The organism is Bradyrhizobium sp. UFLA05-125, from assembly GCF_059803515.1.
Genome location: NZ_JBANBJ010000031.1, coordinates 1 through 56,106, shown reverse-complemented (window position 1 = coordinate 56,106; position 56,106 = coordinate 1). Strand labels below are relative to the sequence as shown.

Here is a 56,106-nt window from a genome sequence, read left to right as displayed (position 1 = left end):
GTCGAGCAGCCCATATAGTGATAGATCGGCTTGCCCTTGTAGGAGAAGCGGCTGGTGCCGTCGGGCATCACGCCCTTGCCCTGCGTCGCCCGGATTGCGGTGCAGAGGTTGGTCTTCCCGCTCAGGCAGCTTTTGCACTGCCGGCATTCGGGCGTGTAGAGCGGGATGACGTGATCGCCAGGCTTCACCGAACTCACGCCTGCGCCGATCTCGCGGATGATGCCGGCGCCCTCGTGGCCGAGGATCGAGGGGAAGATTCCTTCGCTGTCGAAACCGTCGAGCGTGTAGGCGTCGGTGTGGCAGATTCCGGTCGCCTTGATCTCGACCAGAACTTCGCCGGTCTTCGGCCCTTCCAGGTCGACCTCGACGATTTCAAGCGGCTTTTTCGCTTCGAAAGCGACCGCGGCACGTGTCTTCATCGTAAGCTCCTCAAATTCTCCCGGAGACGCCAAGAAGTAGTCTCGGCCGTGCTCCAATCGTTCATTTCCTGCCCATGCAGGAGTCTTCGGCCTTTGTATAGGCCTGCGTCTTGTCCTCATGCTTGCCCGGCCGCGCGCGGCCCCAGGCTTCGTTGGAGCGGGCGCGCAGATAGACGTAGAGATCGTCCATGTAGCAGGCCACGTTCGGATTATCGCCGAAGGCCGGCATCACGTTCTCCTGCGCGGTCGAGACGTTCTTGCGGCCTGAGGCGACGACGCCGAGGAAGTCGGCGTAGCTCATCGTCTTCAGGGAGTCCTTCAACGCCGGAGCGTAGGTCGATCCCATTCCATCCGGGCCATGACAGACGTGGCAGTCCGAGTGATAGCGGCGGTATCCGGAATAGGTGTACCAGTCCACGGTCCCGTCGGCTGAAATCTTGTAGGTCGGGTTTCCTTCCTTATCGAGCCACTCACCATTTTCGTTTTGCTTGACGGCGCCCGGATCGCCCGAGCCATCCGCGAATGCAATTCCTCCGGACGCGACGAAGATCATCGCAGCTATGACAAAGCAGATTCTACGCAAGAGATTTTTTCCTCGACAGCGCGCGGTGGAGACGAGCCCGGCGCGTGGGGGTTATCCACGCGCCGGGACGATACGAGGTTGAGGCTAGTTCGGCAGCGAGAACACGGTCAGCGTGCCGCCGAGTGCCGTGTAGTTCGACAGTGCCGCGTAGCCGCCGACTGCGCCGAGACCGGCGGTCGGATCGGTCAGGCCTGCCGCCAGACCGATGCCGGCCCAGCCGCCCACGCCGGAGAGTACTGCGACGTACTGCTTGCCGCCGTTCTCATAGGTCGTGACGTTGCCGATGATGCCGGATGGAGTCTTGAACTTGTAGAGCTCCTTGCCGGTCTTGGCGTCGACCGCCTTCAGGTAGCCTTCGAGCGTGCCGTAGAACACCACGCCGCCGGCAGTTGCGAGCGCACCCGACCAGACCGAGAACTGCTCCTTGTTCGACCACACGATCTTGCCGGTCTTGCCGTCCCAGGCGATGAAGTTGCCCATGTTGGTCTCGCCCTGCGGCGGATACATCGAGAGCGTCGCGCCCACATAGGGCTGGCCCGCGGTGTAGCTGACCTTGAACGGTTCGTAGTCCATGCAGACGTGGTTGGTCGGAACGTAGAACAGCTGCGTGTCCGGCGAGTAGGCTGCCGGCTGCTCGTCCTTGGTGCCGAGCGCGGCCGGGCAGATGCCCTTCACGTTGACGTCCTCGCCGGCCTTGTCGGTCGACGCGGCGTCGAGAACCTTCGGACGACCGTAGGTCGGCGAGTTCTTGTCCATGTCGACGCCGGAGGTCCAGTTCACCTTCGGATCGTACTTTTCGGCGACCAGCAATTCGCCGGTAACGCGATCGAGCGTATAGCCGAGACCGTTGCGATCGAAATGCGTCAGCAGCTTGCGCGGCTGGCCGTTGACCTGTTGATCCGAGAGGATCATCTCGTTGACGCCGTCATAGTCCCACTCGTCGTGAGGCGTCATCTGGTAGACCCACTTGGCAACGCCCGTATCTGGGTTACGCGCCCAGATCGTCATCGACCATTTGTTGTCGCCGGGCCGCTGCTTCGGGTTCCAGGTCGAGGGATTGCCTGATCCGTAATAGATCAGGTTGAGTTCGGGGTCGTAGGAGATCCAGCCCCAGGTGGCGCCACCGCCGATCTTCCACTGATCGCCTTGCCAGGTCTTAAGGCTGGAGTCCTTGCCGACTGGCTTGCCCAGAGCCGTGGTCTTGTCGTCGACCAAGATCTGTTCATCCGGCCCTTCCGAATACCCGCGCCAGGCCAGCTTGCCGGTCTTGATGTCGTAGGCGGTCATATGGGCTTGAACGCCAAACTCGCCGCCGGAGATGCCGATCAGCACCTTGTCCTTGACGACCATCGGCGCCGAGGTGCCTGTCTCGCCCTTGCTGGGATCGCCATTCTTCGCGGTCCAGGCAACCTGACCGGTCTTGGCATCGAGCGCGACGAGCGTGGTGTCGGCTTGATGCAGGAAGATCTTGCCGTCGCCATAGGCCAGGCCGCGGTTAACCGTGTCGCAGCACATCACCGGGATGACGTTCGGATCCTGCTTCGGCTCGTACTTCCAGATAATCTTGTTCTCGTTGGAAAGGTCAAGGGCATAGACCTTGTTCGGGAACGGCGTGTGGACGTACATCACGTTGCCGATGATGAGTGGTCCACCTTCATGCCCGCGCAGCACGCCCGTGGAGAAGGTCCACGCGACCTGCAGCTTGCCGACGTTCTGTGCATTGATCTGGTTGAGCTTGGAGTAACGGGAATTGGCGTAGTCGCCCGTGGGCATCACCCAGTCTTTCGGGTTTTGCGACATCTTGTTCAGCTCGTCATTGGCTGAAGCGCTACCGACGGCCAGAGCCGCGGCAGAGCCAAGAAACGTCGCTAGTAGCACCTTGCGCATAGTCATTCCTCCTAGGTCTCGTTTATTGTTTCCGAAGCATTGCGTGCCGCTGGGCACTGAGGTCCAGCGTCTGCTCGTGCAGGGCGGTCACGATTGGGACCAGAAACGATGCTGTGGCTGTTTCCTCCTCCAGGTATGAGCCACGGGTCCGCTTGCAGGGTGCGGCCCGTTTCTTGTTGTTCCTGGCACAATCCGTAACCGGTTCGTAAACGGGAAACTTGCCCAAGAGAGAAGGGCATTTGCTTGACAGCGCAAAGGCGCGAACTTTTTGATTTTGCAGTAGCGAATTCAGCAGCTTCTGTGCTGCCGGGCCGCGCCATTGGATTCAGGTTCCCCTTGACGGCGCTGCAACTAAGGCGGAGGATCGAACGCAAGGATGGCAGACGGAGCACTGGCGCTTGCTCCAAAGACCGCCCTAATTTGAGGTAAACGTCGCTTCATCGTGACAGGGGGCCTCTGGCGGCACCCATCACGATTTGAATCAAATCAGTGGCTGGGATCATGTCCGACACAATACACACACTCAGCACGACCGGACTCACGCCGAGGAGGCAGATCCAGAGCTGGGTCGATGGGCTGACAAGCCTCTGCGGACATTTCGACGTCGATCCACTTGAAGCGACCGCGCTGGAAGGCCGCATCGACTACACCACCGTATCGCGACTGAAACTTTGCCAGATCGAGGTGAGCCAGCATCGCATCGCGCATACACATGCGCGCGCAAAGGCCAATGAGCACCCCTACATCAAGATCCACTTCCAGACCTACGGCATCTCCTATTTCGAGCAGGAAGGCCGCCACATCGAGCTGATGCCCGGCGACATCATCGCCTATGACGTGTCCTGTCCGCACTCGATCATCAGCCCCGCCTTCACGCGGCATGACGTGGTGATCGTGCCGAAGTCTCTGCTGCGCGACCGCGGCTTCCCGTCCCAGCGGATGCCGGCCTGCAAGCTGTCGGCCCGCACCGGCACGGGACGAATCGCCCACGACTTCGTCCACGCCACTTTCGACGAGGCCGCAAAACTCTCGGCGAACAGCGCGGTCGGCGTCGCTGATTCGCTGATCGACCTCCTGCTGTTGCCGCTGCGCGAGGCCGACACGATGTTCGATCGGGTCGGGCCGGAGGCGATGTATGTGCGTGCCCAATTTTTCATCCGCGAGCATCTGCGTGATCCAGATTTGTGCATCGACCAGATTTCCGCCGAGCTCGGCTGCTCCAAGCGCTATCTGCACATGCTGTTCTCCGAGCGCGGCACGACGGTGAGCGATTACATCTGGCAGGCGCGTCTTCAGAACTGCCGCCAGGAGCTCGAGGCCCACGCCGGCAAGACCATCACCGACGTCGCCTTCTCCTGGGGCTTTTCGAGCTCGTCACATTTCAGCCGCGTGTTCCGGAAGTATTTTGGCGTCGTGCCGTCGTCGATCCACAAGGCGCAGCAGAACAACCTCGCCTCCGAAGAGCATTAGGCCGGCCTCACGAGGATGCTTGCGACGGCCCGCCGCCCTTTTGCCTGACACGTCGCCAGACGATCTCCGTCAGACCCACCGCAATGAGGCCGAACGCGCCACCCGTGATCACGTTGACCACGCGCTCCTCGGCAATTCCGCTTGCCCCTCCTGCGAACGATGCCGCAAGGGCGATGAAGAAGCAGCGCAGGCCGAAGCCCAGGACATAGCGGGAGAATGCGATCAGCGTGAGCGTCGCACCGAGAACAGCGAGCGCATAGCCGGCGCGGCTGTCGGGCAGCGCGACGCCTGTGAGAAAGCCCAGCGGGACGCCGACGAACGCCCCGATCGCGCGCTGCTTCAGCTTCCCGGTGGAGGCAGCGAGATCGCCGACGATGACGCTTGCGGCCGACCACATCACCCATTGCCCCTGGGCCAGATGCAACGCCTCGACGAGGGCCGCCGCGGCAAAGACGGCCATCGCCGTTGCCGCAGCGGGCAGAGGCCATTCGGCCGCGGCTGGTCCGTAAGAGGGCGGGGTGCGGCTCGGGCGGCGCCGCTGGTCGTAGACCTGGTTGCCGCAGACGAGCGCGAGGGCAATCGGGGACGATGCCACGATCACGCCGGCATGACGCAGGGCCTCGGACGCGCTCACCCCCTCGCGCACCTCGCAGGCGAGGTAGACCGCCGGGATGAAGACCCAGTTCCCCAGCGTCCGCAGTTCGTTTCCGTAGCGCGTCACCGCAACGGCAAGGAAACCGGCCAGCGCCGTCAGTGTCACGAACAGCAACTGGATCGGTGCGGCGAGGAAGAGGGTGACGAAGGTGACGATGATGGCGAAGCAGTGCAGCGCGACCGCCCGCGGCGCGAGGCGCAGCTTCAGCGCGGGAATCAGCAGGGACACCGCGACCAGTCCCAAATTCAGCAGCGCCGCCTCACGAAAGAGGAAATAGGCCGCCACGAGCGGGCCGACGACGACTAGAGCTCTGACGAGCTCGCTGATCTTGATCTCCCGGAAGAGGACATCGCGCAGGCTTGCCGCGGGCGGGCTCACAATTTCACCAGTACGCCGAATGAAACGGTGCGCATCATACGGTTCCCGGCGCGGTGTCGCCAGTGAATGCTGTTCGCCGCTGCTGGCCACCTTCTCTGTCATTCCGGGATGCGTGCGCCAGCACGCAGGCCCGGAATCCATCGAGCGGCATCTTCTGTGGCGAAATGGATTCCGGGTTCGCCCTCCGGGCGCCCCGGAATGACGTGGATGGTCTCACCGCTGGATGATCTGCTTCCAGACGTCGCCGAGGATCGCGGGCTCGTGCGGTGGCAGGTAGGTGAGCCCGGCCTGCTTGCCGAACTCGGCGATCTTGCCTTCCGCCATGAGCTCGGTGAGTGCCTTGTTCACGGCGGTGATCAGGGCGGGATCGCTGGCAAGCCCGACAAAGCCGCGATTGGCGCCGATCGGATAATAATAGCCGGACGCGGTGATCGCGGTGTCGGGATGGGCGGCGCGGTAGGCGTCGAAGCGGGCGAGATCGAGCAGTGTCGCATCATAGTCGCCGCGGTCGAGAGCGCCCAGGAGGTCGTCGCGACCGGGAACGAGATGTGTCACGCCGTCGATCAGCCGTCCCTCGTCGAAGCTCATCAAAATGGCGTCGCCCAGCGATCCGCTTTCGATCGCGAGGCGGAGACCTGCGAGGTCGCCGATGTCGCTGATCTTGCGATCGCGCGCCTTCGGACCGAGCACGACCGTCATCGGCGAATAGATGTAGGGCTGGCTTGGCGCGAGCACGCCGAGCGCGACGCGGCGCCGACGGTCCTCGCGGGTAGCACCATCGAAATCCGGAAGCCTTGCGGTCTTCATGCCGGGCACGACGAGGGAATCGCGTGTCAGCGCGTAGCTGCCGACCAGCGCGCAGCGTCCGTCCGACAGCAGCGCGTTGGCCTCGAGCTGCGGGCTCGAATCCTCATCCAGCTTGCTTTCGAACCACTGGATCTGGAGCGGCCGGTCGAGCCGCTGCGCGATCGCCTCCGTAAGCGTCACGTCGAAGCCGGTGCCCGGCTTGCCGCGGTGATGCACGGACAGCGGCGGTCGGTCCTCGTCGAGGCATACTCGCAAGGGATCCGCCGCATCCGCGACCGTCGCGAGAGTCGCAAACATCGCAGCCAGGCCGAACGCCCCAAGCCGAAGTCTCATGGCCGCCTCCGGCTCGAAATATAGGCCCAGAGATCAGTGATCTCGTCCTCGCTAAGGATGTCGCCCCAAGGCGGCATCTTGTTGTTCTTGCCGTTCTTCACCGTGGTGACGAAACGCGTCTTGTCGTCGGGGAAGGCGCGCAGGTCCGGCGTAATGGTGCCGGAGTTCATCATGCCGGGACCGTGGCAATGTGAGCATTTTTCGGCGTAGGTCGCCTTGCCGTGGTCGACCTGCGCCTGCACGGCATTGCCGTTCGGTCCATCCGCGGCGCGCGTGATTGCCGCGAACGCAACCGCCAGCCCCGCGACGGCGGCGAATGTCGCCGCCGTCCTGATCAAAGTGTCTTTCAGCACGTTGAGCCCGTGGTTATTGCTTGATCGCGAAAACCCACAGGGAGCCGCCAGGCGGCACCTTGGCGAGCCGCTCGTCGCCGGAGAACAGCGAGTAGACGCCGCCATAACCGCTCGCCACCGCGACATACTGCACGCCGTCCTGCTGCCAGGTCACCGGCTGGCCCTCGATGCCGGAGCCGGTTTGGAACTGCCAGAGCTTCTTGCCGGTGTCGGCGTCGAAGGCTTCGAACTCACCGGTGAGCGCGCCCGAGAACACGACGCCGCCCGCAGTCGACAAGACGCCAGAGAAGCGCGGGATGTCGCTGGCCGCTTCCCACTTCGACTTGCCTGTCAAGGGATCGATCGCCTTGAGATGGCCGCGCGGTCCGTCACCGAACTCCCAGGGATCGGTGAGGTCCATGCCGAGATACCATTCACCCTGCTTGAAGGTGACCGGTTCGGACTTGTACCTGCCGCCGAAGTTGAGCGTGTTGGCATAGGCAAGGCCGGTCAGCGGATTGAACGACATCGGCTCCCAGTTCTTGCCGCCGAGAATCGACGGATAGACCGTGACCTTCTTGCCCTCGCGCGCATCCTTCACGACATCGGTCTCGATCGGCCTGCCGGTCTTCATGTCGACGCCGGTGGCCCAGTTGACCTTCACGTAAGGATTGGCCGCGAGCAGCTTGCCGTTGGTGCGGTCGAGCACGTAGAAGAAGCCGTTGCGGTTGGCGTCCATCAGCACCTTGGTCGGCTTGCCCTCGACGTTCATGTCGGCGAGCACCATTTCGGCAACCGAGTCATAGTCGAACGGATTGTTCGGCGAGAACTGGTAGTGCCACTTGATCTTGCCGGTCTTGGGATCCATCGCCAGAACCGAGCAGGTGTAGAGGTTGTCGCCTGGACGCACCGCCGCATTGAACGGTCCCGGATTGCCGATGCCCCAATAGACCGTGTTCAGCTCCGGATCGTAGGAGCCGGTGATCCAGGTCGAGCCGCCGCCGAGCTTCCAGGTGTCGCCCTTCCAGGTGTCGCCGCCCGGCTCATCCGGCGAGGGGATCGAATGGGTGCGCCAGAGGTGCTTGCCCGTCGCGGGATCCCAGCCGTCGATGAAGCCGCGGGTGCCGAACTCGGCGCCGGAGATGCCGGTGATCACGACGCCTTCCGCGACCAGCGGGGCCACCGTCATCGAATAGCCTTCCTTGATGTCGGCGGCCTTCTCGCGCCACAGCTCCTTGCCGGTCTTGGCGTCGAGCGCGATCACATTTGCGTCGAGCGTCGTGCGGAACACCTTGCCGTCGTACAAGGCCGCGCCGCGATTGATGATGCCGCAGCAGACGATACGCGGTGTCTCCGCGGGGTACTCGACTTTGGTCTTCCAGATCTGCTTGCCGGTTTTGGCGTCGACCGCCATCGTGGCATTGTGTGAGGTCACGTAGATAACGCCCTGGTAAACCAGCGGCTGCGATTCCTCGCTGCGATCGTCGTTGAAGCTGTAGTTCCAGACCGGGACGAGATTCTTGACGGTGTCCTTGTTGATCTGATTCAGCGTCGAGAAGCGCTGAAGATTGTAGCCCATGCCGTAATTGAGAACATTTGATGTGTCGGTCGCACCCTTGACGAGCTGTTCGGTCGTCTGGGCACCTGCACCCGTTGACGCAAGCATGACGAGGCTCGCGGCCATCGCAAAGCGTTTCATCCGTTCCTCCCAATGTGCGCGCCTTTTGACGCTGCGGTTGCAACACTCCGATGGAACGCAAAATGCGTCAATACGAAAGTCGTAAACGCGCCGATGAATTGTTGGACGCCAGTTACCCCTGGTAAACCGCTTGCCATTCCGCACTGCATGCAGGGAGGCTAGCGAGAAATTCCGCGGCGCGAAGATTCCCCGCTATGTCGTTGCCAGCTTTGCGTGTGCACCACGAGCCGCGTAGACTTCGGACCAAGGCCCCGGCTGGCGGCTTATTCGATTCCATTGGCGAGCCGGGACGCTCAAGTCGGGAGGTTTTCAATGATATCGCGACGATCCATTGCATTCGTAGTTGCTGCCACAGCGTTCGGTGGTCCGGCCTGGTCGGCATCGCCAAACGCGATCAAGATGTTCGACACGGATAATGATGGCACGCTCGATCTCGCCGAGGTGAAGAAGGCCGCGACTGCGGTGTTCGCCAGGCTCGATCCTGATCATGACGGCACGCTCGACGCGCGCGAGCTGCGCGGACGGTTGACCGCCAAGGAGCTCGCAGCGGCCGATCCGGACCACGACGGAACGCTGACGCTCGACGAATATCTCGCCGTCGTGGAGCAGCGCTTCAACGCCGCCAATCCCGACAAGGATGGCACGCTCGACGCCAGGGAGCTGAGGTCGCCCGCGGGACGTGCTCTGCTGCGGCTGCTCAAATGAGCGCCTGACCGCGCCTTCAGGCTGCGTCTAGTTCGTCAGCGCGTTGGCGCAGGTGATCGGACGCAGCCTTGCGCCGCGCTTGTCCGGCGGCACGTTGCAATTATCGATCCGCTGTTCATCCGTCCATTTCGGGCCGAGCCGTTCCTTGCCAGTGAGAGTTGCCTTGCCGGCCAGCGCTGCTGTCGCGCTCGATGGCGGCGCGGCCCGCTCATCGCGGCGCTCGCCGGCAATTGCCCGATATGCAAGACCTGCAACGAGCAGTGAAATCAGGAATCGTCCGCCAAACGTGGTCATGAATCTCTCCAAGATCCCGTGAATTGGTACGACTACATCGCAATCAATTCCGTCCCGCCACCCGGAACCTGGGACGCGCCGATTGTTAAGGAAGTGCTGACGTCAGTCGACATCGCTGTCGGGAAAACCTCCCGGTACATCGTATTCGGGAAAGCCTCCCGATGCATCGCACAAGGCTACGCGCGCGTTTGCCCAAAAGTGAAGATGCTTTGCCCGAGAGAGAACTAGGTTTGCAAAGAATCGAACAAGAAACGTTCGACACGTGATTACAGGCTTGCGTGATGGGCGGTGCAGCCCTAGGTTTTGGCTCGCGCGATGTCGCGCTCAATACCTTGGGAGACCCCGATGGCCTGGAAAGCTCCGAAGATCGTCGAAGTGTCGGTTGGCATGGAAATCAACATGTACGCCTGCGCTTCGCGCAAGTAAGACGATCAAGACGACCTGCCGCGGCTTCAACGGTGAGACCGTTGGAGCCGCGGTGGTGTTTGTGGGGTGGGCTACGCCGGGCCTGCGCCGATGCGTCCAATCCCGGATCTGACTTCGTGCGGTCGCCACGCCAGCCATCCATTAGATCGCGGCGCTTCCGGTTTTCAGCTCAGGCCTCACCTTGAAACGCGCGTAACGAAGCGCAAGCGTCGGCAGCAGCAGCAGATTGAGTGCCATCGACGTCACGAGGCCTCCAACAATGACGATCGCCATCGGACCCTCGATCTCTCGTCCTGGTTCACCCGCGCCGAGTGCCAGCGGCAGCAGGCCGAGACCCGTCACCAGCGACGTCATCAGGATCGGAACAAGACGGTCGGCCGCACCCTCGATTGCGGTGTCGGGCCCCCACACTCGGCCATCGATCAGAACGAGGTGCTCATAGTGTGAGATCATCAGGATGGAGTTGCGTAGCGTGATCCCGAACAGGGTCACGAAGCCGACCATCGAACCGAGCGAGAGCAGGCCGCCGGTAAGGGCCAGTGCAAATACGCCTCCGACGAACGCGAAGGGCAAGTTGATCAGCACCAGCAGCAGGTTTCGCCAATGGCCGGTGACCATCGCAAGCAGAAGGATAATACCGGTCCCGGCGAGGAGCGAGTTGACGATGAGATCGCGCCGCGAGCGCGCCTGCGCCTCGGCCGCTCCCGCAAATTCGATATGTGCACCGGGTGGCAGAGTGACCTCGCGCGCCATCTTGCGCTTGACTGCGACGACGAAGGATTCGAGATCGCGTCCGCTGACATTTGCCGTGACGGTCTGAACGCGCTGGGCGTTCTGATGCAGGATCTGATAGCGGCCGGAGGTTTCGTAGACGTCGGCGATTTGCTTCAGCAGAATGTAGGCTCCGCTCGGCGTGCGCAGCGGCATGTCCCCGAGCTGGGTGATTCGTGCACGGGCGGGCGTGTCGAGGACCACGATGACATTGAACACCGCGTTGCCTTCATAGCCCTGTCCGACGACGTCGCCCTGATAGGCGGTGCGGATCAGTTCAAGCACATCGACCGCATCGAGCCCCCAGCGCTGCAGATCGGCCGGACGCAGCGTCACATTGACCTGCGGCATCCCCGGCGGGGATCGTTGCTGCACGTCGATCGCGCCCCGGACTTCGTCGAGCTCCCGCGCGACGTCGCGCGCGGCGATCTCGAGTGAGTCGAGGTCGGGTCCGTAGATGTTGATGGCGAGTGCCGCGCTGAATCCGGAAACGGTTTCCTCGACCCGCTCCGTCAGGTAGGTCTTGCTCGAGAAAGAGATGCCGGGGAAGTCGGCCAAAGCGGCTCTGATGCGCGTCTCTGCCGCCGATTGCTCCTGGCCGGACAGTCCCGCCTGCAAGTCGACCTCAAATTCGCTGGAATGCGTCCCTACCGTATCGATGCCGGCTTCGGCACGGCCCGTGTGCTGCGCCACGCTGCGTATGCCGGGAATCTGCTTGAGCGTATCCGTGATCAGCTTGCCGATACGCAGCGATTCATCGAGCGAGGTGCCGGGAAGCGCGGAGACGTGCAGGATGAGATGGCCCTCGCGTAAGTCCGGCAGGAACGTCCCGCCGAAGAACGGCAGCATGGCCGCAGCGGCGATCGTCAGAACCACGGCCGCCGTCATCACGAGCTTCGGGAAACGGCCGATGCGACGCAGCAATGCCTGGTAATAGCGGCGGGACCATCGCACGGTGGGCGATTCATGCAGGCGCTGGCCGTCGACCCTCCCGGTGAGCAACAGCATCGAGAGCGCCGGCGTCACCGTAAGGGCGACCGCGAGCGAGGCCAGCACCGCAAAGATGTAGGCAATGCCGAGGGGGGCGAAGAGGCGGCCGGCGATACCCGACAGGGCGAGGATCGGAAAGAACACCAGCAGCACCGCAAACGTTGCGTAGGCAACTGCGGTGCGCACTTCGAGGAAGGCGTCAAGCACCACGCGGGCTTCGGCTCGAGGTTCCCTTGCCCTGCGATTTTCGCGCAATCGGCGAACCACATTCTCGACGCCGATCACGGCATCATCGACGACTTCGCCGATGGCGATCGCAAGGCCGCCCAATGTCATTGTGTTGAGGGTTTCGCCCATCCATTGCAGGGCGAGCACTGCCACGATCAATGACAGGGGAATAGCCGTGCAACTGATGACCGACGTGCGCCAATCGAACAGAAACAGGAACAGCACGATGATCACGAGCGCCCCGCCGATCAGCAAGGCGTAGAGCACGTTCTCTGTCGCCGTGTCGATGAAGTTGGCGGGACGAAACAGATCGGCGTGGAGCTGAATCCCATCAGCTTCAAGCGCCGGGCGAAGCTCCTGCAGCGCGGCTTCCGCCCGCGTGGTGACTTCCCTTGTATTTGCGCCGTATTGCTGATTCACCATCAGCATGATGCCGGGCGCACCGTTGATCAGGGCGGCCCCGATCGGTGGTTCGGGGGCGATCACGACGGTGGCGACGTCACCAAGCACCACGCTGGCACCGCCCTCGTGCAGAAGCACCGTGCGGGCAAGCTGGTCGGGCGTCAATGACTGCCCCTGGGTTTGCAGCGTAATGCGCTGATTGGCCGTATCGACGAAGCCGGCGCCACGTACTCCGGTGGCCTTGCGCGCGGCAGCGAGGACGTCATTCATGCCTATCCGGAAGCGGATCAGATCGTCCGGCCGAACCTGCACCTGCAACGACCTGACATCTTTGCCATATGTGGACACTTGTGCCACGCCCGGGACGGCCAAAAGGCGCTTGGCCACGGTCCAGTCCGCAACCGTGCGCACGTCCATCAGAGAGCGCTGGTCGGAGGTCAGGCCGATGACCAGAACCGTACCGGCCAGCGGAGTCAAAGGCGTCATCGACGGTGACTGCACCCCTTGTGGCAGCCGCGAGGCCACGACTGCGAGGCGCTCGGTCACCAACTGGCGCCCGCGGTAGATGTCTCTGCCCGCCTGGAAGATGACGGTGACCACGGAGAGGCCCTGGATCGATGACGAGCGCAGGCTCTCGACGCCGGCGAGTCCGTTGATCGAGGTCTCGATCGGCTGCGTCACGAGAATCTCGACCTGCTCCGGGCTGAGGCCAGGCGCTTCGGTCTGGATCGTCACCTGTGGCGGCGCGAATTCGGGAAAAACCCCGTACTTGGCTTCACCAAGCGCGAACAGTCCGTAGCCGAGCAGCGCACATGAAAGCGCCAGTACGACGCCCCGGAAGCGAATGGCGAAAGATACGAGAGCGACTTGTGGCCCTGACCTGCCTGAACCAATGCCGTCAGTCATTGTCGCTGTCGCCCCGAAGCTCGCTCTTTGCCTCCTCGGACAACAAGACCTGCGCTCCTCGCATCACGATTTCCGAGCCCGACGGAATGTCCCGGACGACATAGTCATCATCCGAGACGGGCTGATCGGTGCTGATCGGATGACGTCTGAAGCCATCGGCGTTCACGCGCAGGTAAACCCACGATCGACCCTGCCATCGCACGATTGCGGTATCCTCAACGAACACGCCCTCGTATGTGTTGCCTGACGGCACGTAAACCGTAGTGTTCATGCCGGGCAGCAGCCCGCTGTCGCCTGGTGCCGAGAAGAAATAGCTCAATCCCTGAATACGCGGGTCAGTACGCGTCGCCGGGGAGACATACTGCAGATCGATATTCGCGTTCCGCGTCGGCGCCTGTGCGAGAGCCGTCCCCGGGGTCCCGATGACAGTTACGCCGGGCGGCAGCGTCACCTGGACGAGAAATTGATCGCGTTCGATCAGCCGGACCACCGCGGGTGACCTCTCGACGATTCCCCGGCCGATCACCGATCCCCATTCCTGCTGCGCCGTTGCGGCGAGAGTCCTGAGCTGCGACTCCGCAGCCGCGAGCGCGGCCTTGTCCGTCCGGAATGTCCCCTCTGCTGTCTCGGCTTCCTTTTTGGGGAGCGCCGCGGACTCGACGAGATTTTTGGTCCGGTCGAATGCGCTCTTTGCGACCTCGAGTCGGGCCTGGGCCGTCTGGAGCTGAGCCTGCGCATTGGCGTAACTGTTGGTCAGCTCGGTGATGCGGGAGATGTCCAGCACTGCGCCGTATGCCCGAAATTGCTCGGGGTGCGGAGCTGCTTCCACGACCGCCGTTTCAAGTCCAATCTGCTTCTGCTGGCTGGGCGTGAGTTTGACGACGGCCTGCTCGGTGTTTGCAGTGCGGGAGGGCTCGTCGCGGCTCGCATTCGGGCTGTCCGATTGCGACGGCTGCGAAACAGCTTGAGGGGTTTGACCGGCGAAGGTCGAGATGCCGGCGACCAGCGCCAGCAAACGCACAGCGACTGCAACGCCGCGCCATCGGGTTTCTGCGAGAGCCATTAGCCTGTTAGCAGTTGTTGGGAACCAGCTTATTGGCGAAATCAACTGGCGGCAAGGCGCGGGTTTCGTCTCACGACCCCTTTGGAGGGTCTGGTGGCTATCAACGCGAGGGCCTGGGCCCGCCGGTTCCTGCGCCGTTTTCACGCCGGTTTGAAACTTCCCGCCGAGTGCAGCGTAGCCCCTTATGCTATCTCTTGGTCACTATAGGGATTTCAGCATGAATCCGATTGATCTGATTGTGACTGTCTGCGCAGTGCTTTCGCCGACCACCTGCGAGGAGCAGCATCTGGTGTTCGCCTACGGTGGCTCGCCGGCGCAATGTGCCATGGCGGCGCCGCCCTATATCGCGCAATGGGTCGGCGAGCATCCGAAGTGGCAGGCCGTGCGATGGCGCTGCGAATATCCGCATAGCAACGACAAGGCGGATGGGGGCGGAGCAAAGCCCGCCGCCTGAGCCACCACGCTATTTGGTGCAGTCCTTCAGGTCCTTGTCGGCGATCGAGAATACTGCGTCCGCCCTTATCTCGATATCGCGCACGACACACTGCCGTGAGTTGGGAAAGCTGACCTTGGCATCGTAGCGACCCGGCTCGACGCCGGTGATGCGCAGGCGCTCGTCATGGTCGACCTCCTTGTCCTTGTCGTTCAAGGTCTGGTTCGGCCCCCATTCGGTCTTGCCGACGGGTGAGAGCTGGAAGCCGGAGATGGTCTCCGACGTCAGATTCCAGAGCCGGATGCCTTTGCTCTTGCTTTGCGCGGCGGCTTCGCCCGCACATGTCACCACCACGATCAAAACCAGACACCAACGCGTCATCAGCCGCTCCTCCTCATGCCGTCATTCTCTGATGACGCGCTCGACGTTCCTTGCCTTGTCGAAATTTTTCGCGCGGTCAAGTCCGATCGGTGCGATCAGCCTGGTCGAAACGAGATCGGCGCCCTCGAAATCGGTACCGATGACGGTCGCGCCGCTGAGATCCGCGCCGCCGAGCTGGGCGCCTTTGAGCGAAGCGCCGGTGAGGTCGGCGCCCTTGAGTACGGCGAATTCGAGATCGGCGCGCGAGAGGTCGGCGCCGCGTGCGTTCAGCCCCGAAAGCTTCGCCGAGCGCAGCACCGTCCGCATCAGCCCCATCGATTGGTTGCGCATATCGGCGCCGAGCTGCGCGTCCGCGATGGTCGCGCCAATCAGGCTTGCACCGGACAGGTCGGCGGCGATGCGCGCCCCGGTCAGATCAGCACCATCGACACGGGCGCGTGCCATCTGCGAGGCGAACAGGTTGGCGCCCTTCAGGCTTGCGCCGGTGAGGTCGGCCTCCAGCAGCCAGGCCTGATCGAGAATGGCGCGATCGAGCCGCGTGCCGGCGAGTTTTGTCTTGTTGAGCCGTGCCGCGCGGAAGATGGCGCCGGAGAGGTCCAGCCCGGAGAGGTCGAGGCCCGACAGCCGCTTGCCGGAGAAATCGGCCGGCGCGGCCGCGCTCGCCTTGGCCAGCACTGCTTCGACCTCCGGCCTCGTCATTTCGGCCGAGACCATCGCGGGCGAGGTGAGGTCGACGTCGCGCATCATGTCCTGCGCGCTTGCCGCAGACGCGACGAGTGCGAAGCCGAGCATCGCGAGGGCGACCGTTCGCTTCATGATCAAACTCCGCCACTGGCGTATTTTACCACGCTCTTGCTGCGTCCGCCTATGAGACATCGCGCCCGGCGCGCTCGCCTTGCGTTCGCCGCACGAGGCCGGCCTTGATCGCGGCGATCTCGGCTTCGCCCCGCGCGCCGCGGGGGATGCCGATGGGCACCTCGGCCAGCATCCGCGCAGGCCGCGGCGACAGAAAGAACAGGCGGTCGCCGAGGCGCACCGCATCGTCCAGGCTGTGCGTCACCAGGAGCGTCATCACCGGCCGGCTCGCGACCAGTGTTGCGATCTCCTCGCGCAAGCGGCCGGCCAGCGCGTCGTCGAGCGAGGCAAGGGGTTCGTCGAGCACCAGCAGGTCGGGCTCGACGGCGAAAGCGCGGGCGAGCGCGACGCGGCGGGCAAGCCCGAGCGACAATTCGCCGGGATAGTGGCTGCGATGGGCTTCCAGCTCGAGAATCTTGAACAGCTCGGAAAGCTTGACGTCGTCGACCTCGGGCGCCGCCAGCCGAACGTTCTGCTCGACCGAGCGCCACGGCAACAGCCGCGGCTCCTGGAACACCATGCCGATGCGCGCGTTCGGCGGGCGCCTGATCTCGCCCCGGAAATCGCGGTCGAGACCCAGGACGATGCGCAGCATCGTGCTCTTGCCGCAGCCGGACGGACCGATGAGGACGCCGATCTCACCGGCGCCGAGCGAGAACTTGACCGGCGCGAGGACCTCGTGCGTGCCGCCCGCCGCGCTCGTGAAGGTCTTGCCCAAAATGTCGACTTCAAGCCGCACGGGGCCGCCATCGGGTTGAGCGGGTTTCAAACGGCTGCACCAGCAGGGTTTCGATGACGAGCACGACGGCCGCAAAGGTCAGCGAATAGGCGAGCAGGCGCGGGGTGTCGAAAAGCTGGAACGCGACGCCGATCTCGAAGCCGACGCCGTTCGGCCGTCCCAGGAGTTCGGCGACCAGCACGATCTTCCAGACCAGCGACAGGCCGGAGCGCGCGGCTGCGGCGACATAGGGCGCAAGCTGCGGCAGCACGACGTGGCGGAAGGTTCGCCAGCGCGACATCGCAAACACCTTCGCCATCTCGTCCAACGAGCGGTCGAGCGCGCGGGTGCCCTCGCGCAAGGTGACGACCGCGGTCGGCAGCTTGTTGATGGCGATCGCCCCGATGGCCGCGGCTTCGGTGAGGCCAGCCCAGATATAGGCGAGCACGATCACGACCAGCGCCGGCAGGTTGAGCAGCAGGATCAGCCAGGGATCGCCGAGCCGGTCAGCGAGCCTGTTGCGGCCCATGAGATAACCGATCGCGCTGCCGAGCGACATCGCCAGCACGAAGGACAGCGCGACGCGCGCCAGTGTTGCGCCGAGATGCAGGAACAGCGCCCCGGAGGCTGCGTCCGCGATCATCACGTTGAGCACGGCAGGCGGCGAGGGCAGCTTTGCGCCGCCAACGAACAGCGCGGCGATCCACCAGATCGCGAGAAACAGGGCAAACGAGACGAGACGCAGCAACCTCAGTCTCCGACGGGTGCGTGATAGAAGGTGCCGGGATCGAGCTCCGGCGCCGGGCCGACCAGCCCACGACCGCCGACCTCGGCCAGCACGCGGTAGAGCACGCGCGCATCGGCCTCTTCGTCGTCGATGCTCCGTTGCGGAATGCCCTCGCGATAACGGTTGCGATAGGCCTGGAGCAGGGCGGGATCGCTGGTGCCGGTCAGCGGCGCGACCTTCTCCCATGCCGCATCCGAGGCCGTCAGCAGCTCCTTGGCCTTGCGCGTCATCGCGATGAAGCGCGCCACGACGTCGCGGTGGCTCGCCGCCCAGTCTTCATCGAAGACGTAGCCGACTGCGGCGACTGGTCCCTTGGCGCCGAGCTTCGGCAAGATCTCCTCGATGCCGGCGAGGCGGCGAAAGCCCTTGGCCTCGAGCTGGGCGCAAAAATTCCAGAAATTCAGGCTCGCATCCATCTCGCCGTCGAGCGCCTTGGCGGCGAGCAGCGGCGGGGCGCCATAGACGATGCTCGCGTCGGACTTGAGGTCGATGCCGTCCTGCTTCATCCGCGCCTGTAGCAGCAGCCAGCTCTTGTCGATGGCACCGCCGGCGACGCCGAGCTTGCGGCCCTTCAGGTCCGCGAGCGTCTTGATCGGCGAAGAGGCAGGCACCATCACCGCGCCGAGCGCGCTGGAATAGGGATAGAAGGTCAGCTTGGCGCCAAGCGCGCGCTCGCGCGACACCCACAGCCAGTCCGACAGCATGACGTCGGCATTGCCGGCACGCATCGCGATCTTGCCGGCCTCGGTGCTCGCGAGTTCGGTGACCTCGAGCGAGAGATTGGCGGCCTTGTCGAGGCCCTGGTCGCGGATCGCCGCCAGTTCCCAAGAGAATGTCCCGGTTTTCTGCACCGCGAGGCGGATTGTGTCCGCAGCGCGGCTCGTCCCGCCTTGCGTCAGCGCGAGAGCAATCGATACGGCCAATGTTCGAACCAGGCGTCCCATCACTTTCAGGCCATTTCCTTAAGACGTGTGCTTTTCAGAACATTAGGCATAGCATAGTTTCCATCGCAACCAGCGGGAGGACGGCCATGATCTCAGTACGACAGCTACGACCGATTGTCGCCGCGTTGGCCGTGCTCGCCGGCACCGCGATGGCAGCGTGGGCCGAGGAGGCCAATGATTATCCGACCGCGGCGCGTGCCGAATACGTTTATGGTTGTATGAAGGCCAATGGCGAGACCCGGCAGGCAATCGAGCAATGCTCCTGCTCGATCGACGTCGTCGCCTCGATCGTGCCCTATGAACGATATGTCACTGCAGAAACCGCGCTTAGTATGTCGCAGGTACGTGGAAACCTCGGCACCCAGTTTCGCACTTCCGAGCAGGCGACCTCAGCCGTCAACGATCTCCGGCGCGCACAGGCCGAGGCTGAGGTGAGGTGTTTTTAGTTCCGGAGCGGATGTATGCCGTAGTCGTCATGCCCGGGCTTGTCCCGGGCATCTACGTTCTCTGTGCCGTGAGATAAGGCGTGGATGGCCGGGACAAGCCCGGCCCTGACGAGAGGCGGGTTCGACGTCCGGTAATGCGCCGCGTCACATCCCCGGCTTCTCGACATCCCACTCGTTCCGGAATACGTGTCCCTCCGTATCCGTCGCCTCCGCGCGAAAATGCTTTGCGCCGTTGGAGACGTAGGTGAAGCGGATGTTGGGATCTTCCGAGATCGAGATGCCGCCTTCCACCGCCAGCACGAGGCTGTCGTCCTGCCAGAGCTTGAGCTGGTTGACGAAGAAGGCGGGAATATAGAGCTGCGTGACCTGATCCATCTGCAAGCCGGAATTGTTGGGATGGCCAATCATGATCTGTGCCTCGCGGATCCGGCTGGCGGGCGCTTCGTCCACGCGAGCGAATTGGCGGTAGCGCATCTGGCCGAGCCGATTTTTGGCTTCCTCGGCGTTCTTCACCGCCGGTGCGGAGCAGCCGCCGGCCGCTTTCACATAGGTCTTGCTCACATAGAGCTGCCCGTCGCTGAGCTCGGCGACGGCGTGGACGTCGGTATAGTTGTTGACCCGCACGCGCGTTGAGATCTCCGACACGTTGGCATCGAGCCCGAGCTCGAACCTCGCTGCCATCGGCGCGGGGTTGCGGTCGATCACCAGCGTGATCGCGCGGATGCGCCTGTTGTCGCCGGGCGAAAGCTTTGCGCGCAGCGTGACCGGCACGATGGCCGCATCTTCCGCGCGATAAGGCATCTCGATGCCGATCACGTCATTGCCGTCGTTCATCGGGCGGCTGTTGAAGATGTCCTGCACGAGGCCCGGCCAGGGATCATAGGCCTCCTCTGTGCGCGCAGGCGGTGCCGCGAGCGCCACGGCGAGCAGCGCGGCCGCAAAGGTCAGGCGAAGCGAATGTTTGATCATGCGCGCTGTTCTCGCGGTGACGAAGCAGGGCAGCAGCGTAGCGCTCCTGCTACTCCCATTCAATTTCTGAAAATGCTGCGGTTGCGTTGCGGGCATTGTAGTCGTCGAACAATTGCCAGCGCCCGCGCTCGCTCGCGCCCGCCTTGTCCGCGGCCGCCCTGATCGGCTCGCCCTTCTGATTGAGCGCGCGGACGTCAGCGAGCAGGGTTTCGAGATAACGACGCTCATCAGTGAGCGCTGCGGGCCAATCGCTCACGGGACCGTGACCGGGAACGACGCGCTGCGCCGGCAAGCCTTCGATCTGCCCAAGCACCGCGAGCCAACCGCGGATGCTGCCGTCCACTACGGGAACATGGCGGAGGAAGACGAGATCGCCGGCAAACAGCGTTTTGCTCGCCTCGTCCAACACCGTCAGGTCGCTATCGCTGTGCGCGGCCGGCCACGCCTTGAGGACGAGACTGCGCGATCCCAGATCGAGCCTTAACGTGTCGGTCACGAGCAGCGTCGGCGACACGATTCTGACGGGATCGATCAGCTCCGCGCCCATGGTCCGGCGGAAATTGTCCAGGTAAAACGGCCCGCGTGTCGCAAGCGCCTGCGGGAGCTTCGTATGACCGACGAAGCTCGTGCCCTCGCGCGCGAAGGCTAAATTGCCAAAGATGTGGTCGGGATGGCCGTGGGTGTTGATGACGTAGCGGATCGGCTTATCGGTCCTCGTCCGCACGGCGGCGAGGAGTGCTTCGCCCTCGCGGACGCTGCCGCCGGTGTCGATCACCGCGACCGCATCCTTTCCGACGATGAAGCCGACATTGGCGATCGCCCCCTCGTTCTCGGAATTCATCAGGGCAATTGACCCCGCGTGCACGAAAATTCCGGGGGCGACTTCGCTCACAGGCAATTCAGGCGGGGTTGCGCGTGCTAGCGTCTGCAGCCCCAGCAGGGCAAGCACCGCGATCATGCGAGCGACATGCGCCATCTTTACGCCTCAGTTCCGATCATCGCGCGGCATTGCACTGCAGCAAGACGAGTCATCAAGCGAAGTCATCCAGAAACTTCGCAGACCATGGTGCGTAAAGTGATCCATGGATAGCATTCAATCAAGAAACAGGAGGAAGCGCGATGACGGAGGCCGGACGACATCGTCGCTGGTTGTTCTCGGTGTTGGCGATTGCTGCACTATCTGTCGTTGATGGCGCTGCGCGCGCGCAGACCACTGACAGCGGCGATCTCTCGTTCGAATTGGTCGATCCCAAAGTGCTGCGCGTCTGCGCCGACCCGCGCAACCTGCCTTTTTCGAATGAGAAGGGCGAAGGTTTCGAGAACAAGCTTGCGGAGTTCTTCGCCGAAAAACTCCAGAAGAAGCTCGACTACGTCTTCTTCCCGCAGGCGACAGGTTTCGTGCGCATGACGCTGGGCGCGCATCGCTGTGACGTCATCATGGGCTTTCCGCAAGGTGACGATCTCGTCCAGGGCACCAATCCCTATTATCGCACGTCCTATGCGCTGATCGCCAAGCCCGGCAGTGGGCTCGAGGACGTCGATACACTCGAGGACGAGCGGTTGAAGGGCAAGCATATCGGCATTATCGCGGGCACTCCGCCGGCGACCAACATGGCGATCGCGGGCCTGATGGCGAACGCAAAGCCATATCCGTTGATGATCGACACCCGCTTCGACAATTCGGCGCAGGCGATGGTTGACGATCTTGCTGCCGGCACGATCGATGCCGGCGTGCTGTGGGGCCCGATGGCCGGCTTCTACGCCAAGAAGGCTGCGCAGCCGCTCCATGTCACTCCGCTGGTGAAGGAAACCACTGGGCCGAAGCTCGTCTATCGCATCGGAATGGGCGTTCGCCCCGCCGACCAGAACTGGAAGCGGCAGCTTAACCGGCTGGTCCAGGAGAACCAGGCCGAGATCAACAAGATCCTGGTCGATTTCGGCGTGCCGCTGCTGGATGAGAGCGATCGCCCGCTCGGTGCGGAGACTGCCAAGAAATCGCCATGACGAAATCGCTGTGACGAGATCGCCGTGACGAGATCGACATGAGCACTGCGCCATGAGGCGGCATCTTGCCGCTGCGCTCGTTGCCGCAGCGCTTCTGGTGGCTGCGCGCGCGCAGCAGCAGGAGCCGTTCGAGCCGGAGGGCTATCGCTCCGATAATTACCGCGCGCCAGTGCCGGCGACGCTCGCCGGTGCGCGCGTGTTGACGACGGCGGAGGCCGAAGCGATCTGGCACGAGAAGAGCGGCGCCTTCATCGACGTGATGCCGCGCCCTCCGAAGCCCAAGAATCTTCCCGTGGGCACAGTCTGGCGCGATACGCCGCGCTTTGACATCCCCGGCAGCATCTGGCTGCCGGACACCGGCTATGGCGCGCTGCCGCCCGCGATGGAGGATTATTTCCGCCGCGGCCTTGAACGCGCCTCGCACGGCAGCAAGTCGGCGTTGCTGGTCATCTACTGCCTCGCCGACTGCTGGATGTCTTGGAACGCGGCCAAGCGCGCGCTCGCCTATGGCTACGCCAACATCGCCTGGTATCCCGAGGGCACCGACGGCTGGGAACGCGCCAAGCTCATGACATCAGAGGCGCAGCCGCAGCCGCGGCCGGACGAAGGCAAATAGCTGGCGCGCGAGACGCCGCTACTTCGCCTTTTGCAGCTTGGTGATGGTTTTGGAGCCGTTGGCGTCAGTGGAGAAGCTCACGCGATCGCCAGCATGGACGCTCTCGAGCATGCCTGCATCCTTGGCCTTGAACTCCTGCACCGGGCCCGTCGCCCCGCCATTGGCGCCGACCGTGCCGCCCTGCACCTCCTGGATCGAAATGGTGCTGTTGAGTCTGTCGATCTTGGTGATCATTCCGTTCATGTTGTCTTCGGCGACAGCCGCCGACGCGAACATGCCGATGGCCGCAGCGCTGGCGAGAAGGAGTTTTGCTGTTCCCATCGAGGCCTCCCGACGTCTAGGATTCACTTCGACAAGAGATCTTAAATAGATTTGGTTCCGGCCGACAGTGTGGCAAAGGTTAACGATTCCCGCCGGGGAGCGGGAACCATGTTCGCGCAGGCGTCAGGGAGGCTGACGCTATTCCATTTCCTGCTGGATCACGCGGCCGAGCGCGAACAGGCGCTGGTCGATCGCAGTCGGCACCTCGCAGACGAATCGCACCACCTTGCGGCGATCCTCGAAGATGCGGGTTTCCCAGATCAACTGGTTGGACAGGGCGTCGACCTTGGCGTCGTCGCGTGGGGTAGCACCCTGCAACCTCTGAAGCTCTATGGTGTCGTCGCGGACCTTGTCGGCGGCCTCGCGTTGCTTGCGACTGACCCGCTCGAGCCCGTTCATTACCGAGGAGCGCTGGGCATTCAGCGTGTCGAACAGGCCGGCGAACAGGAGCTTTGCATTCGTGGTCTTGTCGGAGGCGGAGCTCGCCAAAAACTCCTCCACCGATTTCTCGGCGTCATCCAGCGGCGTCTTCCGCGCTGCCAGCTTCGACACCAGTGCGCCGATCTTGGCATTGTCCTTCCACTTGTCCTGGACGTCGTCGAGCGGCGGGCCGGCCCAGACCGCGGCGAGCGAGATTTCCGGGACTTTTGCCTGCGTGCAGGGCCAGTCGGGATAGCGCGGATCGGCCGCCCGCGAGGCCGCGGTCGATGCCGCTAGCGCCAAAGCGGCCATGGCCACGATCCGGAATCTCATCCTTCGCCTCCCGCGGGCCCACGTCGCGCCAGCCCTCGCGACGGATCATAGGCATAGATCGCGCCGATCATGAAGACGATTGTGCAGGTTGCGACCACCGCCAGCGAGATCCAGTTGATCTGCCCATAAAGTGCAAAGCGGATCAGCTCGACCGCATGGGTGAACGGGTTGGCCTGGCAGACATAGTAGAGATACGGGCTGCCTTCCTGCACCCGCCACAGCGGATAGAGGGCCGATGAGGCAAAGAACATCGGGAAGATCACGAAGTTCATCACACCGGCGAAATTTTCGAGCTGCTTGATGCCGGAGGAGATCAACATCCCCAGCGATCCCAGCATCAGGCCCGAGAGCACCAGCGCCGGCAGTACCGTGAGGTACCCGAGCGGCGGCGGCGTGATGTCCCAGGCCCAGGCGATGATCAGGAACGCGTAGACCTGCAAGAGCGACACGGCGGTGCCGGCGAGCAGCTTGCAGAACAGCAGGAACCAGCGCGGCAGTGGGCTCACCAGGAGCGTGCGCATATTCCCCATCTCGCGATCATAGACCATCGAGAGCGAGGACTGCATGCCATTGAAGAGCTGAATCATCGCCATCAGCCCGGGTGCGATATAGACCTCGTAGAGGATATAGGTCTCGTAGGGCGGGATGATCGAGATGCCGAGCACCTGGCGAAAGCCGGCGGCGAAGATGAACAGCCAGACCAGGGGCCGCACCAGCGCCGAGACGAAACGCTCGCGCTGATGCAGGAAGCGCAGGCCTTCGCGCCAGACGATGCCGCCAAGGCAAGTCATGTAGGCCGAGAGCGGGAAGCCGCGCGGGGTGGCGTCGCGTGCGGTGATGCTGCTCATGCACCGCCTCCGGGCATTGTCTGCGCGCCGGTGAGGCGCATGAAGGCGGAATTGACGTCCTGCGCGCCGGCCTCGGCGATCACGCGGCCGACCGGCCCCTTCGCCAGCACCTTGCCCTGGTGCAGCACGACGAGGTCGTCGCTGGCCGTGATCTCGTCGAACAGGTGCGTGGCCCAGAGCACGCCGATGCCTTGTTCGGTCACGAGCTGGCGGACATGGCTGATGATGTCGGCGCGGGCCTTGACGTCGAGCCCGACGGTCGGCTCGTCCAGCAGCAGCAGGCGCGGCCGGTGCAGGAGCGCGCGCGCTATCTCGAGCCGCCGCATCTGCCCGCCCGAGAGATCGCGCACCTTGTTGCCGGCACGGTCGGCAAGCCCGATGCGGCCGAGCAGCTCTGCGCTCCGAGCACTGGCCTCGCGCGGGCTGATGCCATGGAGCGCAGCGTGGTAGAGCAGGTTCTGCGTCAGCGACAGGTCGAGATCGAGCGTACGCGGCTGGAACACGACGCCGAGCAGCCGCAGTGCCTCGCCGGGGTTTCGGCTGATGTCATGGCCGAAAATGCCGACGTGTCCGGTTTGAATGCCGAACAGGCGGGTGACGAGCGAGAACAACGTGCTCTTGCCCGCGCCGTTGAGGCCGAGCAGCGCGGTGAAGCTCGCGGGCGCAACCGTGAAGGAGACGTCGATCAGCGCGCGGCGAGCCCCATAGGCGTGGCTGATGCCGTCGATCGACAGCGCCGGGACTGCGGCCGCCTCCAGCCGGGGCGCGCTTTCGGTTGAGGCGGCGATGGGGGCAGGTGTCGTCATGGCGCGATCGTAACGCCCCAGGGCAATTCGCCAACCTGAATGGTCTTGATGACCTTCTGCGCGGCGACATCGATCACGGATACGTCGTTGGAGATGCCATTGGTGACCAGCAGGTATTTTTCGTCCGGCGTGAAGTCCATGTGCCAGACCCGCTGCCCGACCAGGAGATATTTCGTCACCTTGTGCGTGACGGCGTCGACGATCGCGACGCGGTTGGCGGGCCCGAGCGCGACGAAGGCCGTCTTGTCGTCCTTGGTGATGCCGATGCCGACCGGCTGGATCGCCTCGCGCCGCAACCCCGGAATCTCGAAGGTGACTTTGCCCGTCACCTCGTGCTTGACGGGATCGATGATCGACACCGTGCCGCCGATCTCGGAGGAGACCCAGAGCTCCGAGCCGTCGTGCTTGAACTGGGCAAATCGCGGCCGGGAATCGACCAGCACGTTGGCGACGATCTGGCGCTTCTCGGTGTCGATGAAGTGCGCCATGTTGGTCGTTTCCGACGTGTTGATCAGGGTCTTGCCATCGGGGCTCACGGTCATGCCCTCCGGCTCGACGCCGACCTGGATGTCTCCGATCCGTGCCCGCTTCTGGAGATCGATCACCGTGACGGTGTTGTCGTTCTCGTTCGCGACGTAGAGTATCTTGCCGGCGGCATCCTGCGTGAACAGCTCGGGGTCGGGGCCCGAGGGCAGTGTGTCGACGATCTCGTGGGTTTTTGCATCGATCATCTGGATGGTGTCGTCGTCCCCGACCGCGACCATCACGAATTTGCCGTCGCGCGTGAACTCGATGCCGCGCGGTCGCTGGCCGACCTTGATGGTCTTGGTCACCGTCCAGCTCTCGGTATCGATCACCGAGACGGTGTTGCTCTTCTCGTTCGAGACATAGGCGATGAACGCATGTGCGGGCGCTGCCGCGAACACCAGTCCGGAGAGCAGGCAGATACGCCACATGCGCATTGTCGTCGTCCTCACTTCAACTTGCATTTGCTCTCCGGGCGATCGTAGCCGAGCGTATCGAGCTCGGAGACCTGGTGCAAAAAGCCTTCCTGTGGCGACACCGAGACCACCATGCGGCCGTCGACCAGGAGGATTGGCTGGCGGAGCTGCAAATTCCAGTCGCGCAAGGTCAGCCGCGTTCCCTTGAAAGCGGCAACGGAAAAATCCGATCCCTTGATGAAATCGGTGACTTTCTTGACGTCGCCGGAATTGGTGCGCGAGGTCGCTTCGCCGATCATGCGCGCTGCGGTCCAGGCCTGCATGTCCAGCGCCGTCATGCGGCGCGAATTCAGCTTCATGAAACGATTCTGCATCTGTACCGCGCCCCACTGGTCCTGCGCGGCGTCCCAGCTTCGCGGCACGAGGCCGGCGGAGCCCGCGACAGGACGGGGGTCCCAAGTACGATAAGGCAGGTAGGCGCCGAACACCTCGCTCTCGTCGGCGGCGACCAGCACGTCATAGGCTGGTGCCTGCTGCGTGAACACGGGCATCTGGCGCTGGATCAGCGTCACGCCGCTATCGGTGCGGCGCGCCCCGCCAGTGTCCTCGAAGGTTCGCTCCTGCACGATCTTGGCGCCGAACCGCGTCGCGGCGCGTCGCAGCGCATCGGCATAGAGCTTGTCCTCGTCATGCGAGCCGACCACGAGCAGCCAGCGCGACCAGCGTTTCCATACCAGATATTGCCCGAGCGCATCCGCCAGCATCGACCGCGTCGGCGCGACATGGATGACATTGGCGCGGCAATCCGTCTCGCGCAGCCGCTCGTCGATGGCGCCGGCGTTGAACAGCAGCGTGCCGCGATCGCGCAAGCCGTCGGCGACCTTCAGCAATGCGTCAGCCGGCAGGTCGGCGATGATGAAACCGTTGTGCTCGGCGAGCGCGGTCGCTGCCTGGACCGGATCCTCGCCTTCCTTCAGGCGGTGCTCCTCGAGCTTGAAATGCTGGTTGAGAAATTTGCCGGTGGTATTGTTGTCCTCGATCGCGAGCCGCACGCCGGCGATGCCGTCATTCTCCGCAGGCTGTTCGACCAGCGACAGGGTCGATCTGGTGCCGGCGACTCCGAGATATCCGATCCCGATCTCGATGGGCTCGGCCGCGAACGCCTGCGTTGCCGCAAGACCAACGCCAACAAGACTGACGCCGATCAGGCCGACCAACCATCGGATCATGTTTCCTCCTTGTCGTCCTCCCCGGCTTAGGTATCGGTGGAGGCATTTCCCACCTTGAAACATGACCGATTTGGCTTAGCTTGCAACCCCGCATTTCGTCGTCGCGATGAGAAGGAGCAGGTCACGATCATGCGAGCACTGTTGGTGGCTGTCTCATTTGTGTTGACGAGTACGGCCGCCTTTGCCGACCCGCCGAAGCTCGCAGTGTTCGATTTCGAATTGATCGACACCAGCCTGCCGGGCGAGTTCTACGGATCGAAGCCGGAGGACGAGCGCATGCTGCGGATCGGCGGTCAGTTGCGCAAGGAACTGGCACAGTCCGGCAAGTTCCAGGTCGTGGATATCGCGCCGGTGAGCGATGCGGCCCGGCACAGCAATCTCCAGGCCTGCGGCGGTTGCGACGTCAAGCTGGCGGGGCAGTTGGGTGCCGATCTCGAGATCACCGGCGTCGTGCAGAAGGTCTCGAACCTGATCCTCAATCTCAACATCTACCTGCGCGACGTGCACACCGGAAATCTCGTGACGGCGGCCAGCGCCGACATGCGCGGCAACACCGACGAATCCTGGTCCCGCACCATGAGCTACCTGATCCGCAACCGCCTGCTCGCGCCGAACTACGGCAAGCCGGAGTAGGTCGGTCTTCGCCTCTCCCCGCCTGCGGCAGGGGAATCGCATATGAGCATCGACGAAGTTGTCATGCCCGGGCTTGTCCTGGGCATCCACGTTCTTTGTGCTGCGGGTAAGGCGTGGATGGCCGGGACAAGCCCGGCCATGACGATGTGGAAGCTCAGCGCCTCAAACTCTCACATCAAAATGCGATAGCTCTGCCTGGAGAGGGAGAGGAGAGGGCCGCTACGCCGTCAATCGCGCCGCGTGCCAGTGCAGATGGTCGCTCATGAAGGTCGAGATGAAGTAGTAACTGTGGTCGTAGCCCGGTTGCCGGCGCAGCGTCAGCGGGATGTTCGCTTTGGTGCAGGCCGCCTGCAGCAGCTCCGGCCGAAGCTGCTCGGTCAAGAAGTTGTCGGCATCGCCGTAGTCGACCAGAAAGCCCGAATATTTCGCGCCGTCCTCGATCAGTGCCACCGTGTCATGCGCACGCCAGGTGTCCTTGTTGGGGCCGAGATAGCCGGTCAGCGCCTTGGTGCCCCAGGGCACTTGCGAGGGCGCGACGATCGGCGCGAAGGCGCTGGCGGCGCGATAGCGATGCGGATTGCGCAGCGCGACCGTCAGCGCGCCGTGGCCGCCCATGGAGTGACCCATCACCGATTGACGCTTGGCATCGACTGGAAACTTCTCCGCCACCAGCCTTGGCAACTCGTCGGTGACGTAGCTCCACATGTGATAGTTGCGGGCGAACGGTTCTTCCGTGGCATCGACATAGAAACCGGCGCCGAGGCCGAAATCGTAGGCGTTGTTGGGGTCACCAGGCACGTCAGCGCCGCGCGGGCTGGTGTCGGGCGCGATGAAGATCAATCCAAGCTCGGCGCAGGCGCGGCGGAACTCGCCTTTCTCGGTGACGTTGGCATGCGTGCAGGTAAGGCCGGAGAGATACCAGACCACCGGCAGCTTCGAGCCGTCCTGATGCGGCGGCACATAGACCGAGAAGGTCATGTCGGTCTTGGTGGCGCTGCTCGCATGGCGATACACGCCCTGCACGCCGCCATAGGATTTATTGGTCGAAACAGTCTGAATCGTCATGCCGAAAAACTCCGTGGCGTCTCGCCACATCAAGATTGCAACGCGTATGTGACCGAATTTTTGCGAAGGCGCGCTTCGTCAGGCGACGCCGCTGTCGATCGCCAGCCGCACCAGCTCGACCGAGGTTTTGACCCCGAGTTTCTGGCGCATGATCGACGACGTGTTGGCGACCGTCTTGTAAGAGGATTGCACCAGCCAGGCGATCTCCGAAAGGCTCTTTCCGGCGCTGAGCAGCCGCAGGATCTCCATCTCGCGCGCATTCAGCTTCGATAGCGGGTTTTGCGCGAGCTGAGGCCCGGCAAAGGCGATGCTGCGGGCGATCGCGCTCGGCAAATAGGTTTCGCCCTTGCCGACGGCGCGGATCGCCTCGACGAGGTCGTTGGGATCGCCGGTCTTTGAAACGTAGCCCTTCGCGCCGCACTCGATGGCGCGCGCGGCGAAGGCTGGATCGTCGTTCATGCTGAACATGATGATGCGGGCATCGGGCGCGCGATCCAGGATGCGGCGCGCGAGCTCGAAGCCGGAGACGGTCGGCAGGTTGATGTCGATCACGCAGATGTCGGGGCGCTCGACGATGAACACGCACTCGCCGCCTTCGGCGTCGGCGGCTTCCAGGATATCGATCTCGCCTTCGTCGGCCAGCACGGCGCGGCAGCCGGAGGCGACGATAGGATGATCGTCAACGATCAGAATGCGCATAGGCGTTCCCCGCGACAGCCATTCGAGCCTTTGCTTTTGCGTCGCATGAGGCCGCGAAGCCGACAACGCTCGTAACGAACGTCCGGCGTCGGACCATGCAACCCGGCCGAGATTGCTGTACGGTCTGGATTAGATATCGGGCGCTTTGGTCATGTCAACGCTTCCGATGAGCGAACCTTCGCGGGCAGCGGGCGAAAGCAATGTGGCAAAAATTATCCTTGCGCGGGCGCATCAATCTCCTGCTGGCGCTCGTGCTGGCGCTGGGGCTTGGCGTCAACATCGCGCGGCAGGTCGCGGAGGCCGGGCCGCGCGTCCAGGCGGAGGACCAGAGCGTGATCCGCCTGGCGCGGGAGTTCATCGAGATGATCGTCGCCGAGCTGAAGGAGGCACCGGATCCCGACGCCAAGCTCAACCAGATCGCACGCGATCTCAACCGGCAGCGCCACATCAGCATCGCCCTGCGCGATGCTAGCGGTAACGCGCTGACGCCGCCGCGCGCGGGCGAAGACGATGATGACGCGCGCGCGCCGCCGGCCTGGTTCGTCAGCCTGGTCCATCCCGAGCAGACCGCGGTCGGCGTTCCCGTCTCGATCCACGGCAATCCGGGCTCGCTGGTGATCACCTCGCATCCCAATGACGAGATCGCCGAGATCTGGGACGGCATCCTGACCCAGCTCGAGATCGGCTCGGCGATCGCGCTGGCGTTGTTCCTCGTGATCATGACGGTGGTCGGCCGCGCGCTAAGACCGCTCGAAGCGCTCTCGCAGGCCATGATCGCGCTCGAAGCCGGGCGCTACGATGCGCGCGTCGCGCCCGGCGGCGCGCCGGAGCTCGCCGCGATCTGCACCCGGCTCAACCACCTCGCGGCAACGCTGGGGGAAGCGGTCGAGGAGAAGCGCCGCCTTGCCGAGCGCGCGGTGTCGCTCCAGGACAGGGAACGCAAGGAGATCGCGCGCGAGTTGCACGACGAGTTCGGGCCCTATCTGTTCTCGCTGCGCGCGCATGCGAGCGCGCTGGCGAAGGTCTCGGAGGCGCGCGAACTGAGCGCCGAGGCCGTGCGCAAGCATGGCGGCGCGATCCTGGAGCAGGTCAACGCGCTCCAGCAGTTCAACCGCCGCGTCCTCGAGCGCCTGCGGCCCGTCGGCCTTGCCGAGCTCGGCCTGCGGCAGGCGCTCGAAGCGCTGTCGCGCCTGTGGCGGGAGTCGCATCCCGACGTGAGGATCGAAACCACGATCTCGCCTGCGCTGGGGGCGACCGGCGAGACCGCAGACCTCACCATCTACCGCATCGTGCAGGAGGCATTGACCAACGTGTTCCGTCACGCTCGCGCGACCTCGGTGAACGTCACGATCGAGCCGGCCGAGCAGCCGGGCGGCGCGCGCGAGGGCCGCGGCTGCGCGCGCGTGCGGGTCTGCGACAACGGCCGCGGCATGGAGGAGGGTCAGAAGCTCGGCTTCGGCCTCGTCGGCATGCGCGAGCGGATTCTCGCGCTGGGCGGAACGCTCAACGTTGCATCCAGCGAGGGCGGCGTGACGGTGGAGGCATTGATTCCGACGGCGGCGAGTTGAGGATCGGGAATAATTCCCGATCTTGTCGGGAAATATGTCTCTGGAAGAGGCCGACCTTTTACGGCTGGTGCTTTTCGGTCGTTGACCTGTATCGTTCCACGTCAAAACCGGCGGGGACAAAAGAGCCGGAGCATTGCGGGTGGAGATGTGTCGACCATGGGCGTGCGTGGGCTGGTTATCCTTTCAATTTCTACGGGAATGGTTATCGGAACCGACCCGGCTTTCGCGCAGGACGAGGAGACCAACGTCCAGAACCTGCCCGCTGTCGAGGTGACGGCACCGCCGCAGACCAGCGCCAGGCGCGCGCCCACTCGGGCGACACCCACGATCCGCGTGGCGACGCGTCCCCGGACCACCAGGGTTTACGTTTACCCGACATCGCCCGGCGCCTCCGGCAGCGTCGAGGTCGACAAGATTCCGGCTGCCATCAATGCGGTCGATGCAAACCAGATCAGGCGCACCCGTTCGCCGGATATCGCCGTTTCTCTGCAGCAATACGTGCCCGGTCTCAGCATCAACGAGGTGACCGGCAATCCATTCCAACCTGATGTGCAGTTTCGCGGCTTCGTTGCTTCACCTCTGGCCGGCACGCCGCAGGGCCTCGCCGTCTATCAGAACGGCGTGCGCATCAACGAGGCCTTTTCCGACATCGTCAACTGGGACCTGATCCCGACGGCTGCGATCCGATCGGCTGTGGTCGTGACCAACAATCCCGCGTTCGGCCTCAATGCGCTTGGCGGCGCCATCGATCTGCAGATGAAGGACGGTTTCAACTATCAAGGCGCCGAGATCGATATCATGGGCGGCTCGTTCGGCCGCATCCAGGGCTCCGCACAATGGGGCAAGCGGGTCGACAACAATTGGGCGGTCTATGGAGCGCTTGAAGGCGTTCACGACAATGGTTTCCGCAATTTCTCGGCATCGGACGTCCGGCGCTTCTATGGCGATGTCGGGTATCGCTTTGAAGGCAACGAGTTCCACCTCAATGGCGGCGTCGCCAACAATTTTCTCGGGGGACCCAGCACTGTTCCGGCGGAGCTGCTCCAGCAATATTGGGGGGCGACCTACACAACGCCGCAAACCATTTCCAACAAGGTCGGCTATCTCAACCTGACCGGCAAGGTGGAGGCGACGCCGACCTGGACCTTTGAGGGCACGGCGCACGTGCGGCGCTTCAGTCAGAACACCGTGGACGGAAACCCGACCGATACGGTGCCCTGCGACGCCGATGCGACGCTGCTTTGCTTTGGCGATGTCAACCCTTTGACTGGCTTTCAATCGCCGGCCAACGGCCTGAATGGCGTTCAGCTCGCCAATACCTTTGCGCCGGATGCCATTCTCAGCGAGATCGATCGCACCAGCACGAAATCGACCACGTTTGGCGTATCCGGGCAGGCGACAAACAGCGATCAGTTGTTCGGTCATGAGAACCGCCTGGTGATCGGCGCGACCTATGATGTCAGCAGCACCCGCTTCACCGGGAGCGCCGAATTGGGAACCGTAGGCACGAACTATGTCGTCACGGGCAGCGGCACATTCCTGGGCCCCTCCGGCGATCCGACATCGGTCGGCCCCGTGTCGCTTCGCACCGTCAACCAATATCAGGGGCTCTATGCGCTCGACACGTTCAACGTGGACGATCGCTTTGCGGTCACGGCAGGCGGCCGGTACAATGCGGCCCACATCTCCCTGATGGACCAGCTCGGCACCGCGCTCAATGGCGATCATCAATTTGATCGATTCAATCCGATCATCGGTGGCACCTACAAGATCACGTCCGAAGTGACCGCCTATGCGGGCTATTCCGAAGCCAACCGGGTGCCGACCCCGCTCGAGCTCGGCTGCGCCGATCCGACGAGGCCGTGCGTCATCGGGCAGTTCCTGATCGCCGACCCGTCACTGCAGCAAGTCGTATCCAAAACCTTCGAAGCGGGCTTTCGCGGCACCAAGGAATTGAATATCGGTTCGCTCGGCTGGAAGATCGGCGCCTTCCGCGCCACCAACTACAACGACATTCTCGCGGTGCCGATTCCGGGTCTAACGGGATTCGGTTTCTTCCAGAATGTCGGCCGGACGCGCCGGCAGGGGATCGAAGCCGAGGTGAGTATCAAATCGAATGCGCTTCAGTTCCAGGCGAGCTATGCATTCCTGGATGCGCGTTTTCTCGACGCACTTTTGCTCGGCTCGAACAGCCCGTTCGCCGACGCCGACGGCAACATCCAGGTCCTGCCGGGCGACCACATTCCGCGCCTGCCGAGCCACCTTATCAAGGCCAGTGTCGAATATGCTGTTACCGACGCTTGGAAGGTCGGGGGCGACGCGCTCTTTGTCTCCAGCCAGTATTTCGTTGGCGACGAGTCCAACCAATTCCCGAAGCTGCCGTCCTACGCCGTGTTCAATCTCCACACCTCCTACCAGGTCACCAAGAACCTCCAGTTTTACGGTCGCGTCGACAACATCTTCGACAATCGCTACTCCACCCTCGGCACCTTCTTCGACACCACCGCCTTGCCCAATTTCGCCAATGGTGGTGCCGCCTTCACCGACCCGCGCTCGCTCAGCCCGGCAAGGCCGCGCGCGTTCTATGCGGGCGCAAGGGTAACGTTCTAGGGCTGCGGGCCCGCATCATCCCCAAATATCCTTCCGCTAGGCTCGCGAGCGCCATCGCCGCTCTGAGTTCATGCACCGTTGCCGTGTCCCGGCCGGCGGCCTGGAACGCCATAGGCGCCGGATTTTGCGGAAACCGTTCTCCGCGAAATGGATGAGTGACCTAACGCACGTTCCACCCCGTAGTTTTGTGACAAAGCTTATCCACGAGCTTCCCTCTGTCAGGAATGAAAACCGGCACGAAACACGATGGTGGGAGGAAGCGCAGTTAATGTTGTTCAGTATGCGTTTCGATCCTGATTCCCCGAGTGAGGGTTGTCGTCACGTCAGCCGTCGACCATAATCTCCTGGCCCCAGCAATGAACGAACGCCCGAAACATGAGTGAGCAAGATGCACAACACGAGGTTTCCGAGGGCGCGCCCAGCGGGCAAGGCCGGCCTCCACGTCAGGAGCCGCCGCCTCGTGGCAAGAAGCCTGGCTCCTCTCGCGGCACACTGATTGGAATTGCTGGCGCGCTCGTGACCGCCGGAATAGCCGCGGTCGTGGTGTTGCCTAGCCTCACTCGCGACAAACCGGCTGCCGTTGGTGAGGAATCCACTCTCGAAGTGCTCGTACCAGCCGACATCAATGCAGCCCTTCCCACCCTCGATCCGGGAACTTCGAAAGCAGCGGTGGATGATGCGAGGAACTGCAAGGTGCCGCTGGCGTGGGTGACGTTGACGCAACGGCCGAGTGGGCATGGTGGCATGGTGCGTGTCCGTTCGGGACAATATCTGTCGCCACCGATCAAGCTCACCACCACACCGCAGCGCATCGCCATTCCCTATCCCGCGCCTTATCCTGCGGGCCGTGGGGTTCTTACATTGGTCGGCGAGGGGGACCAGGTGGGGTTCTACCTGAGGCCCGGGGGTGTTCACGACGTGAACGGCACCTATTCCGTCAACGTGAGATGGCAGGTTCGCAACCCGTGCCAATGAATGCGAAAATTTGGTGAACTCGACACCGTGATCGGGAATTGCCGACAATGAAAAACTTCTTCCGCAACCATCCGATGGTCGGCATGTGCATCGCCATGATGGTGGCCGCGGTGTGCACCCAGTGGATCCTCAATCCGAGATCCGGTCCATTCAGCGCCTTGACATGGGCGAATTCACTCACGATCGGTGCCGTGCTTCTGATCATGGTAGCCGGGTTCGCGCTGACCTACGTGGCGATGCGGCTCGGCACCGACCCCACCGGATTCGGATTGGTCCCTGTCGGGGAGGGCTATACGCCCGGACGTCGGCTGAACGTGGATTCGCCGACGGCAACTGTCCGCAGCGCCGACGAGGTGCTCGACGAACTCGACCAGATGATAGGGCTCAGCTCCGTCAAGGAAGAAGTCAACAAGCTGCTGGCCGGCATCGAAGTCGAACGCAAGCGCCGTGAACAGGGCTTACCCGTGGCAAGGGTGAGCCGGCACATGGTGTTCACCGGGCCGCCCGGCGTCGGCAAGACCGAGGTCGCGCGCGCCCTGGGAGAGATTTATCGTTCGCTCAAAGTGCTGCGCAAAGGACATGTGGTGGAGGTGCAGCGCGCCGATCTGGTCGCAGGTTATATCGGACAGACGGCCATGAAGACGCTGGACAAGTGCAAGGAGGCACTCGACGGCATCCTCTTCGTCGACGAAGCCTACTCGCTCGCGGGCGAAGGCAAGGATTTCGGCCACGAGGCAATCGCAGCGTTGATCAAGTTCATGGAAGACAACCGCGACCGCATCATGGTGATCGCCGCCGGATATCCCAATGAAATGCGTCGTTTCATCGCCACCAATCCGGGCCTGGCGAGCCGCTTCAACAGGACCATCGAATTCCCGGCCTATGAGCCGAAAGAGCTGGCTGCGATCCTGCGATTGATGGCCAAGCGCCAACACGTGGAGTTGCCCGACGTACTCGAGCAGAGCCTGGTCCCGTGGATCGAAACCCAGTGGAGAAGCGAGGGCTGGGGCAACGCGCGCGAGATGCGCAACCTTCTTGACAAGGCGTGTGAAGCCCAGTCCTTGCGCGTGGCTGCCGACCCGACCGCCGACATAAGCAAGATCGAGATGCTCGACTTCGAAAGCGTAGGCGTGCCTTTGGTTCGAATGCACGTCCCGCCGCCGGCACCTCCGCCCGTGCCGACCATACCAACTCCGGCTCCTATCGTCGTTGAACACTCGCTGGTGCCTTCTTCCTCGCCTGACCAATTGGCGCCGCGCTCCGGGCGCAGGCTGAAGGTTGCGGCCACGATCTCCCCTGAACGGACGCTCGATCAGGCGCTGGACCGCCTCGAAGAGATGGTCGGGCTGGAGTCGGTCAAGGAGGAAGTGAACAGGCTCATGTCGGGGCTTGAAGTCGAACGCTTGCGCCGCGAGCAGGGGCTCGTCGTCGCGCCCATCAGCCGGCACATGATCTTTACCGGCCCGCCCGGAGTGGGGAAGACCGAGGTCGCGCGCGCGCTCGGCGAGATCTATCGCTCACTCAACGTGCTGCGAAAAGGTCATCTGGTCGAGACTGATCGTGCGGGTCTCGTCGCGGGCTATATTGGCCAAACCGCTCCCAGGACGCTCGACAAATGCAGGGAAGCGCTTGACGGCATCCTGTTCATCGATGAAGCGTATTCGCTTGCGCGACCGGGTAACGATTTCGGCCAGGAGGCAATCGATACGTTGCTCAAATTCATGGAGGACAACCGCGACCGCATCGTCGTCATCGTCGCGGGTTATCCGAATGAGATGCAGCGCTTCATCAACAGCAATCCGGGCCTCTCCAGCCGCTTTACCAAGACGATCGAGTTTCCGCCCTATGCCGCAAACGGGCTCGCCGCCATTCTAAGGGTAATGGCAAAACGACAAAACTTCGTATTGCCGGATGGTCTCGAGTCCAGCCTTGGTCCGTGGATGAAGGCGGGCATGCGCAACAAATCCTGGGGGCATGCGCGCGAAATGCGAACGCTGCTCGAGCGCGCGCGCGAGGCCCAGGCCACGCGCATTGCGCACGCCCCCTCAGAGGACGTGCGTCAGATCGCCATGGCGGATATTGAGGCGGCCATCCAGATTTCCGGATATCGCGAGACCGTGCCGGAGAAGATCAGCGATACCCTCGTCAAGATTCCCGCGCTCTCTCGCTCGGTCACCCCACTGTCGGAGGGCACATCCGCTCTGCAGGCCGCCGTTGTCACGGTCAAGATTGAAGGTGCTCACGGTAGCGGCTTTTTCATCTCCAGGGACGGATATCTTCTGACCAACCACCATGTGGTAACGGAGAACAAGTTCGTGACGGTCAAGCTTACAACCGGCCGTCAGTTGCCCGGCGAAGTGGTGCGAACGAACAAGACGAGAGACATCGCCTTGGTCAAAGTAAATGAATCGGGAATGACGGCGCTACCACTGCAGCTTGACCTTCCGGAGGTCGCCTCCGAGGTTTATGCGGTGGGGACGCCGCGAGATGAGAAATATTCGACGACCATAACCAAAGGCATCGTCAGCGCTTATCGCACGGAAAACGATCTGACGCTCCTGCAAAGCGACACTGCCATTCATCCCGGCAACAGCGGGGGACCGATGGTGGACCGGTTCAGCAATGTCGTCGCTGTAAGCGTTTCCGGATTCGCCATCTCGGGGGTGAGCACAAGTATCAATTTCTTCATTCCCATCGCTGATGCGCTCAAGTTTCTCGCCGTCGAGCTGGTTAATCAGGACGCGGCACAGCCGTAAACGAAGCAATGGCCCCCGGGATGGAACTGGAACGAACAAACTCGATGACAGCGATTGGCCGGGCAGCGGCCTTGCATATCGCGTTCTGGCAGTACGATATCTGGTACCGTCGCGCGTGGTTCGTCTGGCCGCAAGTGACGGCAATGCTTCTCGCGAGCTGGCTTCTCGCGGGTCTGGTGGGGCCTGAAGCAGCAGTTCCGCTGGGCAACTGGGCCAAGCCTGCCGATTGCACCAACGCGTCGACCCCGGGCTGCGCAGCAACACGGCGCGCCGCGTTTGTCTGGGACGATGAGGTCGCCAGACCCAGTGTCGCCAATCAGATCACGGTCAACGTCGACCGGTCGACTTTTCGAAACTCTGCCGCAGAGGACCAGCCGAAACTCACGGCAGCGCTCGGCGCCTATTATCGCTATGATTGGGCGAAGGCGATCGACATCCTGAGATCGGCGACCGCAAGCGACCCGAACGTTCAGTTCGTCACGGCACTCGCTCTGCTGGTACCAAATTCGACCGACCAAACGCGCGACGCGGAAGCGTTGCTGCGCGAGGCGGCTGCCGGGGGACATCGTCAGGCTGGCAGCGTGCTCGGGCGCATCCTTTTCTCGGGCGTGGGCGGCTTGCCAAAGGATGAGACGGCGGGACGGAAGTTGATCGATGACGCGGTGGCGGCTGGCGAGCCCTACGCGATGCGGCTTGCTGCTGCCGGATACGTCAGTGGCGAATTTGGCGGCACGTACGATACCGTCAAGGCGGTCGATCTCTTGCGCAGAGCGGCGGATAGTGGGGAGCTCATCGCCATGGCGCAATTTGCATTCTGCATCAACACCGGGCGGGGCGGGCTTACCCGCGACGCCGCGAAGACGATCGACTATTTGCGACGTGCGGCGGATGCGGGGTTCGAAGGTGCACAGCTCACGCTCGCGCGGTGGTTCAGAGACCGATATGGCTATCGGGAAAGCGAGGATTTGCCGGAATCGATCAAGTGGTTCGAGCGGTCCTATAAGCAAGGGCACTCGGTCTACGCTCTCGGGGAGCTCGCATACGTCCACAGATACGCGCGGGAGGCGCCGTGGTTCGACACCAAGCTCTCGTTTGAACTGCTCCAGCTTTGCGCGCCTTACAGAAATGCCTATTGCCATTATTGGCTTGCCCGGGCCTACCACGAGGGTGCCGGCACAGCGCGAGACTACACCAAGGCCTACGCTTACTACACGGTTGCGAAAGAGCTCGGGAGGCAAGATGCGGCCATCAACCTTCAGAAGCTGGATGATTTCCTCCAACCTGCCATCAAGACCAGCGCAGCGGAGCTGGCCAAGAGCATTTCGGCGGGCCTCAAGCCGGTACCACGCGTGATCCTGCTGGAAACGGCGGAGACTGAAACAGCAGGTCCATCTCCGTGGCCTGACCCCAGCCAGCGACCGGCATCACCTTAATCTGCCAACGAATGGTCTTCTGGCTCGTAACTATTCAAGCGTGTGCGAAGCATGGGATGGATCTCCAAAGGATTGGTCGGCTCCATCCCCGAAAGCAAACCTTTGGCGTTCACGGAGAGAGGGCAGCCAAGGATCAAACTGCGACGTGGCGGGAAGGGCCGCCTTTGGCGTGCAGAGGACATTGGTCGACGCCCGCGGCAGAGGAAGCACGGCTTCGCCTCACACGCAGGCGTTGATGGAACCGGAGCTCAGCTCGCGTTGTTTGCGGACCGGACCAATTCGTCTCGCAATGTGGGCAACAGAGAAGCCCTCGTATACGTAAGTATAGTCGTCACAAGGCATATTCCTGAACGATCATTGGCCACTGCGAGGCCAGGTTCGATCCGCCATGTATCGTTGGCGATCGCCGGGGCTATCTGCCGCTCCGGGGCTAGGGACAGCCCCGCTACCCGGTGCGGGAAATTTGTCGATTTGATCCATCGCTCTTGAGCAAGAGTCGACTATGCAAGATCCGGTTCAAGTGCCGTCGGTCGCGCTCGATTCGAATCAGCGCAAGCGTTCCGAGGAGGCGCTGCGCGAGAGCGAGGAGCGCTTTCGCACCTTGGTGCAATTCTCCTTCGATGTGTACTGGGAAACCGACGCGCAGCATCGCTTCGTCCGCCAGGAGTTCGCTGAGACGCTTTCCGAGCCGCCGGTCTCCGAGATCGGCAGGACACGCTGGGAAGTACCTTATCTGGAGCCTGATGAAGCGGGCTGGCGCAAGCACCGGGAGATGCTCGATGCCCGCCTTCCGTTTCGCGATTTCGAACTCGCGCGGCCGACGCCCGACGGCGGCAAGCGCTACGTGTCCGTCTCGGGGCTGCCCGTCTATGACGAGACGGGGCGCTTCGTGGGCTACCGCGGCGTCGGACGCCACATCACGGAGCGCAAGCGCTCCGAACAGGCGCTGATCGAGAGCGAGGCCCGTTTCCGGACCTTCGTGGACCACGCGACAGACACGTTCATGCTCCACTGCGAAGACGGTCGCGTTCTCGACGTGAACCGAAATGCTTGCGATAGCCTGGGCTACAGCCGGGGCGAGCTGGTCGGGGTAACTGCATCTTTCTTCGATCTGGAGATGGATGACGCGACCTGGCGGGTCAACCGCGGGCGCCTCAAGGCCGGCGGCATCGCTACGCTCGAGAGTCGCTATCGCCGAAAGGACGGCACCGTGTTTCCCGTCGAAGTCCGCATGCGTGAATTCTGCGAAGGTGGCCGGCGACGGATCATTTGTCTGAGCCGCGACATCACCGAACGCAAGCGAACCGCCGAGACGTTCCGCGAGATGCAGGCGGAACTGACACACGCCAATCGCGCGGCGGCAATGGGCCAGGTCACGGCTTCGGTGACACACGAACTTAGCCAACCGATCACCGCGATGCTCTGCAACGCAGAAGCCGCGCTGAACTGGCTGGGATCTCAATCTCCGAATTTTGAAAGGGCACGGCAGGCCCTCGCATCCATCGTCGCAGACGCCAAGCGAGGCGGCGAGATCATCGGTTGGATCCGTTCCCTGATCAAGAAAACGCCGGCGCCGAAGGAGAGCGTCGACGTCAATGGTGCAGTCCTGGACGTGATCACCATAGCCCGGAGCGAGTTGCTCAAACATGGTGTCTTGATCCAGACAGACCTCGCTCCGGGTTTGCCGCTCGTGGAGGGCTATCGCGTCCAGCTGCAACAGGTCATTCTCAATCTGATCCTCAACGCGATCGAGGCAATGAACTGCATCGACGCGGGGGGGCGGGAGCTGCGGATCAGCACGGCCGCGGATGCCTCGAGTCGCGTTGTTGTCACCGTGCGGGACAGCGGCCCCGGACTTGACGCAGCAATGGTCGACCGCTTGTTCGAGCCCTTCTACACCACCAAGCCGGGCGGGACCGGCATGGGCCTGTCGATCTGCCAATCGATCATCGAGGCCCACGGAGGGCGACTTTGGACCGGTGCGAATGAACCACGGGGCGCCGTGTTTCAGTTCAATCTGCCTTCGCAGCAGGGGTGATCGCGTTACTGCCAGGCAGTGGAACCGACACGCGCCTCTCGTGTCGCGAGAGCGTCGCCTAAAGCGCGATGAGATTAGGATGAATCGTCATCGCGCTTTAGGTTGTTGTTTACGCATGCTCTTTTCGGAAAACCGCTTCGCACTTTTCCGGATCATGCTTTAACCTGCCTTTGCTACGCGACACCGAGAGCCGGTCTTTTGCAACGCCTCTTCCTCACCAGCCGCCGCCGTAGTAGCGCGGAAACAATGTCGGCCGTCCGGTGATGTAGCTGCGGTTGGCGTAGCCGCCGTAATAGCCAGGGTAATCGCCAGCGGCATATGCGCCGTAAGAGCCGGGGTAGTAGCCGGCGGTCGCATCGCCGCCGTAGTAGCGAGGAAACAGCGTCGGCCGTCCAGTGACGTAGCTGCGGTTAGCGTAGCCGCCGTAATAGCCGGGGTAGCCGTTGACGGCGTAGCCATCAGTGCCATAGGCGCCATAATAGCCGCCCCCGCCGTAGGAAGGCTGATTCCAGCCCCATCCGGTTGCGGCAACTGCCGCTGCGCCCGCCGCCACGGCAGCGCCGCGCGCCAGGGGATGACCATAGTAGCCGCGACCGTAATAGCCGCCAGCATAGCGCCCGCTATAGGCACCGGCCCCGCGCACGACATAGCCGCCGCCAACCGTTCGCCGGACATAGGCATCCGCCGTATCGGCGGTGACCACGAGCAGCCCGAGGACGCAGAGGATCGTTTTCATGTAGGCCTCCTTGGTTTGAAGTTCCTGAGTGGCGCACCACTCGAAGTCCTGTTGAGTAACAGTGCCGACCAAGGCGGTCTCAACTCTGGAAAGCCGAGCGCGCGCACAAAAGAAGTCGACGGCGGGGGTCGGCGGGCCAATATTGCAAAACGACGCGTCGCTGGCGCAAAATCGCCCCCGCCGCAAAGTAGTCATGACTACGCAGCCAACTGGAGTTTATGGATTTGGAACGACTTTGCGTCAGTCCTCGTCGTCGTCGGACTGCATCGCCCTGCGCCGTTCCGCGACATCACTCATATCGCGAAGTACAAAGATCGCGATGGCCGCCATGCGCTGCCGCTGTTCGGGATTAAGGGTTTTGTAGAGTGGCTGCCAAGCCTCGGCGAGTTTATCCAGATCGGCTGATCGTTGAGCCAATGCTTCCGAGCGTCGCTGCAGAAAGGCGATAGGGTCACGATTGCGCAAGGCTTCGACTCGGCTTTCGTCGGCTCGTCTACCCACTGTTTCCTGGATTTTTGCGACCCGCGCTTTCCGATCCTCCGCCCTGGCACGGATAGCGCTCTCCACAGGCGGCCAAAGTTTTTCCTGCTCGGGTGTCAGTTGCAACGCCGCCTTTACCAGATCAATCCTCATGTCCGTCAGGTTATTGCGGTCCGCTGCATTTAACCGTTCCGGAGAGGCGGAAGACGAAGGCTGCGAGTTTTGGGCGTTGGCAATAGAGGATGAAATAACGAAGAGTGCGGCCGTTCCGGCCGCTACTATTTTCAACATCGGAGATCTCCTAGGTGATAGGTGGCCCCCTAAGCACCGCGCAAAATGATTGCGCACTTCGAGATCTCGTTGACCTAAATCAAGAGAACCAAGGAATTGCTCTCGCGCGCGCATCGACCTTGTGCCGGCGAACAAACATCGCGGGCCAAACATCCGCCACAAACCACAATGCGATGGCCCGCCAGTGGTACTGCGATCTTCCATCATTGAATTGCAAAGGGTTCCGCTATGGAACAGTGCGCGTGCATCCACCGCGCAACAAACGTTGCGGTTAGTTTAAGCGGCGACCATGAGTCGCTAATGGACCCCCGACGTCACAGCTCAACCATCTTCGGCCACTATTTCCGGCCTGATGTGCATCGGCGGACGTGCGCATCACATCTTCAACTTGGGTAGGGAATTTAATGAAAATTCTGTCTGCGCTGCTCACGGCAGCGCTCTTGCTCGCGGGCATAGGGTCAGGCCATGCGGCGGTTCGGATTGCGGACGACCCGGGTGGGCAGATTGGGGAGTACCTCTCGAAGTACAGCGAACTCCGCGCTTCAGGCCAAACGGTGATGATTGATGGTCTTTGCGCTTCGGCCTGCACCATCCTCCTCTCAACAATCCCTCACGACAAGATTTGTGTCACCTCGAACGCGACACTTGGGTTCCACGCCGCCTATGATTTCGTCGGCAATGGCCGAACTGTCACCAATCCCCAAGCAACCCAGTTGCTCTATTCGGGGTATCCATCCCAAGTGCGGCGATGGATTGCGAGGCGCGGTGGTCTTACCCCCAGAATGATCTTCCTTCACGGCAAACAGCTACAAGCCATGTATCGTCCGTGCTACGTCGATGCCCGTGCTCCCACGGGGATGCCAACGCCCTCTGCTTTGGTCGACCAGGACCAGCGTGGCTTCCTCGCCAGTTTTGGCGCCCGATTGGCACCAGTCCGCAAATAGATGTCTCGGTTCCGTTAGCACCTCCGCTCTCGCTCAATCTCCTGCGACAGCAAACCGAATCCTGCATCTAGAATTCAGTCAAGGAGTCTTGATCGTGTTTCGCTTGAGCGCCGCAATCTGCGGCGCGGTAATGACGCTTGCTATCTCACCTGTTGCCATGGCCCGAAGTGAAGTCGGTGCGGCTCGTTCAGATGCCCTCAATAATGCCGCCTCTGGGCCCGCGGTCGTTGGCGCAGCATCCATGTACAACCCGTTCCGGCCCGGATGGCGGGAGGGTGGCGTGAATACAGCCTCCGGGGAGCGCTATGATCCATCTGCATGGGCGGCCGCCATCAAAACGAATTTGCGTAAGATGTTTGGCGGGGTTCAGTATGGCACGAAGCCGAAATATGCCCTCGTTGAGGGAGCGGGCAAGAAAGCCATCGTCAAAATAAACGATGTAGGACCTCTCACGCCCGGTCGCATCATCGATTTCAATGAGCGGACGATGCGCCATTTCGATCCGAGTCTGCAACGGGGGGTCATTGCCGACGTCAAGGTTACGCCACTTTCAGGCGACGATTGGATACCCGGACCAATTGCCTAGACGTGATTGGAGGCGAGCGTAGTTGCAGCACCACAAACGTCCGCTTTGCGCTGGGAGCTGCACTCCCCGCCGAGTCCCACATTAATCCTAAGCGGACGTCTCGCCCATGCGCGAGACGTCGGATTATCGAGGCCCGCCGTCCTGGAGTTTGTGTGAATCCATGGTGGATTGCCGCCAGCTTGCAGGTGGGACGCCGACGAGGCGGCGGAAGGCGCGGCTAAACGCAGCCTCGGACTCGTAGCCGACGCGCCCTGCTATCTCCCCAAGACCAAGCTTGCTTTCGCGCAGCTGGCGCCGCGCCACATGCATTCGCCATTTCGCCAGGTATTGGATCGGTGTCTCGCCAACCAGTTCAACGAAGCGCCTGGCGAGCGCCGCACGAGATGTGCCGGTTTGCTGTGCCAACATTTCCACCGTCCACGGTCGTGCCGGTTCGGCATGCAGCAGACTAAGGGCTCGGCCAACATGCGCGTCGTTAAGTCCAGCGAGCCAGCCGCCGTGTCCCTCGCTGATATAGGAGAGTTGCCAGCGCACAATCTCCGTGAAGAGCAGTTCCGACAGTCTTGCCAGTATAGCCCGGTTGCCGGGGCCTGGCTTGGCGGTCTCGCTGACTAAATGGTCAATCGCTGCGGTCCACCAGCGCGGGTCATGATCCAGAGTGATCGGATCCGCATATTTACCCACGTCAGTGAAGGCCTCGAGCCTGACCGCACCATCACGCACCCGCACGCATGTGAGAGCAGGCATAGCGTCGTGAAGGGGGCCGAAGCGCTGATCCGAATGCAGGAAGCCGCACACGAAGCGACACTCGTCACCCCCTCCACCGTGGTGCAGGATGGAAATTTGCCCCGGAGAAGGTCGGTAGATGCTGCCGATGGGGACCGGCGTCAAGCCAAGGTCGCTCGCCAATGTATGCTGAGCGCCACGCGCGAACACGACGACATCACCCTCTTCGATGGGAATGGGTTGGACCGCGCCCCAGGATAGCCAGCACCTGCCCGCTGTCGCGATGTGGAAAGGAATGATGGCCTCTGCCCCGGGAAGGAGGCGTTGCGCCAGCATCTCTGGTGGAGACGACAAAATTGACCACGGGCGTGTGAACTCCCCGCAAAAATGGATAGCACCCGAGAGGCGTACGACGCGCAGAACTTCGGACAAGACGTCCATCCGAGTCTCCTCTCACGCTCGCATTTCATAGCCGTAGCGTCCGGGCAATGACTCTGAGCGTCCCGAGCATTGTGTCGAGGCTAGCATGGATAGATGTTGACGCAAGAGAACCCATGAGGGCGCAATGCACGGCAGATTTCAAAAGCGCGTGCAGCGCTACGGCTGGGACAAGGCCGCGAATTACTATGAGAATCTGTGGCGGGAGCAGCTCGAACCCGCGCAGGCCGTATTGCTCGACTTTGCCGATCTTGTTTCAGGCGAGCGCGTTTTGGACGTCGCGTGCGGCACAGGCCTGGTAGCTTTTCGAGCCGCGTCGATCGTCTTGCCTTGCGGAGAGGTCGTCGGCACGGACATCTCCGGACAGATGATTGCCACCGCGCGTGACATCGCAAGAGCAAGGGGTGTTGCCAACACGGTGTTCCACCGCATGGATGCAGAACAGCTGGCACTTGACGGTGCTTCATTTGACGTGGCGCTGTGCGCCCTTGGCCTCATGTATGTACCTCATCCGGAAATCGCCCTTGGCGAAATGCACCGCATCCTGAAGCCCGGTGGCCGGGTCGTCTGCGCGGTTTGGGGCCAGCGCAGCGAGTGCGGTTGGGCGGAAATCTTTCCTATCGTCGACGCTCGCGTGCACTCGGAGGTCTGTCCGATGTTTTTCCGGCTCGGTGCCGGTAATGCGCTGGAACAGGCGTTCGGAGCCGCTGGCTTCGGCCAGATTGAGTGTAGGCGCCTGGAGACGCGGCTTCACTACGCAGGTGCCAACGAGGCATGCGAAGCCGCGTTTGTCGGCGGGCCCGTCGCCCTTGCCTATAGCCGGTTCTCCGAAGAAACCAAGGCGGAGGCGCGCGATGACTATCTACGATCCATTTCACCTCATCGGCAAGGCGAGAGCTACGCGATACCGGGAGAGTTTGTGATTGTTGCTGGAACGAAGTGAGGGAGGAAACAAAAATGTCGAATCTGCAAGCGCGCGGTGCATTGGAACGAGCGCAGAGAATCTTTCTCGAAAAGCCCGCGGCGGCGCGCAAGGCCGGCTCGACCGCAACCGCCGTCTGGCGCAACGGTCTGTCCTGCGAGATTACCGGTCCTGAAGGGGAGAAAGCCACGACGGACATGCCGGAGCCGATGGGAGGCAAGGGCGGCGGTCTCAGTCCCGGATGGCTGCTGCGCGCTGGCATGGCCTCATGTGCTGCTACCTCCATCGCGATGCGCGCTGCCATGCTCGGTATCGAGCTGAGACAACTCGAGGTTTCCGTGAAGAGCGAGTCCGACGCGCGCGGCCTTGTTGGCATTCCCAATGCGCCCACCGCATTTGGCGACATACGCATGTCAATCAGGATCGGCGCTGATGGCGTGGAAGACTCCCGGTTGCGCGAGCTAGCGACGTGGGCCGACGCTCACTCGCCCGTGAGCTGCACCCTACGTGATAGCCCACCGGTGACCCTCGATATATCGCTAGTTTGAGTGGACGGCTGCCGGGATGAATTCTTCGCATTATGACCCAGAGCGGTCGAGCCGCTGCCGCTGCTCAGACCGCTCGAACTTGGACAAGCCGCTTGATCGCGTACGCGTCGCCGGCGAGTGGGCTCGATGCGAGCGACGTCTTCACCCCACTGCCCGAGTGCCTCCCATCCCATTGGCGACATCAAGGGCACTCCTCGTCGAGTTGGCTGACAAAAGACATTTAGGGGAATGTCACCTGTTGGCCCTTAAATGTTACCTATTGGCCCGAAGGTGTTGTCCCCGGAAGGTCTGCTCACGCTCGACTGTTGGGGTATAACCAGACGCCCCGCGCCCGGGTCGGACATGACGCGCATGGCCCAACTGCGACATTGACCGCGATTCTTTCGCCCCCTTCCAACGATTGCGCCGCATCGCTAGGATCAACGATCCTGAAGCCTGAGGTTCGAGCATGAGGCGCCGGGATGTTCTTGTATGGATTGGCAGCGCGGTCGCATGGCCCATCACCGCGCCAGGAGCTTGGAGCGCCGGCCCGCCGGCCAAGATTGGCTGGCTCAAGATACAAGGCCCCCGTCACTCCCCTGATCAACTGAAAGCGTTCCGCGAGGGCATGGATGCGCTCAGCCAGATCGAGGGACGCGACTACCTGCTGGTCGAACGCTACGGCGAAGACAAGGAGTCACGATTGCCGGATCTCGCGGCGGAGCTCATCGACCTCGATGTCCGACTCATCTTGGCGACCAGTCAGCCTTCGGTCGCGGCAGCCGCGCGTGTCACCAAGACAGTGCCGATCATCGGACGTCTTAACGATGATCCGGTCGAGAACGGCATGGCCAGGTCGTTGGCCCGGCCAGGTGGCAACATATCCGGCGTCTACAGTCTCGCCGAGGAATTGACCCCAAAGCGGCTGTCGCTGCTCAAGGAGGTCGTGCCGTCGGCACTCCGCGTCGGGGTGCTGTTGCGCAATGATTGGCCGAATGCGCAGCGCGCCTGGCAGGCCGAGGAAGAGGCGGCGAAACAGCTGGGACTTGAACTCGTCGCCTTGAATGCTCGCTCGGCCGGCGATCTTGCCGCAGCCCTCAGCGAGGCAGGCGCGGAACATCTCGACGGCATCATCGCGTTCCGCAATCCGACGGTAGTGACCAATCTTAAACTGATCGCCGAGCAGTGCCGTAAGCTCCGGCTGCCCGCCGTATTCGACGCCCGCGAATATGTGGATGCGGGTGGCCTCATGTCTTACGGGCCCAACATCGACGCAATTTATCGCCAGCTCGCGCGCTTTGCGGTCAAGCTGCTCAACGGCACATCGGTGGGCGAGCTACCGATTGAGGAGCCGACCAAATTCGAATTGGTTATCAATCGCCGCACCGCCGATGCCATCGGAATTCGGCTGTCGCCGGATCTTCTGACGAGCGCAGATCAGGTCATTGAATAGCTAAGAGAATGTCGCTTTTGGCTCCGGGGAAGGGGTGTTGAACCATGCTGACGCAAATCTATGAGGTAGCGACACCCGCCGAAGCCAAGGCAATATCGGGAATCGGTGTGGATCATGTCGGCGTGCTTGTCGGCGATGGGTCTTTCCCTCGCGAGCTTCCGGTTCACGTGGCCGCCGCAGTCATGAAGGCGATCCAGGCGCCGTCCGTACTTTCAGCGCTGTTCCTCTCGGCGGATGTCGCTCTCATCGAACGGATGGCCAGGGAGCTTGATCCACCGATCGTGCATCTTGGCGCTTCAAACGAATTGCTTACGCCAGATCATGTCGTGGCGCTGCGAAAGTCGCTGCCAAAAATCAAATTCATGCGTAGCGTACCCGTGACGGGACCTGTGGCGGTGCACGTGGCGCGCACATATGATGGAATTGTCGACTGGATCCTGCTTGATAGTCACCGCATGGGCGATATCCAAATCGGTGCGCAGGGCGTAACGCATGACTGGAGCATCAGTCGAACGATTGTCGAGACCGTACGTACCCCGGTCATACTCGCTGGTGGCCTCGGACCAGACAATGTCAAAGAGGCCATCCGGTCTGTCCAACCCGCGGGCGTCGACTCAAAAACAAAGACCGACCGCGAGGGCACCCACGCAAAAGACCTGGCGAAGGTCGAAGCTTTCTATCGCGCTGCGAAGAGCGGTTAACCAGCTCGGAGGCTTCGACCTTCTGTGGACCATAACCCCAATGCCGACCGAAAAGTCGAAGAGGAACGTCGCGGCCTATTGGGGCTCGCGGCGATGGCGCTCGTCATAGGAGCAGCCACCGGATGTGTTGGGGCTATCTTCCGGCTTTTGCTCGCGCATGCCGATCGTCTGCGCGATGCAATGATCGCCTGGGCCCATGGCCACGCGGTCTGGGGATTCCTGATTGTCGTCGGCGCGTGCGCTCTCGCAACCCTGGTTGCCGCGTGGTTGGTGCGGCAATTCTCGCCGCACGCTTCGGGCAGCGGCATTCCGCATGTCGAAGCTGTCCTGCACGAGGAGATTCCACCGGCTCCGTTTGGTCTGGTGCCAGTGAAATTCATCGGGGGGATACTGGCGATAGGCTCCGGGCTGGCGCTGGGTCGCGAGGGGCCGACCGTCCAGATGGGCGCTGGTATCGCGGTTTTCGCTGCGCGCGTCTGCCGGCTCTGCTGGGCGGACTCCCGAGTGCTGCTGGCGGCCGGCGCCGGCGCCGGCCTTGCAACCGCCTTCAATGCGCCGATTGCCGGGCTCGTGTTCGTGCTGGAGGAGTTGGTGCAGAGGATCGAACACCGTGTTGCCATCGCCGCACTTGCAGCGCTGGCAACGGCGATCCCGGTCGCAAGGCTGCTTCTCGGTGACGCGCCCGACTTCCAGGTCGGGCCGCTGAGCTATCCCAGCGCTGAGTCCGCCCCGCTGTTCTTTGCTCTGGGTGGCATCGCGGGCCTGCTGGCCGTCGCGTACAATCGCAGCCTGCTCGCGACCATCGCAGTTCGTGACCGGTTCGGACGGCTACCGATGGAGCTCCGCGCCGGATTGATTGGCGCCAGCGTCGGCATACTGGCCTGGTTCGCGCCCGAACTGGTCGGCGGCGGAGATCAGATCACGCAGCGCGCGCTGATCGGCCAAGAAAGCGCAGTGATCGTAGGGGGCGCATTCCTGGTCCGGTTTGGGCTCGGCGCTCTCTCATACGCCGCGGGCACTCCCGGCGGACTGTTCGCACCCTTGCTCGTGCTGGGAGCCCAGTCTGGGCAGCTGTTCGGAGCGGCTTGCCGCCTTGCATTCCCGACGCTCGCGATCCCGCCGGAAGCATTTGCATTGGTGGGCATGGCCGCTTTCTTCACCGGCGTGGTACGTGCGCCGGTGACCGGCATCGTTCTCGTCGCCGAAATGACTGGTAACGTGACAATGCTGCTGCCGATGCTGGGTGCCTGCTTCATGGCGATGCTGCTACCCACGCTGCTGGGCGACGCACCGATCTACGATTCCCTGCGTGAGCATACGCTGCGCTTGGAGCGGCAAATCAGACGGAGAGGACCGCTGAAGGCCAACCAATCGTCGACAAAGGCATAGCGCACGGCGCTTGCCTCGACCGCCGCCAGTGGCCCCAACTCGGCCGTTGCACGGTCCATCCCGAGCCTCTTTCATTCACCACGTGCTGGGGAGTTGTGAGCAGGAAGTTCACTACTGCGATCTTGCCGCCGCGGTTCCGCATCGCTAAACAGCACCGCAGAACGTGGTGCATTGGATGAGATAACGCCAATGGTTGTGCCAAGGCGTATCCTCATTCTCGGTCCGAGTGGCGCCGGCAAATCGACGCTTGCGCGCCGCCTTGGCGAACGCCTTGGGCTTCCCGTCGTGCATCTTGATGCCCTTTACTGGAATCCGGGGTGGTCGGCTTCGGAGACCGGACTCTTTCGTGCGAGAATGGCTGAGGCTGCCGCACGTGACGCCTGGATTATTGAGGGCAATTACTCAAGCCATCTCGATCTTCGACTGCCGCGGGCCGAAGCCCTCATCTGGCTCGACCTGCCGCGCTACGTTTATTTTCCGCGAGCGGTATGGCGAAGTATCCGAAACTACGGCCGCGAACGCGGTGATACCGGGGCCGGAAACCCCGAACAGTTCGACTGGTCGTTTTTCAGAGACTGGGTTTGGACCTATCCAACACGCAGCCGAGCCCGACATGCAGAGCTTCTGGCTAATCTCCCTCAGGGGATCCGCGGAATCATTCTGAGATCACCGGCCGAGGTGCAGAAGTTCACAAGCAACTTGCCGCGTTCCCTGATCAGCGTCGGTAAAAGCTGACGGTTTGGGGGACGCTTTATGAAGGCTCTATCCGTTGTCAGGCCGAGCGGCAGCAAGATTGCAGCAGGTCTCAAGACGCTGGAGGTCCGGCGCTGGGCACCCGACATCTCCCCGGCGGAAGATTTGCTGATCGTCGAAAACGGCAGGTTTCTCTGCGAAGACGGCGATGAGGACCGCCATGGCCACGCCGTCGCTATCGCCAGGGTCTTGGCTGTGCGGCCTTTTGTCGAAGCTGATATCGAAGCTGCCTGCGCCAGCTACTTTGAAGAAGGATGGCTGGCGTGGGAGCTGACTGACATTCGCCGCGTGGCATCGGAGGTGCAGATTCGGGCTGCTCGTGGCATCTACGAAGTGGATGCCAACCTGCTTCTCGGCAAATGATCGCAAAGTCCACCATCGGCTCGCCTGACGATCCCACCGATGGTTCGGGTTCGAAGCCGTGATTGCGAGCCTGGGAGCTCACTTCGGAAACAGCCTGTCCCGGATGTAACGCGATGTCGGCGTTAGTCTGAGCCCCCGCGGTTTGCACCAGACCGCCTTGTCGATTTCCTTCTTGTCTCCGATCTTCAACTCGCCGGAGGCGTTCTTCGCCAGGAAAATCGCATCGCTCATCTTCCGCCCGGTTCGGCGGTTTTTCTTCTTGACCTCCTTCCAGAGCTTCAAAGGACCGGGCTTCAGGTTCGGCAATTCTTCCCCGATCTCGCGGCGAAGGCACTTCCTATCACTCTCACCTGCACGCCTGCGGCCGCCCGGGAACATCCAGCGCTTATCGCGCCGTCGTCTGACCAGGAGCACGCGCCCCTTCTTTGCCGCAACCAGCTTGGAGGATTTTGCCATATCGCTGCGAATCGCCTTCACTAATGAGTATCAGTCTAGACCGGTCGGCTCGGCCTTCAACAACGGGCGCTGCGTTTGAGACCCTGTATTATCCCGGTATTGGGCGAGGCCGGAGCGTGACCAAGTTTGCCCTGAGCGCTCTCGATACACCAGCAGCGCATCACGATCTTCCCCGAACTTCACCTCTCAAATCGGCCGGGGCCCTCCATTGCGCCAGTCCGAAGCGAATGGAAGGAGAACAGAACCCATGCCGGACGAGGTCTCGCGTCGCCAGTTTGCGAAGATCGCGGGGCTGTCCGCAGTGGGGATCGCGGCCCGGAGGATGCGTCGAGGGGACCGGCAGCGGCGCCGCGCCCGGCGGGAGGCTTTCCGCCGGGCTTCCTCTGGGGCACTGCGACCTCGTCCTACCAGGTCGAGGGTGCGGTCAACCGCATTCCCCGTTGCGCAGCTACCACCTGAACGAGGCCGACAGCTCGTAGCTGCGTGGGGCGCCCAGGATAATCTGGTCGGTGTAGCCCGGATCGCCCCATGCTGCATAAAGCTTGTTCGTCAGGTTCCTCACGCGGAATGAAATCCGCGTTTGGTCGACGCCGCGAAAATACGATTTCGGCACGTCCACGAAGGCGAATGCATCGAAGATCGTGTAGGCGTTCATCGTCACCAGATTGTCCTGGAAATTGAAGCGGTCGCCGACGTGACGGACGGAGGCTCCAATCTCGACCGGCCAGGCCGTCTGGAAGCGATAGGAGGCGCCGGCATTGGCAACGAAGTTCGGAACGTTCGGCGGCGTCATGCCCGAATAGGACTGGAACACGCCATTGTCATCGACGTAGCTGAAGTCGACGAAGCGCGACTGCACGAAAGCGACATTGCCCCACAGCTTCAGTCCTCCGAACGGATTGGTCGCGGCCGCGAGCTCAATGCCTTTGGAGGCGATTTTGCCGGCGACGTTGAAGACGATGCCGCTTTCGGGAACGTAGACGTTCTTGCGCTCGATATCGAACACGGACGCGGTGAACTCGGTTCGCTTGTCGGCCGATTGCACCTTCACGCCGGTCTCGTATGTCCGCGACGTCGTTAGCAGCAACGGCACCGAAGGCGCGAGGATGAAGATGTTGGCGACCGTCGGATCGGCTGCGGTTGCATACTGGCTGTACAGCATCACGCCGGGCGCGATGTCCCAGGTGTAGCCGATGCGGCCGGTGATGGGATTGAAGGTGGTCGAGAACGGATAGCCCTTGGCAGATTCCAGCACGCCATCAGGGTCGAAGCGCGTGCGGTCCAGCTTGATGTCCTCGAAGCGGATGCCGCCGATCAGCGCGAAGGTCGAGGTCAGCTTGATCCGGTCCTCGAACGACAGCGACGCAGTGTTGACGCGGGTGTAGATCTTCTCGTCGCTGCGGGGCCCATAGAGCCCGCGATCCGGATTGAGCAGGTCGACATAGTCGTTGAAGAACAGCGTGTCCTGCGAGACGTTGAACTGGTTGTTGCTCGCCATGACGGTGGCGACGAAGCGGTTGTCCAGGCCGCCGATGTTGGAGTTGACGGTGAGGTCGGTGATGTTGCCGTAGAGCTGCTGCGCGTGATCGAGCGCCAGACGCTCACGATAGATGCTCTGCGCACCGGCAAAACCGCCGACGGTCTGGTCAAACGACGAGATTTCGTTGTTGAACCAGTGCCTGTGGGCGTCATAGCCGTAAACCTGGCTCTTCAGCGAGACGTTGTTGGTGATGTCCCACTGGAAGCCACTGCGCAGCCACAGCTCGCTGGCGCCGCTGTGATTGTCGAGCACGTTGTAGTTCGTGGTCAGCGTGCGCGCGTCGATGGTGACCGGGACCGGCGTGCCGCCGCCAAGGTAATAGTTGCTCCAGACCCCGGAGACGATGCCCGTTGTCGGCACGATGCCCGGTGCATTCGCCGGCACCAGCGGTGTTCCCCAGTAGAAGCGGTCATTATCCTGCCTGTATTCGGCCGCGCCCCAGATCTTCAGGCTGTCGTTGACACGATAGTTCAACTGGCCGGAGACATTGCTCAGCTTGGAATAGGTGTCGTCGATGAAACCCTTGTCGTTGAAATGGCTGATGTCGAAGCGATAGTCGAGGCCGTCGATCAGCGTGCTGCCGCCCGACCCGTATCCGGCGCGGTAGCCGTTGAAGGAATCGTAGGAGGTGAAGGCATCGTTGACGATCGGACCTGTGTGCGGCGCCTTGTTGACGTAATTGATGGCGCCGCCGGTCGCGCCGAGGCCCGCCACCAGCGAGTCCGGTCCCTTGATGATCTCGACCTGCTGCAAGCCGGCCACGTCCATCGGACGACCGGTCATGGTCGACGGCCCGATCGGGATGCCGTTATAGAGGGTGCTGATCTGGTCGCCGGCAAAGCCGCGCATCGAGAAGATGGCGGGCGCGCCCGGCGCATCGCCGCCGATCACGCCCACCGCCGCCTTGGCAACTTCGGTCGTCGTCCTTATGCCCTGATCCTGCATCGTCTGCTGGCTGATCACCTCGACGGTCGCCGGCATTTCCCGCGCCGTGATGCCGAGGCGCGATCCGGCCTCGGTGACGACATTGGTATTCAGCGGCGTCGGGGCGGCACCATTCTGAGGCTGGGTCGTCGGAGTGGCTGTAGCTACGGGTGCCGGCTTGCGTGCAGCAGCACGGCGCACAGCACGCGCGTCCTGATTGTCGGCGCTGACCGCGCGCGGCCGCTTCGGAGGCGGAGAGACCACCACCGGCTCGAGCTCGGATTTATCCCGGGCCGCAGTCTGCGCAACGGCAGCCGTCGATGGCAGCAGCGATGAAAGAATTGCGATCAGGACCGGAGAAACCGCGGTCGAAGAAAGATAGCGGCGCGAGGTGCGCTGATGATCTGGTGCGGCACCATGGTAGTAGCTGAAATTTTTCACGTAAGCGCTCTGCGGCGAAGCAACGAACCGTCACCGCGGTCGCCTTGGCAATCTACCTTCGCCCCTTGCGGTAGATGCACCGGCTACTCTTTACGACACCGAGGCACCCCGCCCGACGCGTTCGCGCATGACCATGACCGGTAGCAGGTTTCCTGGCTCGCGGGTCGTCGCCTCCGACCACCTTCCCAGAGCCCCGATGGCGCTCCAGTGGTTTGTTGGTCGTCGGCTATCCGCTCACAGTTGCGGGGGCAGCCGCGGATTTGTCCGCCAAAACGGACGCACCGCATTCCCTTGAAGAGCCCTTGCGGACACCACCGCTGAAAAAACTGGCATCCGCGGACTGGGCGCGTCAACGCGTGGTCACCATCACGTCCGTGCCAAAATGTCGCAGTTAGAGAAGATGGCTACTCGAGCGTGGCGCGCCGGCAACTATCTGTCCAGTATTCCCTACTCTCGGCCCGGCCCGATGAGGAACGGATTGCGCATGCTGGCCGAATCGCGAGATGCGGAACGAAGGGCGGCAAAATTCCCGCATTCCACAAGCAAATCGGCGAGCGCGACTTGATCACTCATTGACACTTCGCTCCGAATATCTCCATATATGGGTGTCACGGTCCTACTGCGTCGCAAGATGTAGTGGTTAAGAGGGAAGCCGGTGAACTGCGCCTTTGGTGCGGAATTCCGGCGCTGCCCCCGCAACTGTCAGCAGCGAGCTGCTTCCGGACAACGTCACTGGTGCGCCTGCGCCGGGAAGACAGGAAGCAAGCAACGACCTGCGAGCCAGGAGACCTGCCGTGACGATCTGAACGTCCACGGGCGGGGTGTCCCGGCGGTCGCTTGCACGCACCGTCCGGCAACGCATCTGCCGGCGTTCCGGCAGCGTCCTTCCTTATCGCCCCGTCCAAACACAACGCGCGCATCACGGGGCCCTTTGATGTCACTGAACCTGCACGACGCGGACACCGCTTCCGCACCCATCATCCAGTTGCGTCCACAGTCACTTGCGGCTGCTTCCAGCGAGCCGGCCATGCAGATCATTCGCCGCAACGGGAAGGTCTCGCCGTTCGATTCCGCCAAGATTGCGGTCGCAATGACCAAGGCTTTCCTTGCGGTAGAGGGCAGCACTGCGGTTGCTTCGCGCCGCGTTCACGAGAGCGTCGAGCAGTTGACGGCCGAAGTCGTGGCAGCCCTGATGCGCCGCGCAGGTGAGGGGCGCACCTTTCATATCGAGGACGTGCAGGATCAGGTCGAACTCGCCTT

General features: G+C 62.6%; 56 protein-coding genes and 2 riboswitches (1 of these 58 only partly in view). Of the genes, 26 read left to right on the top strand and 30 right to left on the bottom strand.

Annotated features, from left to right (window positions below):
* The 3 genes from SO156_RS24935 to xoxF5 all read right to left on the bottom strand — a co-directional run.
* Window positions 1-419 carry the 5' end (the start) of an S-(hydroxymethyl)glutathione dehydrogenase/class III alcohol dehydrogenase gene (locus SO156_RS24935; RefSeq protein ID WP_458146756.1) on the bottom strand. The gene continues 691 nt to the left of window position 1, outside the view, so 419 of the gene's 1,110 nt are visible here — the first part of the coding sequence; it begins with the start codon at window positions 417-419; its stop codon lies beyond the left edge, outside the window.
* A gap of 61 nt (window positions 420-480) precedes the next feature.
* Complete coding sequence (locus SO156_RS24930; RefSeq protein WP_458146808.1) at window positions 481-972, bottom strand: c-type cytochrome, methanol metabolism-related; 492 nt, start codon at window positions 970-972, stop codon at window positions 481-483.
* A gap of 114 nt (window positions 973-1,086) precedes the next feature.
* Window positions 1,087-2,889 (bottom strand): lanthanide-dependent methanol dehydrogenase XoxF5, encoded by a 1,803-nt coding sequence (xoxF5, locus tag SO156_RS24925; RefSeq protein WP_458146757.1) that lies wholly within the window; start codon window positions 2,887-2,889, stop codon window positions 1,087-1,089.
* Window positions 2,890-3,390: 501 nt separating this feature from the next.
* Between xoxF5 and SO156_RS24920 the strand changes: the two genes are divergently transcribed.
* Window positions 3,391-4,359, top strand: coding sequence for a helix-turn-helix domain-containing protein (locus SO156_RS24920; RefSeq protein WP_458146758.1), 969 nt, complete (start codon window positions 3,391-3,393; stop codon window positions 4,357-4,359).
* 7 nt (window positions 4,360-4,366) lie between these two features.
* Here the strand turns inward: SO156_RS24920 and SO156_RS24915 are convergent, their stop codons facing one another.
* The 4 genes from SO156_RS24915 to SO156_RS24900 form a co-directional block, all read right to left on the bottom strand.
* A complete protein-coding gene (locus SO156_RS24915) occupies window positions 4,367-5,494 on the bottom strand; it encodes an FUSC family protein (RefSeq protein ID WP_498536577.1) in 1,128 nt (375 codons plus the stop codon).
* A 111-nt stretch (window positions 5,495-5,605) separates the two neighbouring features.
* The gene (locus SO156_RS24910) at window positions 5,606-6,532 is read right to left on the bottom strand and encodes a type 2 periplasmic-binding domain-containing protein (RefSeq protein ID WP_498536576.1); all 927 of its coding nucleotides are present in this window, start codon (window positions 6,530-6,532) and stop codon (window positions 5,606-5,608) included.
* The gene (locus tag SO156_RS24905) at window positions 6,529-6,810 is read right to left on the bottom strand and encodes a c-type cytochrome (protein WP_498536597.1); all 282 of its coding nucleotides are present in this window, start codon (window positions 6,808-6,810) and stop codon (window positions 6,529-6,531) included. Before SO156_RS24905 ends, SO156_RS24910 begins: the two co-directional genes overlap by 4 nt.
* An 88-nt stretch (window positions 6,811-6,898) precedes the next feature.
* Window positions 6,899-8,563 (bottom strand): methanol/ethanol family PQQ-dependent dehydrogenase, encoded by a 1,665-nt coding sequence (locus SO156_RS24900; protein WP_498536575.1) that lies wholly within the window; start codon window positions 8,561-8,563, stop codon window positions 6,899-6,901.
* A gap of 312 nt (window positions 8,564-8,875) precedes the next feature.
* On the opposite strand from SO156_RS24900, the gene lanM reads away from it, so the two are divergent.
* Window positions 8,876-9,268 (top strand): lanmodulin LanM, encoded by a 393-nt coding sequence (gene lanM, locus SO156_RS24895; RefSeq protein ID WP_498536574.1) that lies wholly within the window; start codon window positions 8,876-8,878, stop codon window positions 9,266-9,268.
* A 27-nt stretch (window positions 9,269-9,295) separates the two neighbouring features.
* Here the strand turns inward: lanM and SO156_RS24890 are convergent, their stop codons facing one another.
* Window positions 9,296-9,562, bottom strand: a complete 267-nt coding sequence (locus SO156_RS24890; protein WP_498536573.1) for a hypothetical protein — start codon at window positions 9,560-9,562, stop codon at window positions 9,296-9,298.
* A gap of 345 nt (window positions 9,563-9,907) precedes the next feature.
* On the opposite strand from SO156_RS24890, the gene pqqA reads away from it, so the two are divergent.
* On the top strand, window positions 9,908-9,988 hold the full coding sequence (gene pqqA, locus SO156_RS24885; protein WP_035663753.1) for a pyrroloquinoline quinone precursor peptide PqqA: 81 nt from the start codon (window positions 9,908-9,910) through the stop codon (window positions 9,986-9,988).
* 141 nt (window positions 9,989-10,129) lie between these two features.
* Here the strand turns inward: pqqA and SO156_RS24880 are convergent, their stop codons facing one another.
* Both SO156_RS24880 and SO156_RS24875 read right to left on the bottom strand, forming a co-directional pair.
* Window positions 10,130-13,285, bottom strand: a complete 3,156-nt coding sequence (locus tag SO156_RS24880; protein WP_498536572.1) for an efflux RND transporter permease subunit — start codon at window positions 13,283-13,285, stop codon at window positions 10,130-10,132.
* Window positions 13,278-14,300 (bottom strand): efflux RND transporter periplasmic adaptor subunit, encoded by a 1,023-nt coding sequence (locus SO156_RS24875; protein WP_498536571.1) that lies wholly within the window; start codon window positions 14,298-14,300, stop codon window positions 13,278-13,280. The genes SO156_RS24880 and SO156_RS24875 overlap by 8 nt, the downstream gene beginning before the upstream one ends.
* 265 nt (window positions 14,301-14,565) lie before the next feature.
* On the opposite strand from SO156_RS24875, the gene SO156_RS24870 reads away from it, so the two are divergent.
* On the top strand, window positions 14,566-14,802 hold the full coding sequence (locus tag SO156_RS24870; RefSeq protein WP_458146763.1) for a hypothetical protein: 237 nt from the start codon (window positions 14,566-14,568) through the stop codon (window positions 14,800-14,802).
* A gap of 9 nt (window positions 14,803-14,811) precedes the next feature.
* Here the strand turns inward: SO156_RS24870 and SO156_RS24865 are convergent, their stop codons facing one another.
* Genes SO156_RS24865 through SO156_RS24845 form a run of 5 tightly spaced genes read right to left on the bottom strand, consistent with a single transcriptional unit; the run spans window position 14,812 to window position 18,466 of the window.
* Window positions 14,812-15,162, bottom strand: a complete 351-nt coding sequence (locus SO156_RS24865) for a hypothetical protein (protein WP_498536570.1) — start codon at window positions 15,160-15,162, stop codon at window positions 14,812-14,814.
* A gap of 21 nt (window positions 15,163-15,183) precedes the next feature.
* Window positions 15,184-15,978, bottom strand: a complete 795-nt coding sequence (locus tag SO156_RS24860; protein ID WP_458146765.1) for a pentapeptide repeat-containing protein — start codon at window positions 15,976-15,978, stop codon at window positions 15,184-15,186.
* A 49-nt stretch (window positions 15,979-16,027) separates the two neighbouring features.
* On the bottom strand, window positions 16,028-16,756 hold the full coding sequence (locus SO156_RS24855) for an ABC transporter ATP-binding protein (protein WP_498536569.1): 729 nt from the start codon (window positions 16,754-16,756) through the stop codon (window positions 16,028-16,030).
* A complete protein-coding gene (locus SO156_RS24850) occupies window positions 16,746-17,483 on the bottom strand; it encodes an ABC transporter permease (protein WP_498536568.1) in 738 nt (245 codons plus the stop codon). The genes SO156_RS24855 and SO156_RS24850 overlap by 11 nt, the downstream gene beginning before the upstream one ends.
* A 2-nt stretch (window positions 17,484-17,485) precedes the next feature.
* Window positions 17,486-18,466, bottom strand: coding sequence for an ABC transporter substrate-binding protein (locus SO156_RS24845; RefSeq protein ID WP_498536567.1), 981 nt, complete (start codon window positions 18,464-18,466; stop codon window positions 17,486-17,488).
* Between the two features lie 86 nt (window positions 18,467-18,552).
* On the opposite strand from SO156_RS24845, the gene SO156_RS24840 reads away from it, so the two are divergent.
* Entirely contained in the window at window positions 18,553-18,912 is a 360-nt protein-coding gene (locus tag SO156_RS24840) for a hypothetical protein (RefSeq protein ID WP_498536566.1), read from the top strand.
* A 144-nt stretch (window positions 18,913-19,056) separates the two neighbouring features.
* Here the strand turns inward: SO156_RS24840 and SO156_RS24835 are convergent, their stop codons facing one another.
* Together SO156_RS24835 and SO156_RS24830 are read right to left on the bottom strand one after the other, a co-directional pair.
* Window positions 19,057-19,881: a quinoprotein dehydrogenase-associated SoxYZ-like carrier gene (locus SO156_RS24835; protein WP_458146769.1), complete on the bottom strand. Its 825-nt coding sequence runs from the start codon at window positions 19,879-19,881 to the stop codon at window positions 19,057-19,059.
* A 49-nt stretch (window positions 19,882-19,930) separates the two neighbouring features.
* Complete coding sequence (locus tag SO156_RS24830; protein ID WP_498536565.1) at window positions 19,931-20,857, bottom strand: quinoprotein relay system zinc metallohydrolase 2; 927 nt, start codon at window positions 20,855-20,857, stop codon at window positions 19,931-19,933.
* A gap of 143 nt (window positions 20,858-21,000) precedes the next feature.
* Between SO156_RS24830 and SO156_RS24825 the strand changes: the two genes are divergently transcribed.
* Both SO156_RS24825 and SO156_RS24820 read left to right on the top strand, forming a co-directional pair.
* Entirely contained in the window at window positions 21,001-21,885 is an 885-nt protein-coding gene (locus tag SO156_RS24825; RefSeq protein WP_498536564.1) for a substrate-binding domain-containing protein, read from the top strand.
* 52 nt (window positions 21,886-21,937) lie between these two features.
* A complete protein-coding gene (locus SO156_RS24820) occupies window positions 21,938-22,501 on the top strand; it encodes a PQQ-dependent catabolism-associated CXXCW motif protein (RefSeq protein WP_498536563.1) in 564 nt (187 codons plus the stop codon).
* An 18-nt stretch (window positions 22,502-22,519) separates the two neighbouring features.
* Here SO156_RS24820 and SO156_RS24815 read toward each other — a convergent pair whose 3' ends face one another.
* From SO156_RS24815 to SO156_RS24790, 6 genes are all read right to left on the bottom strand, one after another.
* The gene (locus SO156_RS24815; RefSeq protein WP_458146773.1) at window positions 22,520-22,822 is read right to left on the bottom strand and encodes a copper-binding protein; all 303 of its coding nucleotides are present in this window, start codon (window positions 22,820-22,822) and stop codon (window positions 22,520-22,522) included.
* A gap of 138 nt (window positions 22,823-22,960) precedes the next feature.
* Window positions 22,961-23,575 (bottom strand): hypothetical protein, encoded by a 615-nt coding sequence (locus SO156_RS24810; RefSeq protein ID WP_498536562.1) that lies wholly within the window; start codon window positions 23,573-23,575, stop codon window positions 22,961-22,963.
* Complete coding sequence (locus tag SO156_RS24805) at window positions 23,572-24,423, bottom strand: ABC transporter permease (RefSeq protein ID WP_458146775.1); 852 nt, start codon at window positions 24,421-24,423, stop codon at window positions 23,572-23,574. Before SO156_RS24805 ends, SO156_RS24810 begins: the two co-directional genes overlap by 4 nt.
* Complete coding sequence (locus SO156_RS24800; RefSeq protein WP_498536561.1) at window positions 24,420-25,229, bottom strand: ABC transporter ATP-binding protein; 810 nt, start codon at window positions 25,227-25,229, stop codon at window positions 24,420-24,422. The genes SO156_RS24805 and SO156_RS24800 overlap by 4 nt, the downstream gene beginning before the upstream one ends.
* Window positions 25,226-26,191 carry a YVTN family beta-propeller repeat protein gene (locus tag SO156_RS24795; RefSeq protein ID WP_458146777.1) on the bottom strand — a complete coding sequence of 322 codons (966 nt, stop codon included), beginning with the start codon at window positions 26,189-26,191 and terminating at the stop codon, window positions 25,226-25,228. The genes SO156_RS24800 and SO156_RS24795 overlap by 4 nt, the downstream gene beginning before the upstream one ends.
* An 11-nt stretch (window positions 26,192-26,202) precedes the next feature.
* Window positions 26,203-27,399 carry an ABC transporter substrate-binding protein gene (locus SO156_RS24790; RefSeq protein WP_458146778.1) on the bottom strand — a complete coding sequence of 399 codons (1,197 nt, stop codon included), beginning with the start codon at window positions 27,397-27,399 and terminating at the stop codon, window positions 26,203-26,205.
* 129 nt (window positions 27,400-27,528) lie between these two features.
* Here SO156_RS24790 and SO156_RS24785 point away from each other — a divergent pair, with 129 nt between their 5' ends.
* Both SO156_RS24785 and SO156_RS24780 read left to right on the top strand, forming a co-directional pair.
* Window positions 27,529-28,032, top strand: a complete 504-nt coding sequence (locus SO156_RS24785) for a DUF3280 domain-containing protein (RefSeq protein ID WP_498536560.1) — start codon at window positions 27,529-27,531, stop codon at window positions 28,030-28,032.
* A gap of 42 nt (window positions 28,033-28,074) precedes the next feature.
* Window positions 28,075-28,221 (top strand): hypothetical protein, encoded by a 147-nt coding sequence (locus SO156_RS24780; RefSeq protein ID WP_458146780.1) that lies wholly within the window; start codon window positions 28,075-28,077, stop codon window positions 28,219-28,221.
* A 30-nt stretch (window positions 28,222-28,251) separates the two neighbouring features.
* Here the strand turns inward: SO156_RS24780 and fghA are convergent, their stop codons facing one another.
* Both fghA and SO156_RS24770 read right to left on the bottom strand, forming a co-directional pair.
* Complete coding sequence (gene fghA / locus SO156_RS24775) at window positions 28,252-29,097, bottom strand: S-formylglutathione hydrolase (RefSeq protein WP_458146781.1); 846 nt, start codon at window positions 29,095-29,097, stop codon at window positions 28,252-28,254.
* Window positions 29,098-29,175: 78 nt separating this feature from the next.
* Entirely contained in the window at window positions 29,176-29,796 is a 621-nt protein-coding gene (locus SO156_RS24770) for a response regulator (RefSeq protein ID WP_458146782.1), read from the bottom strand.
* Window positions 29,797-29,996: 200 nt separating this feature from the next.
* Here SO156_RS24770 and SO156_RS24765 point away from each other — a divergent pair, with 200 nt between their 5' ends.
* The 6 genes from SO156_RS24765 (at window position 29,997) to SO156_RS24740 (ending at window position 41,176) form a co-directional block, all read left to right on the top strand.
* Complete coding sequence (locus SO156_RS24765) at window positions 29,997-31,364, top strand: histidine kinase (protein ID WP_498536559.1); 1,368 nt, start codon at window positions 29,997-29,999, stop codon at window positions 31,362-31,364.
* A 198-nt stretch (window positions 31,365-31,562) separates the two neighbouring features.
* A complete protein-coding gene (locus SO156_RS24760) occupies window positions 31,563-33,974 on the top strand; it encodes a TonB-dependent receptor (RefSeq protein WP_498536558.1) in 2,412 nt (803 codons plus the stop codon).
* 375 nt (window positions 33,975-34,349) lie between these two features.
* Window positions 34,350-34,949 (top strand): hypothetical protein, encoded by a 600-nt coding sequence (locus SO156_RS24755; RefSeq protein WP_498536557.1) that lies wholly within the window; start codon window positions 34,350-34,352, stop codon window positions 34,947-34,949.
* A gap of 47 nt (window positions 34,950-34,996) precedes the next feature.
* Window positions 34,997-37,705, top strand: a complete 2,709-nt coding sequence (locus SO156_RS24750) for an AAA family ATPase (protein WP_498536556.1) — start codon at window positions 34,997-34,999, stop codon at window positions 37,703-37,705.
* 44 nt (window positions 37,706-37,749) lie between these two features.
* Entirely contained in the window at window positions 37,750-39,138 is a 1,389-nt protein-coding gene (locus tag SO156_RS24745; RefSeq protein ID WP_498536555.1) for a tetratricopeptide repeat protein, read from the top strand.
* A 502-nt stretch (window positions 39,139-39,640) separates the two neighbouring features.
* Entirely contained in the window at window positions 39,641-41,176 is a 1,536-nt protein-coding gene (locus tag SO156_RS24740; RefSeq protein WP_498536554.1) for a PAS domain-containing sensor histidine kinase, read from the top strand.
* Window positions 41,177-41,390: 214 nt separating this feature from the next.
* On the opposite strand, the gene SO156_RS24735 is transcribed toward SO156_RS24740, so the two are convergent.
* Both SO156_RS24735 and SO156_RS24730 read right to left on the bottom strand, forming a co-directional pair.
* The gene (locus SO156_RS24735; protein WP_458146789.1) at window positions 41,391-41,912 is read right to left on the bottom strand and encodes a hypothetical protein; all 522 of its coding nucleotides are present in this window, start codon (window positions 41,910-41,912) and stop codon (window positions 41,391-41,393) included.
* Between the two features lie 240 nt (window positions 41,913-42,152).
* On the bottom strand, window positions 42,153-42,683 hold the full coding sequence (locus SO156_RS24730; protein WP_458146790.1) for a Spy/CpxP family protein refolding chaperone: 531 nt from the start codon (window positions 42,681-42,683) through the stop codon (window positions 42,153-42,155).
* A 404-nt stretch (window positions 42,684-43,087) separates the two neighbouring features.
* On the opposite strand from SO156_RS24730, the gene SO156_RS24725 reads away from it, so the two are divergent.
* A complete protein-coding gene (locus SO156_RS24725) occupies window positions 43,088-43,627 on the top strand; it encodes a hypothetical protein (protein WP_458146791.1) in 540 nt (179 codons plus the stop codon).
* A 91-nt stretch (window positions 43,628-43,718) separates the two neighbouring features.
* The gene (locus SO156_RS24720; protein WP_458146811.1) at window positions 43,719-44,213 is read left to right on the top strand and encodes an RlpA-like double-psi beta-barrel domain-containing protein; all 495 of its coding nucleotides are present in this window, start codon (window positions 43,719-43,721) and stop codon (window positions 44,211-44,213) included.
* Window positions 44,214-44,336: 123 nt separating this feature from the next.
* On the opposite strand, the gene SO156_RS24715 is transcribed toward SO156_RS24720, so the two are convergent.
* Window positions 44,337-45,380 (bottom strand): AraC family transcriptional regulator, encoded by a 1,044-nt coding sequence (locus tag SO156_RS24715; protein WP_458146792.1) that lies wholly within the window; start codon window positions 45,378-45,380, stop codon window positions 44,337-44,339.
* 124 nt (window positions 45,381-45,504) lie between these two features.
* Here SO156_RS24715 and SO156_RS24710 point away from each other — a divergent pair, with 124 nt between their 5' ends.
* The 7 genes from SO156_RS24710 (at window position 45,505) to SO156_RS24680 (ending at window position 51,485) form a co-directional block, all read left to right on the top strand.
* The gene (locus SO156_RS24710) at window positions 45,505-46,320 is read left to right on the top strand and encodes a class I SAM-dependent methyltransferase (protein WP_498536553.1); all 816 of its coding nucleotides are present in this window, start codon (window positions 45,505-45,507) and stop codon (window positions 46,318-46,320) included.
* A 14-nt stretch (window positions 46,321-46,334) separates the two neighbouring features.
* Window positions 46,335-46,847 carry an OsmC family protein gene (locus SO156_RS24705; RefSeq protein ID WP_458146794.1) on the top strand — a complete coding sequence of 171 codons (513 nt, stop codon included), beginning with the start codon at window positions 46,335-46,337 and terminating at the stop codon, window positions 46,845-46,847.
* A 448-nt stretch (window positions 46,848-47,295) separates the two neighbouring features.
* Window positions 47,296-48,279 (top strand): ABC transporter substrate-binding protein, encoded by a 984-nt coding sequence (locus SO156_RS24700; RefSeq protein ID WP_498536552.1) that lies wholly within the window; start codon window positions 47,296-47,298, stop codon window positions 48,277-48,279.
* 44 nt (window positions 48,280-48,323) lie between these two features.
* Window positions 48,324-48,980, top strand: a complete 657-nt coding sequence (locus tag SO156_RS24695) for a phosphoribosylanthranilate isomerase (protein WP_458146796.1) — start codon at window positions 48,324-48,326, stop codon at window positions 48,978-48,980.
* 24 nt (window positions 48,981-49,004) lie between these two features.
* Window positions 49,005-50,369, top strand: coding sequence for a H(+)/Cl(-) exchange transporter ClcA (clcA, locus tag SO156_RS24690; protein WP_498536551.1), 1,365 nt, complete (start codon window positions 49,005-49,007; stop codon window positions 50,367-50,369).
* Between the two features lie 189 nt (window positions 50,370-50,558).
* Window positions 50,559-51,104, top strand: coding sequence for a P-loop NTPase family protein (locus SO156_RS24685; RefSeq protein WP_498536550.1), 546 nt, complete (start codon window positions 50,559-50,561; stop codon window positions 51,102-51,104).
* An 18-nt stretch (window positions 51,105-51,122) separates the two neighbouring features.
* A complete protein-coding gene (locus SO156_RS24680) occupies window positions 51,123-51,485 on the top strand; it encodes an ASCH domain-containing protein (protein ID WP_498536549.1) in 363 nt (120 codons plus the stop codon).
* Window positions 51,486-51,563: 78 nt separating this feature from the next.
* Here the strand turns inward: SO156_RS24680 and SO156_RS24675 are convergent, their stop codons facing one another.
* Complete coding sequence (locus tag SO156_RS24675) at window positions 51,564-51,941, bottom strand: NUDIX hydrolase (protein WP_458146800.1); 378 nt, start codon at window positions 51,939-51,941, stop codon at window positions 51,564-51,566.
* Window positions 51,942-52,085: 144 nt separating this feature from the next.
* Between SO156_RS24675 and SO156_RS24670 the strand changes: the two genes are divergently transcribed.
* On the top strand, window positions 52,086-52,400 hold the full coding sequence (locus SO156_RS24670) for a family 1 glycosylhydrolase (protein WP_498536596.1): 315 nt from the start codon (window positions 52,086-52,088) through the stop codon (window positions 52,398-52,400).
* Here SO156_RS24670 and SO156_RS24665 read toward each other — a convergent pair.
* A complete protein-coding gene (locus tag SO156_RS24665) occupies window positions 52,390-54,756 on the bottom strand; it encodes a TonB-dependent receptor (protein WP_498536595.1) in 2,367 nt (788 codons plus the stop codon). The genes SO156_RS24670 and SO156_RS24665 overlap by 11 nt on opposite strands.
* 215 nt (window positions 54,757-54,971) lie before the next feature.
* A riboswitch (cobalamin riboswitch) is annotated at window positions 54,972-55,177 on the bottom strand.
* A gap of 263 nt (window positions 55,178-55,440) precedes the next feature.
* Window positions 55,441-55,657: riboswitch (cobalamin riboswitch) on the top strand.
* Between the two features lie 123 nt (window positions 55,658-55,780).
* Here SO156_RS24665 and SO156_RS24660 point away from each other — a divergent pair.
* A partial coding sequence (locus tag SO156_RS24660) for an ATP cone domain-containing protein (RefSeq protein ID WP_498536548.1) occupies window positions 55,781-56,106 on the top strand: 326 nt, incomplete at its 3' end.

Coding starts and splice junctions, on each gene's coding strand:
- SO156_RS24930 (WP_458146808.1), bottom strand. CDS start 972: ATGATCTTCGTCGCGTCCGGAGGAATTGCATTCGCGGATGGCTCGGGC.
- xoxF5 (WP_458146757.1), bottom strand. CDS start 2,889: ATGCGCAAGGTGCTACTAGCGACGTTTCTTGGCTCTGCCGCGGCTCTG.
- SO156_RS24920 (WP_458146758.1), top strand. CDS start 3,391: ATGTCCGACACAATACACACACTCAGCACGACCGGACTCACGCCGAGG.
- SO156_RS24915 (WP_498536577.1), bottom strand. CDS start 5,494: ATGACAGAGAAGGTGGCCAGCAGCGGCGAACAGCATTCACTGGCGACA.
- SO156_RS24910 (WP_498536576.1), bottom strand. CDS start 6,532: ATGAGACTTCGGCTTGGGGCGTTCGGCCTGGCTGCGATGTTTGCGACT.
- SO156_RS24900 (WP_498536575.1), bottom strand. CDS start 8,563: ATGAAACGCTTTGCGATGGCCGCGAGCCTCGTCATGCTTGCGTCAACG.
- lanM (WP_498536574.1), top strand. CDS start 8,876: ATGATATCGCGACGATCCATTGCATTCGTAGTTGCTGCCACAGCGTTC.
- SO156_RS24890 (WP_498536573.1), bottom strand. CDS start 9,562: ATGACCACGTTTGGCGGACGATTCCTGATTTCACTGCTCGTTGCAGGT.
- pqqA (WP_035663753.1), top strand. CDS start 9,908: ATGGCCTGGAAAGCTCCGAAGATCGTCGAAGTGTCGGTTGGCATGGAA.
- SO156_RS24880 (WP_498536572.1), bottom strand. CDS start 13,285: ATGACTGACGGCATTGGTTCAGGCAGGTCAGGGCCACAAGTCGCTCTC.
- SO156_RS24870 (WP_458146763.1), top strand. CDS start 14,566: ATGAATCCGATTGATCTGATTGTGACTGTCTGCGCAGTGCTTTCGCCG.
- SO156_RS24865 (WP_498536570.1), bottom strand. CDS start 15,162: ATGACGCGTTGGTGTCTGGTTTTGATCGTGGTGGTGACATGTGCGGGC.
- SO156_RS24860 (WP_458146765.1), bottom strand. CDS start 15,978: ATGAAGCGAACGGTCGCCCTCGCGATGCTCGGCTTCGCACTCGTCGCG.
- SO156_RS24845 (WP_498536567.1), bottom strand. CDS start 18,466: ATGGGACGCCTGGTTCGAACATTGGCCGTATCGATTGCTCTCGCGCTG.
- SO156_RS24840 (WP_498536566.1), top strand. CDS start 18,553: ATGATCTCAGTACGACAGCTACGACCGATTGTCGCCGCGTTGGCCGTG.
- SO156_RS24835 (WP_458146769.1), bottom strand. CDS start 19,881: ATGATCAAACATTCGCTTCGCCTGACCTTTGCGGCCGCGCTGCTCGCC.
- SO156_RS24830 (WP_498536565.1), bottom strand. CDS start 20,857: ATGGCGCATGTCGCTCGCATGATCGCGGTGCTTGCCCTGCTGGGGCTG.
- SO156_RS24825 (WP_498536564.1), top strand. CDS start 21,001: ATGACGGAGGCCGGACGACATCGTCGCTGGTTGTTCTCGGTGTTGGCG.
- SO156_RS24820 (WP_498536563.1), top strand. CDS start 21,938: ATGAGGCGGCATCTTGCCGCTGCGCTCGTTGCCGCAGCGCTTCTGGTG.
- SO156_RS24815 (WP_458146773.1), bottom strand. CDS start 22,822: ATGGGAACAGCAAAACTCCTTCTCGCCAGCGCTGCGGCCATCGGCATG.
- SO156_RS24810 (WP_498536562.1), bottom strand. CDS start 23,575: ATGAGATTCCGGATCGTGGCCATGGCCGCTTTGGCGCTAGCGGCATCG.
- SO156_RS24805 (WP_458146775.1), bottom strand. CDS start 24,423: ATGAGCAGCATCACCGCACGCGACGCCACCCCGCGCGGCTTCCCGCTC.
- SO156_RS24800 (WP_498536561.1), bottom strand. CDS start 25,229: ATGACGACACCTGCCCCCATCGCCGCCTCAACCGAAAGCGCGCCCCGG.
- SO156_RS24795 (WP_458146777.1), bottom strand. CDS start 26,191: ATGCGCATGTGGCGTATCTGCCTGCTCTCCGGACTGGTGTTCGCGGCA.
- SO156_RS24790 (WP_458146778.1), bottom strand. CDS start 27,399: ATGATCCGATGGTTGGTCGGCCTGATCGGCGTCAGTCTTGTTGGCGTT.
- SO156_RS24785 (WP_498536560.1), top strand. CDS start 27,529: ATGCGAGCACTGTTGGTGGCTGTCTCATTTGTGTTGACGAGTACGGCC.
- SO156_RS24780 (WP_458146780.1), top strand. CDS start 28,075: ATGAGCATCGACGAAGTTGTCATGCCCGGGCTTGTCCTGGGCATCCAC.
- fghA (WP_458146781.1), bottom strand. CDS start 29,097: ATGACGATTCAGACTGTTTCGACCAATAAATCCTATGGCGGCGTGCAG.
- SO156_RS24770 (WP_458146782.1), bottom strand. CDS start 29,796: ATGCGCATTCTGATCGTTGACGATCATCCTATCGTCGCCTCCGGCTGC.
- SO156_RS24765 (WP_498536559.1), top strand. CDS start 29,997: ATGTGGCAAAAATTATCCTTGCGCGGGCGCATCAATCTCCTGCTGGCG.
- SO156_RS24760 (WP_498536558.1), top strand. CDS start 31,563: ATGGTTATCGGAACCGACCCGGCTTTCGCGCAGGACGAGGAGACCAAC.
- SO156_RS24755 (WP_498536557.1), top strand. CDS start 34,350: ATGAGTGAGCAAGATGCACAACACGAGGTTTCCGAGGGCGCGCCCAGC.
- SO156_RS24750 (WP_498536556.1), top strand. CDS start 34,997: ATGAAAAACTTCTTCCGCAACCATCCGATGGTCGGCATGTGCATCGCC.
- SO156_RS24745 (WP_498536555.1), top strand. CDS start 37,750: ATGACAGCGATTGGCCGGGCAGCGGCCTTGCATATCGCGTTCTGGCAG.
- SO156_RS24740 (WP_498536554.1), top strand. CDS start 39,641: ATGCAAGATCCGGTTCAAGTGCCGTCGGTCGCGCTCGATTCGAATCAG.
- SO156_RS24735 (WP_458146789.1), bottom strand. CDS start 41,912: ATGAAAACGATCCTCTGCGTCCTCGGGCTGCTCGTGGTCACCGCCGAT.
- SO156_RS24730 (WP_458146790.1), bottom strand. CDS start 42,683: ATGTTGAAAATAGTAGCGGCCGGAACGGCCGCACTCTTCGTTATTTCA.
- SO156_RS24725 (WP_458146791.1), top strand. CDS start 43,088: ATGAAAATTCTGTCTGCGCTGCTCACGGCAGCGCTCTTGCTCGCGGGC.
- SO156_RS24715 (WP_458146792.1), bottom strand. CDS start 45,380: ATGGACGTCTTGTCCGAAGTTCTGCGCGTCGTACGCCTCTCGGGTGCT.
- SO156_RS24710 (WP_498536553.1), top strand. CDS start 45,505: ATGCACGGCAGATTTCAAAAGCGCGTGCAGCGCTACGGCTGGGACAAG.
- SO156_RS24705 (WP_458146794.1), top strand. CDS start 46,335: ATGTCGAATCTGCAAGCGCGCGGTGCATTGGAACGAGCGCAGAGAATC.
- SO156_RS24700 (WP_498536552.1), top strand. CDS start 47,296: ATGAGGCGCCGGGATGTTCTTGTATGGATTGGCAGCGCGGTCGCATGG.
- SO156_RS24695 (WP_458146796.1), top strand. CDS start 48,324: ATGCTGACGCAAATCTATGAGGTAGCGACACCCGCCGAAGCCAAGGCA.
- SO156_RS24685 (WP_498536550.1), top strand. CDS start 50,559: ATGGTTGTGCCAAGGCGTATCCTCATTCTCGGTCCGAGTGGCGCCGGC.
- SO156_RS24680 (WP_498536549.1), top strand. CDS start 51,123: ATGAAGGCTCTATCCGTTGTCAGGCCGAGCGGCAGCAAGATTGCAGCA.
- SO156_RS24675 (WP_458146800.1), bottom strand. CDS start 51,941: ATGGCAAAATCCTCCAAGCTGGTTGCGGCAAAGAAGGGGCGCGTGCTC.